Genomic DNA, 53647 nt, shown 5'->3' with positions numbered 1-53647 from the left:
GGATCAAGAAGCTGTCCGGAGGCATGCGGCAGCGGGTCGCGCTGGCCGCCGCGCTGGTCGGCGACCCGGGGTTCCTGGTGCTCGACGAGCCGACCGTCGGTCTCGACCCCGAGCAGCGGATGCGGTTCAGGGAGCTGATCGCCGGGGCGGGGGAGGGACGGACCGTGCTGCTGTCCACCCACCAGACCGAGGACGTGGCGATGCTCTGCCACCGGGTGATCGTCATGGCGGCCGGGGCGGTGCGGTTCGACGGGACCCCGGCCGAGCTGACGGCGCGGGCAGCCGGCCGGGTGTGGAGCAGCAAGGAGAAGGACCCCGGCGCCAGAGCCGGATGGCGCACCGGCACCGGCTCCTTCCGTAACGTCGGCGACCCGCCCCCCGGTGCCGAGCCCGCCGAACCCACCCTGGAGGACGGCTACCTGCTCGTCCTCGACGACGCGGACACGGAGGTGGCGGCGTGAGCGCCGCACTGGTGGAGGAGGCCCTGCCCGTACGGGCGCCGCTCCGGGAACGCCGGACGCGGGCCGTGCTCGCCCTGGCCCGGTTCGAAGCCCGCCGGCTGCTGCTGAGCATCCCCGTCGTCATCGCCTTCGTGGCGTACGTCGCGTGGATCGTCTGGCGCACCCGGGACTCCTCGGACGGCAACCCAGCCCTCCAGGACGCCGACCGCGCCACCCAGTCCATGCCGATGCTCGTCGGCCTGGCCGTCCTGCTCTGCGCCGCCCGCGCGGTCGTACGCTCCGAGCGGTACGGCACCGAACCCCACTTCTCGGTGCTGGCCCTCCAGCCCTGGCACCGTGCGGCGGCCCACGCGCTGTCCGTCGTACCGGCCGCCCTGCTCACCGCCGTGTGCGTGGCCGGGCAGTTCACCTGGGAGGCGCTCAAGCCGGGAGCGATCGGGCACGGTTCACCGGCCGAGCTGGCCGTGGGGCCGCTGACGGTGCTGGCGTTCGGGGCGCTCGGGGTGCTGCTCGGCCGGCTGACACGGTCGGCGTTCGCCGCGCCGCTGCTGGTGGTCCTGCTGCTGTTCGCCTTCGTCCTCGGTACCGCGCCGAGCGAGGCGAGCGGGTTGTCCTGGCTGGCACCGGTCGTCTCCGTCACCGGCCCCGACACCCTGCCCTCCGACCTGCTCGGGCGCCCTGCCGCCTGGCACGCCCTGTACCTGGCGGGGGCGGCCCTGTGCGTGGCCTTCCTCGCGACGGCCGTCGCCGGCGGGCGCGGCGCGGCCGTCCGGGCGGGCCTCGCCCTGAGCCTCGCCGCGGCGGTGACCGGCGGAATCCTCCAGGCCGAGGGCGCGACCGCCTCGCCGGAGCTGACCGCGGCCCGTGAGCGTGCCTCGGTGCGCCCCGAGCTGACCTGCGCCGAACACGGCCGGTCGACGTACTGCGCCTTCCCCGAGTGGGGGCCGCGCACCGGCGCCTGGGCCGCAGTCGTGGACCACGTCCAGTCCCTGGCCGGCGGCTCCGCGCACCAGCGGCCGCTCGAAGTGCGCCAGCGGATCGACGCCCGGTACGGGCCGGGGACGGACGCCGCGATCCCCGCACTGACCGACGCCCACCGGGTGACCGTGGGCACCGCCTGGGGCGGCAACCGGGTCCCCGAGTTCTCCAGTGCCGTCGCCGCCGTCCTCGTCGCGGGCACGGAGGCGGCGGGCAGCGAGATCTGCGACGGGCGGATGGTCACCGTCATGTGGCTCTCCCTGAGCTGGCAGGACGACCCGATGGACGCCCTGCGCCGGGTCCGCCTCGACGACAGTGTGAAGGGGGCGGCGATCGTCCTGTCGCCCACCGACCCGCTGTCCATGACGGAGGGCCAGACCGACGTCGTACGGCGCCTGCTGGAGAAGCCGACCGCCGGCACCGGGGCGCGGGTGAAGGAGCACTGGGCCGAACTGACCGCGCCGGGCGTCACGACCGCCCGCGCCGCCGAACTGCTGGGCGTGGCCGCTCCGAAGAAGGCGGACTCGTGCGAGGAATGACGGTGGACCTGATCGGGCCCGTGTGGCGCACGCTTCCGTGGCGGGCCCTGGGGGCGGCCGGGGCCCTCGGCCTGCTGGTCGCCGGCACCCCCCTCGCCACCGGCGCCGAACCGGCGCCCTGGCAGACGCTGCTGCTGCTCCGGGGCGTCGCCCTGATCGGTGCGCTCGGCCTGGCCTTCCTGCTGGACGACCCGGCCCGCCACCTCACCGTGCCCGTCCCGACCCGGCGGCCGGTCCGGCAGGCGCTGCGGCTGGCCCTGGTCGCGCCGCTCGCCGCGCTGTGGTGGACGGCCGTACTGCTCCTGACCCCCTCGGCGTCCCGGCCCCCGGTCGGTGCGACGACCCTGGAGGCGGTGGCGGTGGCCGCCCTGGCGTTCGCCTCCGCCGCCCTGGCGGTACGGCTGACGGACGAGACGCGTCCGGGGCCGTTCGTCGCCGCGTCCCTGCTGCTCATAGCCGTGCTCGCCCCCCTCCTCGCACCGGAGGGGTGGGCGCTGTTCGTCCAGGCCGACGATCCGCGCTGGCCCGTCGCGCACGACCGGTGGGCGGTGCTGGCGGTGGCGGTGGCCGTGGTGGGCGCGGTGTGCGGGCCGGAGCCGTTGGGCCGCAGGACCGGTCGCTGAAGCGCCGGGACCCGCGCGTGCCCGCGCCCGCCCCCGTCCCCCCGTCCCCCCTGCCCCCTGCCTCCGCGGCTTCGGCGGAGAGGGCTCAGGTCTCCGTGCGGTACATGAGGTCCGTCTCGTGGGTGACGAATCCGAGGCGCTCGTAGACGGACACCGCGGCCTTGTTGTCCGCGTCGACGTACAGCATCGCCGTGGGCAGCCCCCGTCCCTCCAGGTGCCGCAGGCCGATCGTGGTCAGGGCCTTGCCCAGGCCGCCGCCCTGGGTGTCGGGGCGGATGCCGAGGACGTAGACCTCGCCCAGCCCCTCCTCGGCGTGCTCCTTGGTCCAGTGGAAGCCGATCAGCTCGCCGTCGCGCTCGGCGAGGAAGAAGCCCGCCGGGTCGAACCACGGCTCGGCCTTGCGGTCGTCGAGGTCGCGCTGGGTGAGCGAGCCCTGCTCGGGGTGGTGGGCGAAGGCGGCCGCGTTCACGGACAGCCAGGCCGCGTCGTCCTGGCCGGGCACGAAGGCGCGTACGCTCACGCCCTCCGGCAGCCGCGGTTCCGGCAGGTCCAGGTCGGCCAACGGGCGCCGCATCTGACGCAGTTCGCGGAAGAGGGCCAGCCCGAGGACCTGCGCGAGATGCCGGGCGGCGGAGTGGCCGCCGTGTGCCCAGACCCGCAGCCGCTTGCCGGAGGCGGCGAGCAGCGCCGAGCCCAGTGCCCGTCCGTGCCCCTGGCCCCGGTGCGAGGGGTGCACGACCATTTCGGCGGCCGGCGGCTCGACCGGGTCGGTGCCCTCCAACTGCGCGTAGCCGACGAGTTCACCGCCCTCGACGGTGAGCAGGAGATGCGCGATGCCCTCCCGCGCGGGCCCGCGCAGGTGCAGCCTGCCCTGCTCGGACACGGCATGCTGCCCGTCGTTCCGGGCCGCCTCGGTGAGCAGGGCGAGGACGGCGTCGGTCTGCTCCGGGGCCAGTTCGGCAAGGGTCTCGATCGAGCGGGGGCGGCCGGGCCGCACAGTGTCGTCGCTGGTCATGGATACGAGCGTAAAGGGCGGACCCGGCAAAGCGGCGGCAGCGGACGGGGACCAGGACGGGGACCAGGACGGGGATGAATGCGCGGGGGAAGTTAAACCAGGCTGTAACCCGGAAGCCCCTGTCGCGCTACGCGCGTTGACTCTAGGCTGCTGCGCCGACGAGCCGTCTCCTCAGCGGCTCGCGCCACGCACACCCACAGGGGGGCGCATGTCAGCCACCACAGCACAGCCGCACGAGCCGCGCCGCAGACGTCGTACGAGCCGTCTGCTCGTCGCGGCCGCCACCGTCGTCACCGCCGGGGCGCTCGCCGCGGCGGCGCTGCCGGCGTCGGCGAGCACGGGCGGAGCCGACCGCGGTCACGGCGGCCACGGCCACGGCCACGGCCACGGACATGGCCAGGGCCGCTACCAGGACGTCCAGCTCCTCTCCTTCAACGACCTGCACGGCAACCTGGAGCCGCCCGCCGGTTCCTCCGGCCGCGTCACCGAGGTCCAGCCGGACGGCACGACGAAGACGATCGACGCGGGCGGCATCGAGTACCTGGCCACCCACCTGCGCGAGGCCCGTAAGGGCAACCGCTACTCCGTCACCGCCGCCGGCGGCGACATGGTGGGCGCCTCCCCGCTCCTGTCCGGCCTCTTCCACGACGAGCCGACCGTCGAGGCGCTGAACAAGCTCGACCTGGACGTCACGAGCGTCGGCAACCACGAGTTCGACGAGGGCGCCAAGGAACTGGCCCGCCTCCAGAACGGCGGCTGCCACCCCACCGAGGGCTGCTACAGCGACACGAAGTTCAAGGGCGCCGACTTCCCGTACCTCGCGGCCAACGTCCTCGACGAGAAGACGAAGAAGCCGATCCTCAAGCCCTACTGGGTGTGGAAGCAGAACGGCGTCAAGGTCGGCTTCATCGGCGTGACCCTGGAGGGCACCCCGAACATCGTCTCGGCCGAGGGCGTCAAGGGCCTGCGGTTCAAGGACGAGGTCGAGACGATCAACAAGTACGCCGAGGAACTCCGGCGCCAGGGCGTGAAGTCGATCGTCGCCCTCATACACGAGGGCGGATTCCCCGCCTCGTCCTCCTACAACTACGACTGCGACTCCCCGGGCGCGGGCGACGGCATCTCGGGCCCGATCGTCGACATCGCCGAGAACGTCACGCCGCAGGTCGACGCGCTGGTCACCGGCCACACCCACAACGCGTACGTCTGCACGATCCCCGACCCGGCGGGCAACCCCCGCATGGTCACCTCGGCCTCGTCCTTCGGCCGCCTGTACACGGACACGACGCTGACGTACGACCGCCGCACGGGTGACATCGCCCGTACGTCGGTGAAGTCGGCGAACCACGTCGTCACCCGTGACGTGCCGAAGGCGCCGGACATGACCCGGCTGATCGACCGGTGGAACACCCTCGCCGCCCCGATCGGCAACCGCCCCGTCGGCTACATCTCCGGCGACATCGACCGGAACGGCACCGAGTCCCCGCTCGGCGACCTGATCGCCGACGCGCAACTCGCGTACGGCAGGACCCAGGACCCGGAGACCGACCTGGCCCTGATGAACCCGGGCGGCATCCGCGCCCCGCTGACCTACACGGCCTCCGGCGCCGAGGGCGACGGTGTCGTCACGTACGCCGAGGGCTTCACGGTCCAGCCCTTCGCCAACACGGTGAACCTGAAGGACTACACGGGCGCCCAGCTCATCCAGGTACTGAAGGAGCAGGTCAGCGGCCCGAACGAGGCGGCCCCGAAGATCCTCCAGGTCTCCTCCGGCCTGACCTACACCCTGGACCTGACGAAGACGGGCGCGGACCGCGTCGTCACGGACTCCATCTGCCTGAACGGTGCGCCCGTCGATCCGACGGCCACCTACCGCGTCGCGTCGAACAGCTTCCTCGCGGGCGGCGGCGACGGCTTCACCACGCTGGGCGAGGGCGCGAACGAACTCGTCGGCGCGGACGACCTGACGGCGCTGGAGCAGTACCTGACGGCCAACTCGTCGGCGACCGCCCCGATCGCCCCGCCGGCGGCCGACCGGATCACGGTCGTCCAGTAGCCGGCCGGCCACCGGCCGCGGGAGTGCACCGTGCCGTGGCGCGGTGCACCCCCTTCGAAACGAGGACGAATGGCGTGTGATGTTCACGGTGCGCTCTCATGAGCGGGGTGTGAACAAGTCGGCCCGAATCGTCCTCGTTTTCAAGCGACCAGGGCAAGGCGGCCTGTGCCGCCGGCCCCACCACGGGCCGACCTCTGCCGTCCGGCCGGCTAGAAGGGTTCGGCGGCCCGCAGGAGGTCCCGCGGGAGGTAGGGGGATTCCACGCGGATCTCCCAGCCGCGGCGGCGGGCGTGGCAGGCCAGGGCGAGGACGTCGAGGTCGAGTGAAGCGTCCGGACCGTCGGCGCGGTCCGCGACCTGGTAGTGGGCGCGGTGGGCTTCGAGCGCGTCGGCCAGGGCCGACGCGGACCTCGAAGCCGTCGCCGACGCCCTCATCGGCTCCGTCCTCTACCAACTCCTCACCCGCACCGACGACACAGCGCCTCAGCGGGCCGAGCACCTGCTCGACGTCCTGCTGGCCGGACTGCGCCCCGTCACCAGGGACCAGCCTGGACGCGCTCCCCGCGACTGACCGAGTCGCGGAGTACGTCCTCCAGGGACTCCGGCGCCCTGGTCAACGCGAACCGCACCGCCCGCTCACCGGCCTTCCGATCGGCCAGCACCGCCCTGGCACCCGTGAGTACCTGCTCGCCCGAGTCCAACTGGGCCTCCTCGATGTCGTCCGCGAGCCGGGAGAGCCGGACTCAACGGCGCTTCGCTGGCCGGCACCCGGCTGGAGGGTGCCGACCTGTCCCGTGCGTCAGTGCGGGAGACGTCCTTCAAGGCGGTGATCGACGAGCACACGATCGTGGCCGGGCTCTCAGGCACGCTCTTCGGCCCCGCGGTCATCGACCAGGCAGGCGTGCGACGCGAAATCGACGGGCTCGACCTAAGGGGTCAAGCGGACGGCGTGCCGTAGGCACCCTCGGGTGGCGGGAGCGGCGGACGGCGGCCTTCTGGCCGTGAGGTGACTATGGTGGGGCCATGGCAGAGAACACGACCATTCAGGTGTCCCGCCAGGCCCGCGACCACCTCGCGCAGGTCGCCAAGGAGCGAGGCATGACCCTCGGCCAGCTGGTCGAGCAGCTGGCCTCGGAGCAGCCGACGGCGGAGCAGATCGCGGAGCGGGTGGCGGCCACGCGCACGGTGCTGCGTGAACGGCTGGGCTGCACACTCAGCGACGAGGAGTTCGAGAACGGACCGAACGTGCTGGCCAACATCTACGCGATGGCGGCGGACAAGACCCGGGCCCTCGGGGATCAAGCCGCGTGATCATTCTCGACGCGGGCGCGGCCCTGGCGCTCGCCCATGGCCACGAGGCCCTCCACCGCCTCGCCGACAACGTCGCTCACACGCCGGGTGACTGGCTGCACCTCCCGGCGCTGTGCCTCATGAAGGCCGAGGAGAGCGAGGCGAACGTCGCAGGCGCGCTGATGGCGCTTCCGGGCCTGCACGTCGATCCGCTCGGCCAGGTCGCGGCCATCACGGTCGGCGGGATGGTGCGGGACGGCTGGGGTGGTTCCGATACGTGTCACGCGCTCTACGTGGCGACGCCACACCTGGACTCGGGGGGCATGTCGATCATCCTGACCGGGCAGGAGGATCTCTACCCACCGGGCTTCCTCACCGTCGGCATCGACGCTCCCGGCATGCTCGGCTACCACTGACCCCCGTCGGCCGCGTCCACCTCCGGCGGCGGTACCGGCGCCCCCGGCAGCCGTACGGTCGCCACCGTTCCGCCACCGCTGTCCTCGGCCGCCCGAGTCAGGCTCACCGTGCCACCCGCCTGCTGCACGGTCCGGGCCACGATGGACAGGCCGAGGCCCGAGCCGGGCAGGGCGCGTGCGCTCGGGGAGCGCCAGAAGCGGTCGAAGACGTGAGGGAGTTCCTCGGCGGGGATGCCGGGGCCGTGGTCGCGGACGGTGAGGACGCCGTCGGCGAGGCGTACGTCGACCGTGCCGGCGTCCGGGCTGAACTTCACCGCGTTGTCCAGGATGTTGACGACCGCGCGTTCCAGGGCGGCCGGTTCCGCCCGTACGTACCAGGGCCGGACGTCCGCGTTGATCGTCAGCTCGGGGCCGCGCAGGCGGGCACGGCGCAGGGCCGACTCGACGACGTCGTGCCACGCGAGGATGCGGGTGCGGCCCTCGTGCTGGCCGGTGTCGGGGCGGGAGAGTTCCTGGAGGTCGCCGATGAGCGCGGCCAGTTCCGTCATCTGGGCCTTCACCGAGGCGAGGAGCGCCTTGCGGTCGGCCTCCGGGATCGGGCGGCCGGTCTCCTCGCTGCGGGTGAGGAGTTCGATGTTGGTGCGGAGCGAGGTGAGGGGCGTACGCAGCTCGTGGCCCGCGTCGGCGATGAGCTGCTGCTGCAGGTCGCGGGAGCTGGCCAGGGACGAGGTCATGCTGTTGAAGGAGCGGGAGAGACGGGCGATCTCGTCGTCGCTGTCGTCCTCGACGGGGATGCGGACGGCGAGGTCCTCGGTGCGGGCGACGTGTTCGACGGCGCGGGTCAGTTCGTCGACGGGGCGCAGGGCGGTCCTGGCCACCCAGAGGCCGGCGGCGCCCGCGCCCACGACACCGGCGCCCGCGACGAAGACGAGCACCAGCGCGAGGTTGCTGAGCGAGCTGTTCACCTCGCTCAGCGGTCGCGCGGCGGACACCGCGACGCCCGGGAGGTCGGGCACGGTGTAGGTGAAGACCCGGTACTGGGTGCCGTTGGAACCGGTGGCGTCGTGCAGCGCGCTGGTGGAGGATCCCTCGGCCACGGCGCGGTCGGCGTCCGTGAGCGGCACCTCCTCCGTGCCGATGATGAGGCAGTTCGAGTTCTGCCGGGCCACCAGCTGCACGGACGAGCCGTAGGGGTTCTGCTCGTGCGTGAGCGGGTCGTGGGCGCAGAGGCCGGTGCGCAGGTTCACGTACTGGCTCACCTGATCCCTGTCCATGCGGTTCGCCTTCAGGGCCTCGTCCAGCGAGCTGACCAGCACGCTCTTGACCACGAACCAGCACGCGATCGCCGCCGCCGCCACCGCGAACGCCACCGCGGCCGCCACCAGCAGCGACAGCCGCGCCCGGATGGGCAGCGCCCGGACCCGGCGGGCGAGGGCTCTCACTCGGCGCCGCCCTGCCGCAGGACGTAGCCGACGCCGCGGACGGTGTGCACGAGGCGCGGCTCGCCGCCGGCCTCGGTCTTGCGGCGCAGGTACATGACGTACACGTCGAGGGAGTTCGACGACGGCTCGAAGTCGAAGCCCCACACCGCCTTGAGGATCTGCTCGCGGGTGAGGACCTGGCGCGGGTGCGCCATGAACATCTCGAGGAGGGTGAACTCCGTGCGGGTCAGTTCCACCGGCCGCCCGCCCCGCCGTACCTCGCGCGTCGCCAGGTCCATGGACAGGTCGGCGAAGGCCAGCACGTCGTCGTCCTCGGCGGTGGCCAGGGCGGCCGGGGCGTAGGAGCTGCGGCGCAGCAGCGCGCGGATGCGGGCGAACAGTTCGTCCAGCTCGAAGGGCTTGACCAGGTAGTCGTCGGCGCCGGCGTCGAGGCCGGTCACCCGGTCGCCGACCGTGTCGCGGGCCGTCAGCATGAGGATCGGCGTCAGGTCGCCCGCGCCGCGGATCCGGCGGGCGGCGGTCAGGCCGTCCATGCGGGGCATCTGGATGTCCAGGACGACGAGGTCGGGCCGGTACGCCGCCGCCTTCTCCAGGGCGTCGGCGCCGTCGACGGCGACCTCGGTGTCGTATCCCTCGAAGGCGAGGCTGCGCTGGAGGGCTTCGCGGACCGCCGGCTCGTCGTCGACGATCAGGATGCGCTGGATCTCACGGTCGCGGTCGCCGTCTGCGGGGCTCATGGTCTGGGAATCCTCGGATGCGGTGGGTACGGGGGCTGCCAACGCCTTCAGCGTCGCACGTTCTCCGGCCCGGTCAGTGGCTCGTGCCCGGTCAGTTGTTCGCGCCCGCTCGCAGTGCGGGCAGGTCGGCCTTCACCGTGTTGACCGGGATGGCGAAGCCGAGGCCCACGCTGCCCGCGCTCGCGGAGGACTCGGTCGCCGAGTACATCGCGGAGTTGATGCCGATGATGTTGCCGTTCATGTCGATCAGCGCGCCGCCGGAGTTGCCCGGATTGAGGGACGCGTCGGTCTGGATCGCCTTGTACGTCGTCGTGGACGATCCGGTGTCGCCGTTGAACTCCTGGCCGCCGAACTCGAACGGCCAACCGCCGCCCTGTCCCTGCCGCTGCTGCTGCTGCTGTTGCTGCTGGCCCTCGTCCGTGGAGACGGTCACGTCGCGGTCGAGCGCGGAGACGATGCCGCTGGTCACGGTGCCGGTCAGGCCCTCGGGGGAGCCGATCGCGACGACCTGCTGGCCGACGTTCAGGGCCTCGGAGTCGCCGAGGGTCGCGGCCTGGAGGCCAGAGGCGTCGTCCAGCTTGATCAGCGCGAGGTCCTTCTTGCTGTCGGTGCCGACGACCTGGGCGGTGTACTGCTTGCCGTCGCTGGTGCGCACCTTGACGGACGAGGCGCCGGACACGACGTGGTTGTTGGTGATGATCTCGCCGTCGTCCGTGATGATCACGCCGGAGCCGGTCGACGATCCGGCGTTCGAGGTGGCGCTGATCTCGACGATGCTCGGGCTGACCGCCTTCGCGACCCCGGAGACGGTGCCCTTCTGGCTGGAGGGCACCACGTTGGTGCTGGTGGAGCCGGCGACGACGGTGTCGCCGCCGGTCAGCTCCTGGATGCCGTACGCCGTGCCGCCGCCGACGGCCGCCGCGACGATCGCCACGGCCACGAGCAGGGCGGCGGGGCCGCGCCGGGCCGACCGCTTCCGGTGCGGCTGCTCGGGCTGCTCGGGCTGCTCGGGCTGCGTGGGGGGCGCGGGCGGCTGTGCCGGCGGGGGCGGCCATGCGGGGTTGACGGGAGAGGAGGCGTGCTGAGGGGTCCCCTGGTAGGGGTTCGCGTGCTCGTACTCGCCGTTGTGGCGGAGGCTCTCGGTCATGTCCATGAGCTTCCCGCCCCCGTATGAGAGCGGCCTGAGTGCTGTCTGAGAAGCCCGGCAGAACCTCGTATGCCCGATGTAAGGACGACCGTCGGCGCCCCGCCGGGCGCCCCTGCACGACGCCCCTGCGCGACGCCCCTGCGCGACGCCCCTACGCGCAGCCGCAGGACTGCCGCAGCACCAGCTGCGACGGGAACAGCTTCAGCCGTTCGCGCCGGGAGCCCGCCACGCGCAGGCCGTCGTCCAGGACCAGGTCCACGGCGGCCCGCGCCATCGCCGACCGGTCCGAGGCGACCGTCGTCAGCGGCGGGTCGGCCAGGGCGGCTTCCTTGATGTCGTCGAAGCCCGCCACGGCCAGCTCGCCCGGCACGTCGATGCGCAGCTCGCGGGCCGCCCGCAGCAGGCCGAGCGCCTGGTCGTCGGTGGAGCAGAAGATCGCGGGCGGCCGCTGCGGCCCGGCCAGCAGCTCCAGGCCCACGCGGTACGCGTCGTAGCGGTTGTACGGCGCCTCGAAGAGCCGGCCCTCGGTGGACAGCCCGGCCTCCTTCATCGCGCGCTTCCAGCCCTCGACGTGGTCGGAGACCGGGTCGCCGACGGACGGCGTCTCGGCGGTGCCGCCCATGCAGGCGACGTACGCGTACCCGTGCTCCAGCAGGTGGCGTACGGCGAGCTGGGCGCCGCCGAGGTCGTCGGTGACGACGGCGACGTCGTCGATGGCCTCGGGGCGTTCGTGCAGCAGGACGACCCGGGCGTCCCAGGCGTCGATCTCGGCGGCGGCGTTGTCGTTCAGCGCGTGGCTGACCAGGATGAGGCCGGAGACGCGCATGCCGAGGAAGGCACGCAGGTAGTGGACCTCGCGCTCGCCGACGTAGTCGGAGTTGCCGACGAGCACCATCTTGCCGCGCTCGGAGGCGGCCCACTCGACCGCGTGCGCCATCTCCGCGAAGAACGGCTGGCGCGCGTCCGGCACGATCAGGCCTATGAGGTCCGTGCGCCGCGACGCCATCGCCTGGGCGACCCGGTCGGGGCGGTACCCCAGCTCCTTGATCGCGGCGAGTACACGCTCGCGCGTGGCCGGGGCGACCGGCCGGGGTCCGTTGTTGATGACATAGCTGACGACGGCGGTCGAAGTCCCCGCCAGTCGCGCCACGTCATCCCGAGTCACCTTGGCCACGCGCGGAGTCTACGCGGATGGACCCGCTCCGGGCAGGGAGTATCACACCTTGGATGACCTCGCGGCCGCCGCCTCGTCCTTCCCGGACCGCGCCTTCTCGGACCGCTCCTTGTCGGGCCCCTCCGTCGCCGCGCGCTGCTCGCCCTTCTCGCCCTTCTCGCTCTTCTCGCCCTTCTCGGGCTTCTCCGGCGTGACGAAGCGGTAGCCGACGTTGCGGACGGTGCCGATCAGCGACTCGTGCTCGGGGCCGAGCTTGGCGCGCAGCCGCCGTACGTGCACGTCGACCGTGCGGGTGCCGCCGAAGTAGTCGTAGCCCCACACCTCCTGGAGCAGCTGCGCGCGGGTGAACACCCGGCCCGGGTGCTGGGCGAGGTACTTCAGCAGCTCGAACTCCTTGAAGGTCAGGTCCAGGACCCGCCCCTTGAGCTTGGCGGAGTACGTCGCCTCGTCCACCGACAGGTCGCCGTTGCGGATCTCCATGGGGGAGTCGTCGCCGCCGATCTGCTGGCGGCCCGTGGCCAGCCGCAGCCGGGCCTCGACCTCGGCGGGACCGGCGGTGTCCAGCAGCACGTCGTCGATGCCCCAGTCGGCGGTGACGGCGGCGAGGCCGCCCTCGGTGACGACGAGGACCAGCGGACAGCTGAGCCCGGTGGACCGCAGCAACTGGCACAGGCTGCGGATCTGGGGGAGGTCGCGGCGGCCGTCGACGAGGATGACGTCGGCGCCGGGGGTGTCGACGAGGGCGGGGCCCTCGGCCGGGGCGACGCGTACGTTGTGCAGCAGCAGGCCGAGGGCGGGGAGCACCTCCGTCGACGGCTGGAGGGCGTTGGTCAGGAGCAGTAGGGAACTCATCGCGCCCCACCTGCCTGGGACGGTTTGTGGTCGTGCCCGGTTCGCTCGCCCATAACGTCTGGTTCCTCCTGGGTCCCTGCGAGGACGTTTGCGGCACTGCTTCGTACAGGTTCGTGCGGATGCGGAGTCCGTGCCCGTGGGCTCCGCCGCGCGTCCGGGAGGTGAACGCCGGGTGAGCGCCCGGCACCGCTCCCGAAAGCACAAAAGGACCCGGGGGCTACGTTGCCCGAGTCCTCATCCCAGGAGAATAGCCGACATGAGCAACCGACCGGCAGGTCATGTGGCGCGTTCCACCCGTCGTCCGGACCATCGTCCGGATCCCGAGACGCCCCGTGGAGCGCCGCGCCGCACGCCCGCGCGCACCTTCCTCCGTACGGCCGACGGGGTCCGGATCGACGCGGTGTACGAGCCGGGCGAGACCGGACGGGAAGCCGCTGACCTGGTGTTCGTCGTCGCGCACGGTTTCACGGGCGACGCGGACCGGCCGCACGTGCGGCGGATCGCGGCGGCGTTCGCACGGCACGGTGCCGTCGTCACGTTCTCCTTCCGGGGCCACGGCGCGTCCGGCGGCCGGTCCACCGTCGGCGACCGCGAGGTGCTGGACCTGGCGGCGGCGGTCGCCTGGGCGCGCGGCTTCGGGCACGGGCGCGTGGTGACCGTCGGCTTCTCCATGGGCGGCTCGGTGGTGCTGCGGCACGCCGCGCTGTACGCCGACGACGACGCGGCGGGCACGGACTCGGTCGTGTCGGTCAGCTCCCCCGCCCGCTGGTACTACCGGGGTACGGCCCCCATGCGGCGGCTGCACTGGCTGGTGATGCGACCCGCCGGACGCCTGGTGGGCCGCTACGGCCTGCGCACCCGTATCCACCACCGCGACTGGGACCCGGTGCCGCTGTCGCCGGTCGACGCGGTGGGGCGGATCGCGCCGACGCCGCTGCTCGTCGTGCACGGCGACCGGGACGGCTACTTCCCCCTCGACCATCCCCGGATGCTGGCCGACGCGGCCGGTGACCACGGCGAACTCTGGCTGGAACCCGGTATGGGCCACGCCGAGCACGCGTCGGACGAGGCGCTGCTGCACCGCATCGGCGACTGGGCGGCGGCGCGGGCGGGCTAGCCTGACGTAGTTCATGCCGATCGACACGGACGCCGATCGGCACCGGCGACGAAGGATCCAGATGGCAAAGGTCACGGTGCGCTACTGGGCCGCCGCGAAGGCCGCGGCGGGGGTGCCCGAGGAGCCGTACGACGCGGACACGCTCGCCGACGCGCTCGGCGCGGTGCGCGAGCGGCACCCCGGCGAACTCACGCGCGTGCTGCTGCGCTGCTCGTTCCTCGTCGACGGCGACCCCGTGGGCACCCGCGGGCATGAGACGGTACGGCTGGCCGACGGCGGCACGGTCGAGGTGCTCCCGCCGTTCGCAGGAGGGTGAGCGATGACCAACCAGCCGCATCAGCCGCATCAGCCGTACGAGGGGTACGACGAGCACGGGTCCTACGCGGGGCAGGCGGAGTACGCCGGGTACGACGCGCAGGCGTGGCCCGGGCAGCAGCCGTACGCGGGGTACGGGGAGCAGCCGGACCCGAACGCCGGCCAGTACACGCAGCAGTGGCAGGGCCAGACCTGGGAGACGCAGGTGCAGCCGCCGGTCTCCGCGGAGGAGACGGCGTACCTGCCGTCGTACGCCCCGCAGCCGGAGCCGTACCCGGCACAGGCGCAGGCACAGGCGCAGCCCCAGCCCCAGCCGTACCCGGAGCAGCCCCCGCAGCAGGCGTACCAGCCCCAGCCGCAGGCCTACGCCCAGCAGACCTACGCATCCCAGCCGCAGCCGCAGCCGCAGCCGCAGCCGCAGCCCCTGCCGTACGAGCCCCCCGCCCCCGCACCCGCACCCGCCCCCGCCCCCGCGACGCCCGCCGCCGGCCCCTCCGACTCCTCCTCCGGCGAGCCGGGCTACGGTCCCGCGACCGTCGCCGGGAACACGCGGGTCACGGACGCGCAGCGCGCCCGGGCCGAAGGGCGGTCGCCGATCATCGACCCGGGCATGCAGCCGGCCGGTCTCACCGCGCTGCTCGGGCTGCTGCTGGCCGGCGCGGCGGCGCTCGGCACGTACGCCCTGCTCGTCCCGCTCGTCGTCCTCCAGGCGGTCACCGCGGCGGGCTGGTTCCGCCTGAACGGCATGTGGCCCGCCCGGCAGGGCATCGCGCTGGGCTTCGCGGGCGCGGTGGCCGCGGACGCGGCGATGCTGGCGTCGGACCGCTCCCCGGCGGCGATCCTCGGCACCCTCGGGGTGTGGGTGCTGCTCTCCCTCGTCCTCCAGCTCCGCTCGCACGCCGACCCGGACGAGCGGATGTACGGCCTGATGGCGACCATCGCCGCGGCGGCCCTGGCCGTCGTCGCGGGCGGGTACCTCGCCGCCGACGCGCACGCGGTGACGGTCGGCGGGATCGCGGTGGCCGTGGCCGTGGTGGCCCGCGCGCTGCCGCTGCCGACCCCGGCGTCCGTGGTGGTCGCGCTGCTCGCGGCGGCCGGGGCGGGAATCGCGGCCGGTTCGGTGACGGACCTCGGGGCGTCGGGGGCGCTGCTCGGCGCGGGCGCGGCGGTGTGCGCGCTGATCGGCCTGCGCGTCGCGGCCTACGACTACCCCTCCCGTTTCGTCCACTTCACGGCGGGTGTGGCCCTCCCCCTCGCGGCGGCGGCCCCGGCCGTGTACCTCCTGGGCAGGGCCCTGGCCTAGTGGTTCGCGGCGGCGCCCCCTGTCACAGGTGTTCGACAAAACGCGGGGGGCGCCCGCGGCCCGCGTTACGCTCGCGCTGGACGGCCGCCGGTCGTCGGGTCCGTCGTCGTCGACCGTCCAGCTTGGGGAACACCGCATGCGCGCACTGCGAATACTGTTGATCGTCGTCGTGATCCTGGGCGGCCTCTTCGTGATCGCCGACCGTGTCGCCGTCCACTTCGCCGAGGGCGAGGCGGCGGACAAGCTGCGCAGCACCGAGAACCTGGCCTCGACACCGGACGTCTCCATCAACGGCTTCCCCTTCCTCACCCAGGTCGCCGGCGGCGAGCTGGACGACGTCGAGGTCGGCATCGACGACTACGAGGCGTCCACCGGCACCACGGGCGAGAAGATCCGCATCGGCCACCTGAGCGCCCACATGAAGGGCGTCGAGTTCTCCAGCGACTTCAGCTCCGCCACCGCGGCCACCGCCACCGGCACCGCGACCGTCGGCTACGACGAGCTGATGAAGGCCGCCAAGTCCGAGCCCACGGACGTCACGCCCGGCGTCAGCGCCAAGGTCATCGGCCTCTCCGACGGCGGCAACGGAAAGATCAAGGTGACGCTGCGGGCCACGGTCCTCGGCGTCGAGGTGCCCGAGCCGGTCGAGGTGCTCAGCTCCGTCCAGGTCAAGGACAACGAGGTCGAGGTCGTCGCCGACGGTCTGCCCAGCATCGGCGGCAAGCAGCTCGCCGAGTCCCGGATCCGGGCCATCACCGACTTCCAGCAGACCATCGACGAGCTGCCGGGCGGCATCGAGCTGGACAAGGTCGAGGCGGCGAAGGACGGCGTCGAGATCACCGTGAAGGGTTCGAACGTCAAGCTCGCCGGGTAGGACGAGGGCCGGCGGTCGGCCACGGCGTCCGACAGGCGAGACCGCGCTGTCCGTACCGCAGATACCAAGGCGCCCGCCCGTGCCCGCCCCGGCACGCGCGGCCCTCCGGCGGCGGCCCGGACCAGCCTTCGATCCCATATTCCGGACGATCCCGTCTCATCATGCGACACGTCGGTGACACGCCCCGCCCTCAATCCCTACGATCGGGACCTATGAAGCGTCAGGCGGACCTCACGAAGCGGCGGGCAGTGGACCTGTGCCGCGTTGCCGCCATGCTCTGTCGCACTGTCTGAGGCGGGCGGCGACGTCGCCGCCCGTGTCCCCCTCACCCCCAGCCGCCCCGGCCTGCCCCGGGCATCCGCGCGCCGCCGCACGGCCCGAGCGCGCGCACCCTCTCACCGCACGCCCCGCCGCCAACTGCCCCGGAGGAGAAATCATGAGCCGCAGCGACGTACTGGTCGACGCCGACTGGCTGCAGGACCACCTGGACGACTCGGACATCGCCATCGTCGAGGTGGACGAGGACACGTCCGCCTACGAGAAGAACCACATCAAGAACGCGATCCGGATCGACTGGACCCAGGACCTCCAGGACCCGGTCCGCCGCGACTTCGTCGACCAGGAGGGCTTCGAGAAGCTCCTGTCGGCGAAGGGCATCGCCAACGACACGCTGGTGGTCCTCTACGGCGGCAACAACAACTGGTTCGCGTCGTACGCCTACTGGTACTTCAAGCTCTACGGCCACGACAACGTCAAGCTCCTCGACGGCGGCCGCAAGAAGTGGGAGCTGGACGCCCGCGAGCTGGTCGCCGGCGACGACGTGCCCGAGCGCGCCGCCACCGACTACAAGGCCAAGCCGCAGAACACCGCGATCCGTGCCTTCCGCGACGACGTCGTCCAGGCGATCGGCGCGCAGAACCTGGTCGACGTCCGCTCGCCCGACGAGTTCTCCGGCAAGCTGCTCGCCCCGGCCCACCTCCCGCAGGAGCAGTCGCAGCGTCCGGGCCACGTCCCGTCCGCCCGCAACATCCCGTGGTCGAAGAACGCCAACGACGACGGCACCTTCAAGTCGGACGACGAGCTGAAGCAGCTCTACACCGACGAGCAGGTCGACCTGGCGAAGGACACCATCGCCTACTGCCGCATCGGTGAGCGCTCGGCCCTGACCTGGTTCGTCCTGCACGAGCTGCTGGGCGTGGAGAACGTCAAGAACTACGACGGCTCCTGGACCGAGTACGGCTCCCTCGTCGGCGTGCCGATCGAGCTCGGCGCCGCGAAGTAAGCGACACGGGTACGGCACCCGGCCGACCTTTCCCAACACCTCAGGAGTAACGACATGTGCGGAGCGAAGGCCGGCGGCCCCGACGCCTCCACGATCAAGCCCGGTGAGACCACCATCCAGGGTCAGGTGACCCGTGACGGCGAGCCGGTGACGGGCTACGTCCGGCTGCTGGACGCCACCGGCGAGTTCACGGCGGAGGTCCCGACCTCCGCGACGGGCCAGTTCCGCTTCTACGCGGCCGAGGGCACCTGGACCGTACGCGCGCTGATCCCGGGCGGCACCGCCGACCGCACCGTCGTCGCCCAGCAGGGCGGCCTGGCGGAGGTCGCGATCGCCGTCTGACGTCAGACCACACGGCGCGCGACGGCCGAGGGGCCGCACCCACCGGGTTGGACGCCTGGGGTGCGGCCCCTTCGCCGTGACGGGCCTACCCTGGACCTATGTACGCGCGGCGGCGGCACGTCTACTTCGCCATGATGGGGACCTGCATCGTGCTCTTCGTCCTGGCCTGGGGAGTCGTGCGCCTCTGGTCCGTCCCGGCCGCCGTGGGCCTGTGCGTGTTCGCGATGCTCATCCCCCCGGTGGCGGCGATGATGGCCAACCGGCGCGGCCCGGACGACCGCTGGTGGGACGACCCGTCCGGCGACGCCAAGTCCGACGAGTGGTGGGACGAACTGGACGGCAAGAAGCGCTCGCGGCGCGAGGACCGGCCCTAGCCCCGGGCGCCCGCCTACGCCCGGTCCAGGCCCCCCAGGAGGCGTTCCAGGCAGCGCGCCGCCAGGTCGGCCGGTGAGCCGGGCCCCTCCGCGCCCGCCTCGGTGTCGGCCCAGGTCTCCACGGCGATCCGGATGGCGTCGGTGGCGGCGGCCGCCACCAGCCGCACCTCCAGCGCGTCGGGACCACCCCCGTCCGTACGTCCGCCCGCGCCCGTGACCCCGTCCGCCGGGCCCATCAGACGCGCGATCACCGGAACGAGCCGCTCCTCCGACTCCTGGTTCACGCGGTACCAGACGGCGCGCAGCGCCGGATCGTCCTCCGCGGCCCGCAGCAGCCCGCGCGTCCGCAGCAGTGCCTCCGCGGCCCCGGCGTCGGGGGCCGCCAGCGCCCGCTCCGCCGCGGCCCGCAGCGCCGGGCCGAGCGGGGTGCCCGGCGCCATGGCCTCCAGCAGCCCGCGCCAGCGGTCGGCGCCGTCCGTCAGCAGGGGGCCGACCGCGTCCTGCTTGGAGCGGAAGTAGCGGTAGAAGGTCCGCAGCGCGATCCCGGCCCGCCGGGCGATCTCCTCGGCCGTCGTGGCCTCCGGGCCCCGGGAGGCGAAGAGTTCCGCCGCCGCGTGCGCGATGTCGAGCTGGGTGGCGGCCTTGCGGCGCTCGGTCAGGGACGGCGACGGGGGCGGGGACGGCTCGGTGCTCACCCCAGAAGAATACGACCCGCGACGCACTGACGGCATGCCGTGACGTAGTGGCAAATCGTGCCATCCAGGCGTACCGTGAAGCGGAATCGAGTGCGCCGAAGAGAGCGGGCGCCGAAGGGGCCCGACCGGCCTGTCCGCGGCGGGCCGGGTTGGAGCACGACATGAACAGCCACACCATGAACCGTTACGAAGGCCGCCGCGTCCTGGTCACCGGCGGGGGCTCGGGGATAGGCCAGGCGACGGTGGAGCGCCTCCTGCGGGAGGGCGGCACCGTGGTGGCCGCGGACGTGAGCGAGGCGGGGCTGAAGGACACCTTCGCGAAGGCGTCGCAGTACGCCGAGCGGCTCACCACGGTCGTGATGGACATCGCCGACGAGACCTCGGTGCGCGAGGGGGTCAGGTCCGCGACGGACGCGCTGGGCGGACTCGACGTCCTGGTCAACGCGGCCGGCATCCTGCGCTCGTCGCGCACCGAGGACACCGGTGTACGGGAGTTCACCCGGGTCCTGACGGTGAACCTCGTCGGCACCTTCCTCGTGATCCGCGAATCGATCCCGGCCCTGCTGGAGGGCACGGACGCGGCGGTGGTCAACTTCAGCTCGACCTCGGCGGCGTTCGCGCACCCCTACATGGCGGCGTACGCGGCGAGCAAGGGCGGCATCCAGTCCATGACCCACGCGCTGGCCAGTGAGTACGCGGGGCGCGGCATCCGCTTCACCGCCGTGCAGCCGGGTTCCATCTCCTCCGGCATGACGGACGGCAGCGGGGCCAGCGGCCAGAGCGCCGGTCCCGGGCTGCCCGAGGACGCCGACATGAGCCTCTTCGCCAAGCTGTCGCCCGCCCTCGGACAGGGCTTCGCCGGTCCGGAGACGGTCGCGTCGGTCGTCGCGATGCTCGCCTGCGAGGACGGCCGGTTCGTGACCGGCACCGAGATCCGGATCGACGGCGGCACCCACTTCTGAGGGCGCCCGCCCTCCAGACTTCAGCAAGGAGAGTACGCACCATGCACGACCTGACCGGCAAGAACGTGATCGTCACCGGAGGCGCCCGGGGCCTGGGCGCGGAGGCGGCCCGCCAGGCCGCCGCCGCCGGCGCGCACGTCCTGATCACCGACGTCCTGGACGACGACGGCGAGGCCACCGCCCGCGCCCTCGGCGACCGCGCCCGCTTCCTCCACCACGACGTCACCTCGGAGGAGGACTGGCGGCGGGTCGCCGACTTCGCGGTCACCGAGTTCGGGGCGCTGCACGGCCTGGTGAACAACGCGGGCATCTCGACCGGCAGCCTGCTGGAGGCGGAGTCCGTCGAGCACTTCCGCAAGGTGCTCGACATCAACCTCACGGGCGTCTTCATCGGCATGAGGACCGTGATCCCCGCGCTGAAGGAGGCCGGCGGCGGATCGATCGTCAACATCTCGTCCGCCGCGGGCCTGATGGGCCTCGCGCTCACGGCCGGGTACGGCGCGTCCAAGTGGGGCGTACGCGGGCTCACGAAGATCGGCGCCGTGGAACTGGGCACCGCCCGCATCCGCGTGAACTCGGTGCACCCCGGGATGACGTACACCCCGATGACCGCGGCCACGGGCATCGAGCAGGGCGAGGGCAAGTACCCCAACACGCCCATGGGCCGGGTCGGCGAGGCCCACGAGATCGCCGGCGCGGTCGTCTTCCTGCTGTCGGACGCCGCGTCCTACGTCACCGGTGCCGAACTCGCCGTGGACGGCGGCTGGACCACCGGCCCGACGGTGGCGTACGTCATGGGGCAGTGAGTCCCGGCGCGGCCGAATCGTGATCAACATCGCCGCAACCCCGGATGCCGGCTGGGGGTCTCCTGTGTGCGCATACGGAACGCGCGCTTCACGTTCTGTGGGGGGACGTCATGGAAGAGGAACCGGCGAGACCCGCGGCACCGGCCGCGCCGACGCCACTGGAAAACCGCGCGCCGCGGGTCGAGCCCGTGGCGGCGGAGGACCACACGCCGCCGGAGAAGTCCGCGGCGGAAGAGGAGGACCGCGACCCGTCGGACGAGCCCGTGCCGCCGACCGGGCCTGCGGTGCCGGGCGAGCCCGTGCCGCCGACCGGCGATGCGGCCACGCCCGCCGAGAGGGCCGGAAGTCGCCGACGGCGCGGGCGCACGGCCCTGCTCGTCACCGCCGCCGCCGTGCTGGGCCTGGTCGCCGGCACCTGCACCGGGGTTCTCGTGCAGGCGGGCCGGGAGCCGACGAAGCTGCCGCCCCTGTCACAGGCCGCGCTCGCGCGCGGTGCGGGGAAGGCACCGAAGCCGCTCCCCGCCGACCAGGATCGCCAGGTACGCACCGAGGGCGACCTGCGTGACCTGCTGCTGAAGAAGCCACGCGGGGCGGAGAAGGCCGACTGGCTGGAGGACTCCGAAGGCTGGATGGACCTGACGAGTTACGCCGGGACGTTCGGGGATCCGCAGAGCGGGTTCGAGAACCTGCTCCGCAGCGAGTTCCGCCGGGCAGCAGTCACCGGCTGGGAGGTCGACGGCGCGTATTCCGTGGAGATCCGGCTGATCCAGTACCGGCAGGAGGAGGTCCTCGCCGCCGCCGAAGCCAGTGAAGGCGGCCAGTACTACGCGGACGAGGACGCCGACGACGACGGGGAGGTCCCGGGCACGGGGGACGGCCGGGTGTTCGTCGACGACCAGCCCCTTCCCGGCCTCGACGACGCTCCGTACCCGTACCAGGCGCAAGCGCACGCCCGGCGGGGCGACATCGCCGTGGAGATCTGGGTGAACGGAGCCAAGCGGATCGACAAGAAGATGATCACGAGTCTGGCCGAGCGGCAGATGGAGCGGCTGTGAACGAGAACCGCGACGACGCCCCGTCCACGACCGCCGCCCCCTCCGAAACGAGCGCTGCCGGACGGCGCGGCCGGCGTCGGATCGCCGCCGTCACCGGGGCGCTCCTGCTGACCGGCGCCGTCGTCGGGGCCGTCGCCTGCACCGCCGTGGCCGTCGCGAACGCCGACCGGAGTGCGGGCGTCCCTTCCTGGACGCGTCCCGGGCCCGCCGAGGACCACCCGGCGGAGGCGGCCAAGCCGGGCAGTCTCGCCTGGACTCTTGTCCCGTACCGGCCCGACAACTGGACGCGCGGCCCCGACCTGGGAGAGTTCGGCTCGGACGCGGTGCTGAACGGCGACCGGACGGCCGCCCTGCTCAAGGAGTCGCTGGCCGGACTGCCCCGAACCGAGCGCAAGCAGATGGAGAAGGAGATCGACCGCAGGCCCATCAAGGAGATGGCGATGCGGAGCTACGCCTTCACCATGGGGGAGAAGGCCAACCGCGTGGCGGGCGCCGCCACCATGTCCTTCGTTCTGGCCCGGATGGAGAACCCGGCCGCCGCCCGTGACGTGACGAAGAGCCAGAACGCGTTCCTGGACGACCTGGACGTCTTCCGCGACGGCCCCGAGATCGAGGGCTACGAAGACGCCGAGTGCTTCCGCACGCCCTCCGGTTCCGGTGACGACGAGGTTCTCGAAGCGATGTACTGCTACGCCTCCTTGGCGGACATCACGGTCACCGTCACCGCCGAAGGACTGCAGCCGTTCGACGCCGACGGCGTCGCCGCGCTGCTGAAGGACCAGTTGGACCGCATCGTCGAACCCGGGGAGTCCGTGTGACCGAGCAGATCGCCCCGCCACCCCCCGTCACGCCGGCGCCCGCCCTGCCGCCCATGCCGGACGCCCCGCCGCCCGGCACCCCGGTTCCGACGGGCAAGGACCGCCGTGTCCTGCGCGCCGTGCTGCGCTGGACCGCGGCCGTCGCCGTCTTCGCGGCGGTCGGATCGGCCACGGCGTACGGCATCACGCGGATGGACCGGACGGACGTGCCCGGGCTCGCGACCGCGTCGGACGGGCGCTGGAAGTACCCGACGCTCACCGCGGCGCCGCTGCCGTCCGGCCGCCCGGGGCCGTTCGACGAGAGCAACGCGGCCGGTGCGCACTACGCCGACCTGCGGGACCTGCTCCTCCCGCTGCCCGAGGGGGTGGCGGCCGACCGGGAGCTGCGCGGCAAGGACGGTTGGCTGCGGACGGAGACCTTCCTCTCGGAGTACCAGGAGGAGTCCGACCGTGACGCGCTGCGGCTGCAGCTCGTCGACGCGGGGCTGCGGCACATCGCCGCCCGTGGCTGGACCGCCGACGACGGGACGCACACGCGGATCTACCTGCTCCAGTTCGGCACGGCGGCCGTCGTGGACAACCTGCACACCATGGAGCTGGCGCCGTACGACAGGCCGGCCTACGCCGTGCGAGGCACGGAAACGGTGGAGTCCGACGAGGACTTCCCGGAGGCTGCCGAGTCCGACGACGTGCTCACCTCCGTCTACACCGAACCCGAGCCGTACGGTGGCGAACAGGTCCGGGAGGCGTACCTCGGCGCCGGCGACGTCCTGGCGGTCGTGCTGCAGAGCCGCGCGGGCGGGGCAGGGGAGGTGCCGTTCCAGCAGACCGTGGCCCTGCAGACCCGGCTGCTCCGCTGAGGGCTCTGCCGAAAGGCGCGAACAATTTACCTCTGTTGTCCTTGGGGCGCTCGAATGAGCGCTTTGAGGACACTTTGTGGGTTTTGTTCACGGGTTTTGGGAGGGGTCAGTAGACGAGGGCTTGGGTTTCGTCGGCGAGGGCCTCCTGTACGAAGACCTGCGCGCCCGCGATGCGTACGCCCTCGATGACGTCCTTCTCGGTGAGGTCGCGGCGGGCCGCGCACTGGGTGCACAGCGTCACCCGCCCGCCCGCCAGGAGCGAGTCCAGCAGGTCGGGCAGCGGCGCGGCGTGCGGCAGCTCGAACTCGGCCGCACGCCCCGGCACCGCGAACCACGCGGACTCACCGGTCAGCCACAGCGACACGTCGACCCCGCTGGCCACGGCCACCGCCGCCACCGTGAACGCCTGCGAGCACCGCTCGGGCGCGTCCGCCCCCGCCGTCACCTTGATCACGAGCTTCTTCGCCATGCCGGAAGCGTAGCCCGCGCGGACGGCGTCAGACCGCGAAGGTGATCGTCACCAGCAGCGTCGCCACGCACAACACGGTGAGCAGGCCGCTGACGGTGGCACCGTCCAGCCGGGCGCGCCGCCGCGCCCTGTGCCCCGGTACGGGCCTCGGCGGGTGCGCCGGGTGGAACGGCGGCACCGCGTAGCCGGGGGAGAGGGGCGCCCGGTCCCGCCGCGGCGCGATCCGCTGCGCCCGCTTGCACTCCTCGTAGGGCAGTCCGCCGTCGTACGTCATGCCTCGTGCTCCTTGCGCTGGTGCTGGCGCAGCAGGACGTTCGCGTCCGAGACCGCGCTGTGGTCGAACGCCGCGCGTGCGGCTTCCCTGCGGTCGGCGAGCCAGGCGCACGCGTCGCAGCCCGGGACCGGCAGGGGCGGCCTGTCCGGGCAGCCCGCCCCGGCCCCGGGAACGGGGGGCGTGGCGAGCGTGCGCTCGTTCGCGGCGCGCAGTCCCGCCCCGATGCGCTCCCGGTCGGTCGCCCGGCGCAGCGCGGCCGGCTCCGCCTCCCACTCCCGCCCGCCGCCGACGGGACGGAGCATCACCCGAGCCCCGCTGCGGCCCCGGTACTCACCGACCTTCGCGGCGGCGGTGTCGTAGAGCACGGTGCCGGGCTCGTAGGTGGCCGGTTCTGTTCTCACGGGGTTCGCTCCCTTCGTCAACATCTATACGCAATGCGACAGTTGCCCTACTCTGTGTAGTGGTGGGCAGTACGAGCATGACCCACGGCGGGGGTCGCCAAGCCCGGAACGGCCGCTAGTGCCACAACGGGCGCTCCAAATTCCACAAATTCCACATCTGGGGAGGGGTGCGGTGCCGCAGCGGAGGGCGATCACGGGTCGCAGTCAGGAACCGAGGGCACGCTTCGCGGAGGAGCTGCGGCTGCTGCGCAACGCTCGGGGCGTGTCCCTGCGGGGCGTCGCCGAGGTGGTGGGCTGGGACGCGTCCCAGTTCGGAAAGCTGGAGAACGGCCACACCCTGGGCGGCCCGGAGATCGTGGAGGCGCTGGACCAGTACTACGGCACGGGCGGAATGCTGCTCACGCTGTGGGAGCTGGCGGTGGCGGATCCAACGCAGTTCAAGGAGCGGTACCGGCGGTACATGGTCCTGGAGGCCGAGGCGGTGAGTATGTGGCAGTACTCGCCGAGCATCGTGCCGGGCCTGCTCCAGACGCCGGAGTACGCGGCGGAGCTGCTCAGCCAGGGTGGACTGGCGGGCGTAGAGCTGGACAAGCAGGTGGCAGCACGTATGGGCCGCCGTGAACCGCTGCTGGCCGAGGGCGGCCCGCAGTTCCGCGCCATCCTCTCGGAGACGGTGCTGCACAGTTCGTTGCGCAGCACCGCTGAATGGCGTGCGCAATTGCGCCATCTCGTCGCGATGGGCGAGCGCCCCAACATCAGCGTCCAGGTGGTCCCGTGGGCGGCGGGTCTGCATGCCCTGACCAACACTCACACCATGTTTCTGCACGGCGCGGGTCGGATCGTCGCCTGGGTCGAGACCGGCTACTCGGGCGAACTGGTCCAGGAAACAACGGCAGTCGACCAGCTACAGCTCCGATACGATCGAGTACGCGATATGGCCCTGTCTCCGGGCGAGTCGCGGGAGTTCATCGAGCGGATGCTGGAGGAAGCGCCATGCGAGCCATCGATCTGAGCACGGTCACCTGGCGCAAGAGCAGCTACAGCAACCAGGACGGCGGCGAGTGCGTCGAGGTTTCCGACGACCTCCTCCGCGCCGCCGACTGGCGCAAGAGCAGCTACAGCAACCCCGACGGCGGCAACTGCGTCGAGGTCGCCCCCGGCCTCTCCCTCGTCCCCGTCCGGGACAGCAAGGACCCCGCTCACGGAGCCCTCCTCTTCGCCGCCCCCGCGTGGGCCGCCTTCGTGGGCGGAGTCCGGCGGGAAGAGCCGGGAGGGGCCGCGTAAGCTGGGGGCGGCCCTGTCGTATGCCCCCCGCTCAAGGAGCACCCCGTGGAGATCTTCTTCGAAGCCCTGCTGGTCCTGGTCTGCGTCGGCGTTCTCGCCTTCGCCGGTCTGACCGTGAAGAAGCTGTACCAGGGCCAGCGCTGATCACCGACGCCAGGAAGTACCGCTCATGATCGAGATCCCGTCCGACCTGCACAAGGACCTCGTCCCCCTCGCGTTCCTCCTCGGGAACTGGGCGGGCGCGGGCGTGCACGACTTCCCCGGCGCCGAGAAGTGCAACTTCGGCCAGGAGGTCTCCTTCACCCACGACGGCCGGGACTTCCTGGAGTACGAGTCCCACACCTGGGTGCTGGACAACGACGGCAACAAGGTCCGTCCGCTGGAGTCGGAGCACGGCTTCTGGCGCATCGACGCGAACCGCAAGGTCGAGGTCACGATGGTCCGCGACGACGGCGTCATCGAGATCTGGTACGGCGAGATGGCCGACCAGAAGCCCCAGATCGACCTGGTCACCGACGCGGTGGCCCGCACGGCGGCCTCTCAGCCCTACACCGGCGGCAAGCGGCTGTACGGCTACGTCAAGAGCGACCTGATGTGGGTCGGTGAGAAGCAGACCCCCGAGGTCGAGCTGCGCCCGTACATGTCGGCACACCTGAAGAAGGTCGTCACCCCGGAGGACGTCGAGCGCTGGGCCAAGGCCCTGCCGGACGACATGCCGGACGACGGGATCGCTTTCTTCAAGTAGTCCTAGACTCATGGGTGTGGTGAGCACCGACTGGAAGAGCGACCTCAGGCAGCGCGGCTATCGGCTGACCCCGCAGCGGCAGCTGGTCCTGGAGGCCGTGGACACGCTGGAGCACGCGACGCCCGACGACATCCTCGGCGAGGTGCGCAAGACCGCGTCGGGGATCAACATCTCCACCGTGTACCGCACGCTGGAGCTGCTGGAGGAGCTGGGGCTGGTCAGCCACGCCCACCTGGGGCACGGTGCGCCGACCTACCACCTGGCCGACCGGCACCACCACATCCACCTGGTCTGCCGGGACTGCACCAACGTGATCGAGGCCGACCTGTCGGTGGCCGCCGACTTCACCGCCAAGCTGCGCGAGCAGTTCGGCTTCGACACCGACATGAAGCACTTCGCGATCTTCGGCCGGTGCGAGAGCTGTTCCCTGAAGGGTGCAGCCACCGAGTCGTGAGCGGGTCGTAGGCTGGGCGTATGAAGAGCCCCCTGCTGTCCCTGCCCGGCGCCGTTCCCGCCGAGGGCGTGGACGAAGGCGTCGCCGCCCACTACGGCGACCTGTTCCGCGAGCAGCGTGCCCTCGCCGACGGCACCGGCTTCGTCGACCTCTCCCACCGCGGTGTCGTCACCGTCACGGGCGACGACCGGCTGAGCTGGCTGCACCTGCTGCTCACCCAGCACGTCAGCGACCTGCCGGTCGGCCGGGCCACCGAGGCGCTGGTCCTGTCCGCGAACGGCCACATCGAACACGCGCTGTACCTCGTCGACGACGGCACGACCGTCTGGGCGCACGTGGAGCCCGGCAGCCAGGAGGCGCTGATCGCCTACCTGGAGTCGATGAAGTTCTTCTACCGGGTCGAGGTCGCCGACCGCACCGCCGACACCGCCGTCGTGCACCTGCCCGCCGGGTCGATCGCCCGGGTCCCCGGCTCGGCCGCCGTCCGCGAGACGCCGTACGGCCGTGACGTCTTTCTGCCGAGGGAGGAGCTGGAGGCGTTCGCCGCCGAGGCGGGGCCCGCGGCCGGGATCCTCGCCCACGAGGCGCTGCGCGTCGAGCACCACCGCCCCCGGGTCGGGTTCGAGACCGACCACCGGACCATCCCGCACGAGCTGGGCTGGATCGGCACGGCCGTGCACCTCCAGAAGGGCTGCTACCGGGGGCAGGAGACCGTCGCCCGGGTGCACAATCTCGGCAAGCCCCCGCGCCGGCTGGTCTTCCTGCACCTGGACGGCAGCGAGGTCCACCTGCCGCCGAACGGCGCGGAGATCCGTCTCGCCGACGACGGCCCCGACGGCCGGAAGATCGGCTTCGTCACCACGTCCGTACGCCACCACGAGCTGGGCCCGGTCGCCCTCGCCCTGGTGAAGCGGAGCGTGCCGGTGGACGCCCGGCTGATGGCCGAGGAGACCGCGGCCGCACAGGAGACCGTCGTCGAGCCCTGACGGGCGGGGCTCAGACCTCCACGAGGACCGTGAACGGGCCGTCGTTCGTCAGGGACACCCGCATCCGCGCGCCGAAGCGGCCCGTCGCCACGGTGGCGCCCAGCGCGCGCAGCTGTGCGACGACCTCGTCGACCAGCGGTTCGGCGACGTCGCCGGGCGCGGCCGCGTTCCAGGTGGGGCGGCGGCCCTTGCGGGCGTCGCCGTAAAGGGTGAACTGGCTGATCACCAGTAGCGGGGCGTCGAGGTCGCTGCACGACTTCTCGTCGTGCAGGATCCGCACCGACCAGAGCTTGCGGGCCAGCTGCGCCGCCTTCTCCGGGGTGTCGTCGTGGGTGACGCCGACCAGGACGCACAGGCCCTCGCCGTCGATCGCGCCCACCGTCTCGCCGTTCACGACGACGCTCGCGCCGTCCACCCTCTGCACCACTGCACGCATCCCGTCATGATGCCGTGCCCCGCCGGGGCGCGGGCGGGCGGGCCCGTGCGGGGTTCGTTTTCGCTCCGTAACCCCCCATCCGGGGCCGATCGGGGCTGATCATGGGCACTCGGTCACATAGCGGCCACGCGGGGTGGCACGATGCTCCCAGACGCCGGGGCGAGGGGACGGTTGAGGCACATGAGCACACCGAGTACGGGGCAGTCCTTCGGCACTGCCGCGTTGACATGTCCGGGTGGCCTGGAGGCGCCCCGGCCGCCCGTGCAGCGCACGGACAGCCCGGAGCTGCCGGCGGAGCCCCCGGAGCGGGACCTGACCGCGCTGAGCCTGCCCGAGCTGCGCGCGCTGCGCCGGGACGCCCAGCGCGAGGAGGCCGACCTCAGCTATGTGCGGCGGCTGCTGCAGGGCCGCATCGACATCCTGCGCGCGGAGTTGGCGGGGCGGGCGCCGACGACCGTGGTGGCCACCGCGGCGACGGGGTCCGTGGTCGAGCGGCTGTCGGAGATCCTCGCCGACGCCCCGGCCCGGCAGCGCTCCTCGGCCCGGCACGTGACGCTCGGCACCCCGCGCAGCAAGGAGGGCCGGCGGCTGGCCGCGGAGATGCTGGGCGAGGTGGAGCTGTCCGACCTGACGGCCCGCACCGACGTCGAGCTGAACGCCGGAATGGGGCGGCTGGTGCGCTACGAGCAGCAGGTCTCCCGGCGCAGGCAGCGGCTCCAGCGCACGGCGGACGGCTGCAGCGCGGAGATCGCACGCCGGTACCGTGAGGGGGAAGCACAAGTCGACGACCTGCTCGTGTGACACGGGGCGGCCTTCCCGACCGCCCTGGGGTCCGGTGATCCCGGGCCGTCGCGGCGACGGGTCACGTCACCGTCCGGAAGGCCACCGCCGATGCCCGCGCCCCAGTCACCCGAACAGCCCCGGTCCCGCCCCCAGTCCGAGCCCGAGTCGCAGCTCCGGGCTCAGTCGCAGCCGCAGGCGTCGCAGGGGTCCCGTTCGCCGCGGACGGACCGGTCCGCACTCAGGTCTGCGCCCACGTCCGCCCTCTCGCCCGTCGTACCGCCCGTCCTCGCCGAGGTCGTCCGGTCCGGCTTCGTCGAGGGACGGCACCGGGGCAGCCTGGTGGTCCTGGCCGCCGACGGAGCCGTGGAGCTGGCGCTGGGCGAGGTGACGGCGCCGGTCTTCCCGCGCTCCTCCAACAAGCCGATGCAGGCGGCGGGCGTGCTGCGGGCCGGCCTCGACCTCGCGGGGGAGCGGCTGGCGCTGGCCGCCGCGAGCCACTCCGGAGAACCGTTTCACCGGGACCTGGTCCGCACCATGCTCGACGAGTACGGCCTCGACCCGGCGCTGCTCCAGTGCCCGCCCGACCTGCCACTGGACGCCGAGGAGCGGGACACGTACCTGGCGTCGGGCGCCGCACCCGACCGCGTCACCATGAACTGCTCCGGCAAGCACACCGCGATGCTGGCGATCTGCGCGCAGCGGGGCTGGCCGCTGGAGACCTACCTCGACCCGGAGCACCCGCTCCAGCGGATCATCCACAAGGTCGTGGAGGACGCGGCGGGCGAGCCGGTCGCCGCCGTCGGCACGGACGGGTGCGGGGCGCCGCTCATGGCGATCAGCCTGGTCGGCCTGGCCCGCGCCTTCCGATCCTTCGTCGCCGCCGAGCCCGGCACGGCCGAGCGCCGCGTCGCCGACGCGATGCGCGCCCACCCCGAGTACGTCGCCGGCAGCCGCCGCGCCGACACCTGGCTGATGCGGGAGGTACCCGGCACCCTCTCCAAGATGGGCGCGGAGGCCGTCCAGGCGGTGGCCCTGCCCGACGGCCGCGCCCTCGCCTTCAAGATCGAGGACGGTGCGGGCCGCGCCCTGGGCCCGGTACTGGCCCGCGCCCTGACCCTGCTGGGCGTGGACGGCCCGGTCGTCGACCGCATCGGCCGCGCCCCGCTGCTGGGCGCCGGGCGCGAGGTGGGGGAGATCCGGGCGGCGTTCTGACGGAGCCGGGTGCCGGTCCTGGCTCCGGCCCCAGTCCCGGCCACCGGCCCCGGGGCCCCTGGCCCGGGGCCGGCAAATCCCCGCGACGCGGGCACGGGCGCAGTCCTACCGTGAGCCCATGAGCCCCCGCACCGAGATCGACGTACGTCCCATCACCGAGGCCGAGTTCCCGGACTGGAACCGGGCCATGAACACCGGGTTCCTGCGGCCGCCCGCCGTCAGCCCGGAGCACCTGGAGGCCCGCCGCGCCGAGTTCGTGCCCGGCCGGTCGCTCGGCGCCTTCGACGGCGCACGCTGTGTCGCGACCTTCCGGTCCTTCGACCAGGAGCTGACCGCCGTCGGCGGTGCCCCGGTGCGGGCCGACGCGATCTCCAACGTCACCGTCACCGCGACCCACCGCCGCCGCGGGCTGCTCACCCGCATGATGGCGCAGGACCTGACCGCGGCGAAGGACCGCGGGGACACCGTCGCGACGCTGATCGCGGCCGAGTACCCGATCTACGGGCGGTACGGCTTCGGCCCCGCCACCACCATGACCGAGTGGGCGGTCGACGTGCCGCGCGCCGGTCTCGCCGCACGCTGGACGGCGCCGGAGGACGGCGCCCGGATCGACCTCGTCGACGCCGAGGACGTCCGCAAGCTCGGCCCCGAACTGCACGAGCGGCTGCGCCGGGTCCAGCCGGGCGCGGTCAGCCGGACCGAGGTGTGGTGGCAGCTGCGCACCGGGGCCCTGCAGATGAACGGCCCCTCCTGGATCGAGCCCTGCTACGCCGTGTACCGCTCGGCGGCCGGCGAGGTCGAGGGCATCGCCTCGTACCGGACCGACGACCACTGGGGCGACGCCAAGCAGCCGCTGAACACGGCGACCGTCGACTGGCTGCTCGCGGTGACCCCGGCCGCCGAGCGCGGGCTGTGGCACTACCTGTGCTCGATCGACTGGATCACCACCGTGAAGAGCGGCTGGCGGGCCCCCGACGACCTGCTCCCGCACCTCCTGCCCGACCCGCGAGCGGCCAGGATCACCTCGCAGGCGGACTGGCTGTGGGTGCGGATCCTGGACGTCGCGGCGGCGCTGGAGGCGCGCGCGTACGAGGGCCGGGGATCGCTGGTGCTGGAGGTCGTGGACCGCGGAGGGCTCACCGGCGGGCGGTGGCGGCTGGAGGCGGGCCCGGACGGCGCGTCCTGCGCGCCGACCACCGAGAGCGCCCACCTCGTGCTGGACGTGGGCGACCTGTCGGCGCTGTGGCTGGGCGACGCGTCCGCCGTACGGCTGGCCGCGCTCGGCCGGGTGCGGGAAGAACGAGCGGGCGCCGCCCGTGTGGTCGACGCCCTGCTGCGTACGTCCAGGCGGCCTTGGTGCCCGGACATGTTCTGAGGTGACTCCCTTCCGCCGGTGACGGTGGACGTGCGCATCCGTAGCGCGGGTTTTCAGTTGTGGTTGTTGTGCGTGGTGCGACTGGCGGCCGGGCTCCCGGCTCCCCTCCGGAGGAGAGCCCGGCCGGCAGTACGTCGGTTCAGCCGGACTGGGCGAGCAGCATCACGAGGATCACCGCGCCCACACCGCCGATCATGGTGTTCTTCGCCTTGATGCCGATGGACAGCGCGACGAACGCGATGATGCCCATGGGCCCGTACTTCCACTGCACGAGCTGCTCGAACCCGATGGCCAGAGCGGCGACGACGATGGCGATGAGCGGCATGGTGGACCCCCTGTCACCGTGGTGGCCAACCTCGGTAGGTTCGACCACGTTGCCCAAGTTGGCTGCCAACTTAACCTTGGTTATGTCCAATTGGAACTCCCCGGAACCACCTTTCTGCGAACTGGCCGAAGATGGCGAGAAGTTGCGACGCCCGGTGGCCGACGTCCGGTCACAGCGCGGGCCGTGCGACCATGAGGGCCAGCATCACCGCACCGACGGAGCTGAGTGACGGACGCTTGGCCTTGATGCCCGTGATGAGCAGGAGCAGGCCGATGATGCCGGCGGTGCCGTACCTCCACTGGACGATCTGCTCGAAGGCGAGGACGCAGACCGTGGAGACGAGGGCGAGGACGGGCATGGTCGTTCCCTTTCGGAAGTTTGGACGGAAAACTTCCGCCAACCCGGTTAAGTTGGCAACCAACTTCGACTAGGTTGTCCCCACTTGGCAGCTACCTATAAACAAGTTTCAAACAACTCCCTGTAGGTAGGTCGAAGTTGTAGCGTTTGGTCGTGACTCAGGAGAACGTGTCCGTGAACGGCAGCAGAAGGCTCTCGTCCCAGGAGATCGCCGACATCCTGCGGGAACGGATCCGCGGGGGTGAACTCAAGGCGGGCGACCGCCTGCCCACCCAGGCCGAGTTGGCCGACGAGTTCAGTGTGGAGCGCGGCACCGTCCGCCAGGCCCTGAGGGCGCTCCAGGAGGACGGCCTGCTCTCCAACGTCAGCAAGGGCAGCCCGCCCCGCATCGCCGAACCCGCCCCGGTCCGCGGCGATCAGCCGCAGCCCACGATGCTGGCCCTGGGGCACCGCCTGACGGCGGCGTTCTCGGCGCCCCGGGTGCGGGTGGACGTCGTGTGCCACACCTCCGAGACGCTGGTGCTCGCCCTGAGCGAGCCGCTCCGCCTGATCCACGAGGGCCACATCCGCCCCGAGTCGATCGACTTCCGCGTCCTGCTGCCGGCCCGGAACGTCGAGCTGGCCTTCCCCGTCCTGGTCGAGCAGGAGGAGGACGACCCGGTCCACCGGCGCTGGCTGGAGATGCGCAACGCCCAGGCCCGGGTGCTGGAGCACAACCTGCGCGCCGTGCGCAACACCCGCCACGTCGACGTCAGGGTGTCCTTCCGCACGCTGCCGTTCACCCCGCCGACCAAGCTCTACCTGCTCAACGGCGAGGAGGCGCTCTTCGGTCACTACATGCTGACCCGGCGCGAGGAGGAGTACGAGAACCGGACGCTGGAGATGTACGACGCCCTCGGTTCCCAGTCGCTGCTGTTCTCCTTCCTGAAGCGGACCGGACACCGGGACGCGGCGTTCGTCGAGGAGTCGGAGAGATGGTTCGAAGCCCTGTGGAACACCATCACCACGGACATGGCCTTCTCCTGAGGCGGAGCGGACGGAACCGGTGACAGTGGAGACGGACGACGAGCGGCTGCGCCACCTGGTCCGCGGCGCACGACTCGTGCTGTGGGACTTCGACGGCCCCATCTGCCGCCTGTTCGCCCGGTACGCGGCGGACCGCGTCGCCGACGAGATGACGCGGTGGCTGGCGGACCGCGGCATGGCGGGCCCGCTCGCGCCGGACGGACAGCGGGCCGACGGCGCGCGGGAGGTTCCGCGGGCCGACGATCCGCAGGAGGTGCTGCGCGCCGCGCACCGCCGGCACCCCGGCAGCGACCTGGTGGCGGGCCTCGAGGAGGTCTACACGTCGGCGGAGCTGCGCGCCGTGCCCTCCGCGATGCCCACCGCCTACGCCGATCCGCTGATCCGCACCTGGACCGCGCTCGGCAGCCGGCTGGCCGTCGTCACGAACAACTCCCCGCACGCGGTGCGCGCCTACCTGGCCGGCCGCGGTCTGCTGCCCTGCTTCGCGCCGCACATCTACGGCCGCACCCGGGACCCGCACCGCCTCAAGCCCGACCCGTACACCCTGCGCCGCGCCCTGGACGGCGCGGGCTGCGACGCCTCCGCCACCCTGATGGTCGGGGACTCCCCCGCCGACCTGGCCGCGGCCACGAGCGTCGGCGTCGACTTCCTGGGATACGCGAGGAACGACCGCAAGGAGAGGCAACTGCGGGACGCGGGCGCCCCGGTGCTCGTCGACTCCCTCGAACCGGTCCTGCGGGCCCTGTGGGCACGGTGAGGCCGCACCCGGCCCGCGGGCGGGACCGCTAGGTTCTGTCGTCAAATGTCACGCCCACATCAGGAGTGATGCGAGGGTGACGGCTGCCTCGTAGGACTCGGCGGTCTTGTCGTAGCGGGTGGCTATGCCGCGCCACTGCTTCAGGCGGTTGAAGCAGCGTTCGACGACGTTGCGGTGCTTGTAGACCTCACGGTCGAAGGCCGGCGGGCGGCCACCGCGGCGGCCTCGCCGGGCCCGGTTGCCGGCCTGGTCGGCCCGCTCGGGAATCGTGTGGGCGATGCTCCGCCGGCGGAGCCAGGCGCGGATCGCTTTCGAGCTGTAGCCCTTGTCGCCCAGGACGTGATCGGGCCGGACGCGGGGCCGTCCCGGTCCGATCCGGGGCACCCGGATCGTATCCATCACGGCGGTGAACCGGGTGCAGTCGTTGGTGTTGCCGCCCGTGACAACGAAGCCGAGCGGACGGCCCCGCCCGTCGCAGGCCAGATGGATCTTGCTGGTCAGACCGCCTCTGGACCGGCCGAGGGCCGGGTCGCGGAGCCCCCTTTTCTGGCCCCGGCCGCGTGCTGATGGGCGCGGACGACCGTGGAGTCGACCGACACCAGCCACTCGATGTCGCCTGCCGCGTCCGCCTTCGCCTGCGCGGCCCGCAGCATCCGGTCGAACGTGCCGTCCGCCGCCCACCTGCGAAAACGGGTGTGGAGCGTGGCCCACGGCCCGTAACGCTCGGGCACGTCCCGCCAGGCCGTCCCGGTCCGGAACTTCCACACGATTCCGTTCAGGACCCGGCGGTCATCCAGCCGCTTGCGTCCCCGCAACGACTCGGGCAGCAGCGGCCGGACGAACTCCCACTCGGCATCCGACAGTTCATGGCGACGTATCACGCCACCATGATCCACCACCCAAGATCATTTGAGGACACCGCCTAGGGCGCCGCCACCCGCGCGGGAGGCCCGTCGGCGGCCCGTACGACGGGCAGGTAGGAGGCGACCACCGCGTCCGCGCCGCCCTCGGCCATCTCCAGCGCGCGTACCGCGTGCCGGGTGAACCCGAGGAAGCCGGTCCCGGCCGACCGGGCGGCCCCCAGGTCGGTGAGCTGGTCGCCGACGAGCAGGCAGTCCGCGGCGGGCAGGGCCAGGTGGCGCAGGGCCCGGTGCACGCAGTCCGGATGCGGCTTCATGAGCCGCGCGTCGTGCGGCGACCGGCCGAAGACCCCGTCGAACTTCGGACCGAGACCGAGACGGGCGAGGTACTCCCGGATCGGCCCCTCCGCGTTGTTGCTGACGACCACCAGACGCTTGCCGAGGCCGAGCAGCAGCTCCACGAGGGCGTGCAGATGCGGCGTGGGAGCCGCGGTGCGCACGGCGTGCCGCTCCATGTCGGTGACGGCGGCCTCGGCGAGTTCCAGCGGGAGGGCGCTCGGCCTGGGTACGGATCTTTCGTACATCTCCCTGAGGGGACGGAGGATTCCGTGGGAGTCGTCGCACTCCTCGACCGCGGCGTCGAGCGGCCCCCAGTGGCGCCGGGCCGTCCGCTTGACCTGCCGCGCCACGTCCGCCGTGGCGCGGCCGCCGAACAGATCGCAGACGGGGCCGTCGAAGTCGAACAGCACCGCGCGGACGGACCCGAAGGTGCGCAGCAGTGCGGCCGGATCGTCGATCGCCGCCCGGCCAAGGCCTGTGTCGGTCACCGCGGCAGTTTCCCGCACCGGACGCGGCCGGACCCTCACGACACGGTGTCGCGCAGTAAGGTGCCCCACCCCCTCGCCCAGGTGGCGCCACGAGAACGGGCGGAACACACATGACACCACTCGAGTTCTCGCCCGCCGGGCAGCGAGCAAGGGCGATGGGCGACGGATCGCCCCTGGTCAGGGGGCCGTTGAAGGGCTACCACTCCGAGACGTACGTCCTGTCGCCGCCGGGCGGGACGGCGGCCGTCAAGCTGCGCGAACCGCGCGCCACCAGTCTGTGGTTCGACCGTCGGCTCTTCCGCTCGGAGGAGGAGCTGCTCCGGTGCCTGAAGGGGCGCGTCGACCGGGTGCCCGACATCGTCGACGTCGAGGGCCTGGGCCTGCAGACGTTCATCGAGGGCCGGACCCTCGGAGCGTATCGCCCGGCGGGACGGCGGGTGCCGGACGCGGTGTTCGGGCAGATCGTGGACCTGTTCCGGCAGTTGGCGCCGATCACCGGCGGGACACTGCGCGCGGCACGGCGCTGCCCCCCGTGGGACGCCCCGGAGGACGGGGACACCGACGGCTTCCTGAAACGCCTCGTCGTCTTCGTCGAGGAACAGGTCTACGACGCCAACCGCCCGTTTTTCGGTGACCTCTTCGAGGCACTCGGCGTACGGGACGAAGCACTCGCCCACCTGGAGAAGAGCCTGTCCGGGCTCACCCCGCGGCCCTTCTGCCTGCTCCACGGCGACCTGCACCGCGAGAACCTCGTCATCGACGCGGGGGGCCGCCTGTGGACCATCGACTGGGAACTGGCGATGGTCGGCGATCCGCTCTACGACCTCGCCACCCACCTCCACCTGATGCGCTACCCGGCCCGTCAGGAGGCCCGGATGGTCCGGGCGTGGTGCGCGGCCGTGGAGGAGGCCCGCCCCGGAAGTTCCCGGGGGTGGCAGCGCGACCTGCCCCTGATCACCGGTTTCAAGCGGGCCCAGTCCCTCTACACGGACACCGTCCGGGCCGCGCTGTCGCTGCGTGACGGGACGGGCCTGCGGTGGGCCGCCCTCCCCGGGGTGGCCGGGAGGCTGCGGGACGTCGTGGCCGCCGCCGCCGGGCCGCTCGGCCTGGACGAGGTCCCCGGGCGCCGGCGCGTCATGGCCGCTCTGGCCCGCTGGCACCGCGAGACCGCGGGCCTCCCGTCGGACGGAGCCGCGCCCGGGAAACGCTAGCCTCCCCCCATGAACGCCCCCGGTCTGCGCGAACGCAAGAGGCAGCGGATGTTCCGGACACTGTCGGACACCGCCGTCGCCCTCTTCCTGGAGAAGGGCTTCGACGCGGTGTCCGTCGCCGAGGTGGCCGCCGCCGCCGAGGTCTCCAAACCGACCCTCTTCCGGTACTTCCCGGCCAAGGAGGACCTCGTCCTCCACCGCATCGCCGACCACGAGGACGAGGCGGCGCGGGTGGCGGCCGAGGCACCGGCGCCGCTCGACGCGCTGCGGCGGCACTTCCTGGCCGGGCTGGAGCGGTGCGACCCGGTGACCGGGCTCAACGACCAGCCCGCCGTACTCGCCTTCCACCGCCTGCTCTACGGCACCCCGTCCCTGGTCGCGCGGCTGCACACGCAGTTGGAACGGTCGGAGGCCGCGCTCGCCGAGGCCCTCGGCGGCGACCTGGACGCCAGGCTGGCCGCCGGTCAGATCATCGCCGTACAGCGGATCCTCGCCCTGGAGAACTGGCGGCGGGTCGCGGCCGGGGAGCGCGTGGAGGACGTGCGGGGCGATGCGCTGGCAGCGGCGGAGCGGGCGTTCGCGGGGCTGGCGGCGGGACTGCCGGGAGCGAGGCCCGACCCGGCAGGTGCGAACCAGCGGGTGTGACCCAGCGGGAGTGACCCAGCGGGTCTGAATCATCGAGTCTGACTCATCGGGCCCCTGACTCGGTAAAGAATGTGACTCAGTAACGTCATTCGCCTATGCTCGCTGGAATGACGTCGACCGACCCCGCCCTCCAGCGCGCACTCGACCGGGAACGCGCCCACCACGAGCACTGCCGGACCGTCCTCGCCGCGATGGTCGAGGGCGCCCGGGACCACGTCGTCACCGGCGAGGACGTCTCCGCCTCCGGGGCCGACGCCGAGGTCCTCGGCCACCGGCTGCGCAGCCGGGCCAAGGCGCTGCGCGAACTGCCCCAGGGGCCGCTGTTCTTCGGGCGGCTGGACTTCCAGGAGAGCGAGGGCGAGGGCGAGGGACGGGCGCTGCACATCGGGCGGCTGCGGATCACCGAGCACCCGGCGGCCCCGCCCCACGTCGTCGACTGGCGTGCCCCCGTCTCCCGCGCCTTCTACCAGGCCACCGCCGACGACCCCCGGGGCGTCGCCGTCCGCCGCCGCTTCGGATGGGCGCCCGGCAGCCGCGGCGACAGCGGCGACCTCACCGGACTGGAGGACGAGCACCTCGGCCGGGGCGAGCCCGGGGCCGGTGCCCTCGTCGCCCGGGAGATCGCACGGCCCCGCGTCGGACCCATGCGGGACATCGCCGCCACCATCCAGCCCGAGCAGGACGACCTCGTCCGCGCCGGCCTCTCGGCCACCGTCTGCGTCCAGGGCGCCCCGGGCACCGGCAAGACCGCCGTCGGCCTGCACCGGGCCGCGTATCTCCTCTACACCCACCCGCGGCGCGTCGGCCGCGCCGGACTGCTGATCCTCGGCCCCAACCCGACCTTCCTCTCCTACATCGCCGAGGTGCTCCCCGCCCTCGGCGAGAGCGGCGTCAGGCAGTCCACGCTCGCCCAGGAGATCGCCCGGCACCCGGTCACCGGCACGGACGGCGAACGGGCCGCCGCCGTCAAGCACGACGCCCGGACCGCCGAGGTGCTGCGCCGCGCCCTCTACGCGCGCGTGGCGCCCGACGCCGCGGGACCGCTCGCCGTACCGGACGGCTCCTACCGCTGGCGCGTCCCGGCCGAGGCGCTGGCCCGGATCGTCGCGGACGTCCGCGCGGAGGAACCGCCGTACACCGTCGGGCGCGAGCGGGTCCGGGCCCGGATCGTGCGGCACGTCCGGGAACAGGCCGAACGGCGTGCCGGGCCCCGGACCAACGCCTGGGTGCGCCGCATCGAACGGGCCCGTCCGGTCGGCGCGTACGTCGACGCGGCCTGGCCCCGGGTACGCCCGGAGGAGGTCGTCACGCAGCTGCTCGGCGACCCCGGCGTGCTGGCCCGGGCCGCCGAGGGGCTGCTGGACGGCGACGAGCAGCGGGCGCTGCTGCGGACGGAGCGGGCACCCCGGTCGTGGCGGACGGCACGCTGGTCCGCCGCCGACCTGATCCTCCTCGACGAGGTCGCCGGGCTCCTCGAACACCCGGAGGGCTACGGCCACGTCGTCGTCGACGAGGCCCAGGACCTCTCCCCGATGGAGTGCCGCGCCGTCGCCCGCCGCTGCGCCCACGGTTCGCTCACCGTCCTCGGCGACCTCGCCCAGGGGACCACGCCGTGGGCCGCGCGGTCCTGGCGGACCGTCCTCGCCCACCTGGGCCGCCCGGACGCGGCCGTGGTGCCGCTGACCACCGGGTTCCGGGTGCCGAAGGAGATCCTGGACCTCGCCAACCGGCTGCTGGCACGGCTCGACGTGGACGTGCCGGCGGCCCGCTCCCTGCGCGGCGACGGCGAACTGACGCTGCGCGGGACCACGCCGGACGCCGTGCCGGAGACGGTCGTGGACGCCGTACGGCGCGCGCTCACCCGGGAGGGCTCCGTCGGCGTCGTCGCCGCCGACCCGGACGTACCCCGGCTGCGGGCCGCCCTCGACGCGGCCGGCCTCGCGGCGTCCACGGAGCGGGACCCGGGGGCCAGGGTGGCGGTGGTCCCGGCGAGCGTGGTCAAGGGCCTGGAGTACGACCACGTCGTCGCCGTCGAACCGGCGGCGATCGCGGCGGCCGAGGGCCCCGGAGGGCGGGGCCTGCACCGGCTCTACGTCGTCCTCACCCGCGCGGTGTCCCGGCTGGACGTGGTGCACGGGCGGCCCCTGCCGTTCTGAGCGGGCACACCGAGCGCGCCGACCGCGCCGCCCGGCCGTGCCGGAGCGCGGGAGCCGCACCGCACTCCACGCGCCGGACCACGCCGGACACGGTCAGGGACCGGCGACGTCCCCGAACCTGCGCAGCACGGTGTCGAGCCCGTCCACCACGGCGTTCTGCCGCCGCGCACGAGCCGCCCGGTCCGCCGGCACCAGCCGCGCGGCGACCTGCACGGCGTAGGCGTCCGGATCGCCGAATGCGGTCCGCGGATGCTCTCCCGTGTCCGCGCAGTGCGTCGTGACCTCCTTGACCGCCTGGAGCACGACCGCCCGGTCCACCCCCGGCCGCATGGCCAGCCGCACCTGGAAGCGCGCCATCCACTTCTCGCGGTCCTTCTCCTCCGCCGCCTCCGGCGTCCGCGCCTTCTTCGCCACGTGCTCTCCCGGGTGCTCGGCGGCCGTCCATCACTGAGTGGGACGTCGGAGCGCGGGGAGGGGTTGCGGGAAGCGGGTCCGGAAGAGCACCCCCCCCGGACGCACTATTGCAAGCATCTTGCTTGCAATAGTTAGCGAGCTGCTGCATGGTGGAGGCATGGCATCGCTCAACGTCGGCAATCTCGGTGAGTACCTGCGCGAGCAGCGGCGCAACGCGCAGCTGTCCCTGCGGCAGCTCGCCGACGCCGCGGGCGTGTCCAATCCGTACCTCAGCCAGATCGAGCGCGGGCTGCGCAAGCCGAGCGCGGAGGTGCTCCAGCAGGTCGCCAAGGCACTGCGCATCTCCGCCGAGACGCTGTACGTCCGCGCCGGGATCCTCGACGCCGAGCGGGACCGGGACGACGTGGAGACACGTGCGGTCATCCTCGCCGACCCCTCCCTCAACGAGGGGCAGAAGCAGGTACTGCTCCAGGTCTACGAGTCCTTCCGCAAGGAGAACGGATTCGGGCCCGACGCCGAGGCGAACGCCGACGCCGTCGACGGGGCCGCCTCCATACCCGGCCCCGGCCCGCAGCAGACGGCCGGATGAGCGGCGGCGAGCAGCCGTCCGGCGGCGCGCGGGACCACCACGAAACCCTCAGTCATACGCGATACCGGAGGACCGTCACCATGGCCATCACCGACGACCTGCGCAAGACCTTCAGCGACCCCACCCCGCTCTACTTCGCCGCCGGCACCGCCGACCTCGCCTTCCAGCAGGCCAAGAAGGTGCCGGTGCTGGTGGAGCAGCTGCGCGCCGAGGCCCCGGCGCGGATCGACGCCGTGCGCAACACCGACCCGAAGGCCGTCCAGGAGAAGGCGACGGCCCGCGTCAAGGAGACCCAGGGGAGCCTCCAGGCCAGGGCCAACGAGCTCTTCGGCTCCCTCGACGCCGACTTCAAGAAGCTCGGCGAGACCGCCCAGGACCTCGCCCTGCGGTCGGTCGGCGTGGCCGCCGAGTACGCCGTCAGGGCCCGGGAGACCTACGAGAAGGTCGCCGAGCGCGGCGAGCACGCGGTGCGCACCTGGCGCGGCCAGGCCGCCGACGGCATCGAGGACCTCGCCGAGGACGTCGAGGACTTCGCCGTGGCCGTCGAGCCGGCCAAGCCCGAGCCCGCCAAGCCCGCCGCTCCCGCCAAGCCCGCCGCGGCCAGGCCCCAGCCGGTCCGGGTCACCGAGGACAAGCCCGCCGCGGCGAAGAAGGCCCCCGCCCCGCGCAAGGCCCCGGCCAAGAAGAACGCCACCGCCAAGAAGACCACCCCGCCCGCGAAGTGACGGCGGAGAACGCGGTCGGTCGGAGCGGGCCGGGCACCCTTGGGGTGTCCGGCCCGTTCTCCGGGTACGGTGACCGCGTAAGGACGACCCGAGTCTGGTGGTGGACGTTGTGCTGATGCAGGGGTTCGCAGGCTTCATGTGGCTGCTGAGCATCGCCCTGATCCTTTTCAGCGGCTTCGCTCTGATCGACGCAGCCGTGCGCCGTGAGGACGCCTACCGCGCGGCCGACAAGAAGACCAAGCCCTTCTGGCTGGTCATCCTCGGCATCGCCTTCGTGGTGAACCTGGTCTTCAACATCCTGTCGTTCCTGCCGATCATCGGCCTCATCGCGACGATCGTGTACATGGTGGACGTACGGCCCGCCCTGCGCGGCCTGCCGGGCGGCGGCCGCAGCAGCCGCCGCGGCTCCAGCAGTGACGGCCCCTACGGCCCGTACAACGGCGGACGCTGACAGGTTCCCCGCAGGCGGACCCCGACCGGTTTCCCGCAGGCGGACCCCGACCGGTTTCCCGCAGGCGGACCCCGACCGGTTTCCCGCAGGCGGACCCCGACGGGTCCCCGGGTGCGGTCCCGGGGGCCGCACGCGTGTCATCCCGGGTGCCGGGCGGCTCAGGCCGTCCGGTCCAGCAGGACCACCGCCACGTCGTCCGCCAGTTCGCCGCCGTTGAGTTCGCGGACCTCGTTGACGGTCGCCCGCAGCAGGTCCTCGCCCCGCAGGCCGTCGGCGCGCTGGCGGCGGACCATCTCCACCATGCCGTCCTGGCCGAGCCGCTCCCGGCCCTCGCCGACGTGGCCCTCGATCAGGCCGTCGGTGTAGAGCATCAGGCTCCACTCGGCGCCCAGCTCCACGTGCATCCGCGGCCAGCGGGCCCCCGGCAGCAGCCCCAGCGCCGGGCCGTTGTTGTCGTACGGCAGCAGCCGCGCGGGCACGCCGGGGCCGGCGATCAGCGGGGACGGGTGCCCGGCCAGGCACAGGCCGGCGCGGCGGCCGTCCGGCGCTATGTCCACCGCGCACAGGGTCGCGAAGATCTCGTCGTCCGAGCGCTCGTGCTCCAGCACCTCCTGGAGCGTGCCGAGCAGCTGGTCGCCGCAGAGCCCCGCCAGGGTCAGCGCCCGCCAGGCGATCCGCAGCTCCACACCGAGCGCCGCCTCGTCCGGGCCGTGCCCGCAGACGTCGCCGATCATGGCGTGCACGGTGCCGTCCGGGGTGCGGACGACGTCGTAGAAGTCGCCGCCGAGCAGGGCGCGCGAGCGGCCCGGCCGGTAGCGGGCGGCGAAGCGCAGCGGGGAACCGGCGAGCAGCGGGGTCGGCAGCAGACCGCGCTCCAGGCGGCGGTTCTCCTGCGCCCGCACCCGGCCCTCGGCCAGCCGCCGTTCCGCCGAGTCGGAGCGTTTGCGCTCGACGGCGTAGCGGATCGCCCGGCTCAGCAGGCGGCCGTCCAGTTCGTCGCGGAACAGGTAGTCCTGCGCGCCGACCGCCACCGCCTCGGCGCCGCGCTCGGCGTCGCTGGAGGAGGTGAGCGCGAGCACGGCGTGCCGGGGCGCGAGCTCCAGCACGTGCCGGAGCACCGCCAGCTCGTCGGCGTCCTCCGCGTCGCCCTCGCCGGTGCCGTGGCCGTGGCCGTCGGGACTCGTGCGGGCCGGGCCGGGGGCCGACAGGGCGAGGTCCAGCAGGATGCAGTGGACGTCGTCGGTCAGCAGCCGCCCGGCCTCGGTGAGGTTGCGCGCGGTGCGGACGCGGATCGGCTTGCCGGCCTGGTCGAGCAGGTCGGGCACGATCGGCGAGCCGGCCGGATCGTCCTCGATCAGCAGCACCGTCAGGTTCGTGGGAGCGGCGCCGCTCTTGTCCGGGCCGCGGTGCGCGGTCCGGTCCGTGCCGGTGTCCGGGCCGGCGTCCGTGCTGGTGTCCGTGCTGGTGTCCGTGGGCTTCTCGCGCTTCTCCGTGGTGTCGTTCTCTCGCCGGGCGGCGGGGTTCCGGGCCGGGTGCGCCCCGGGCTGGGCCTGTTCCGTGGAAGGGCCGCTGTCCGGGGAAGCGGCGGGCGCCTGACCGCACTCCACGGCCGGAATCGCCCTCTGCCGCGGTACGGGTACGGGCATGGTGTCGGTTTCCTTCCCTCCCCCCGAGGGCATGGCGGGGCGAGGGACCTCGACCCACCGACGGGGACCATAGCGGGTGACCGCGCCGCTGCGGAATGGTCCAGAACACGTCGGACGGTGATCGGCCACTGTCATATGCCGCGTTATCCCCCGCAGTTGGACACGTCGGCCGGGCGCCGGGGATGACGAACGTCACGCGGGGGCGGGGGTCGGGCGTGGACTGGGTCACGTGGCCCGCCTCACGCCTCCGGGCCGGGGCGCGTGGCGCGCGTCACGCCACCGGGTCGGGGCGCGTGGCCCGCCTCACCCCTCGGGGGCCTCGGCGGTGTCCGGCCGGACCACGCCGAGGATCGGCATCGTGCCCGCCCCCGCGACGGTGATCGAGCGCCCGGGGCGCGGGGCGTGCACGACCGAGCCGTCGCCGACGTACATGCCGACATGGCTGGCGTCGTCGAAGTAGATGATCAGGTCGCCGGGACGCATGTCCTTCACGTCGACGTGCTGGAGCTGCCTCCACTGCTCCTGCGAGGTGCGCGGGATCGCCCGCCCGGCCGACACCCAGGCCTGCGAGGTCAGGCCGGAGCAGTCGTAGGACTTCGGGCCCTCGGCGCCCCACTGGTACGGCTTCCCGATCTGGGCGGTGGCGTACTCGACGGCCTTGCGGCCCCGGTCGGTCGCCTCGGCGTCCAGGTCCTTGAGGACGCCGGAGCCGAGCCAGGCGGTCTGGGCCTTGGCCTGTGCCTCCCGCTCCAGCCGGGCGAGGCGCTCCCTCTCCTCCTGCTCCAGCTCGGACTCGAGCTTCTCGGCCGCCGCGATCTGCTTCTCGATCTTCTTCTGGGCGGCGGCCTTGGTCCTGCGGTTCGCCTCCAGCTTCTCGAACTGGGCGGAGGCGTCCGCCGCGTACGTCTTCAGGTCCTGCTGGGCGCGGGACAGCTCGCCGAGCAGGCCCTTGGCGGCGCGCTGGCCCTGGATCACCCGGCCGGTGCCGTCGAGGAAGTCCTCCGGGTCGTCGCTCAGCACCAGCTTGGCGCCGTCGGGCAGGCCGCCGGTGCGGTACTGGGAGCGGGCCGCGGCCCCCGCGCGGTCCTTGAGCCGGTCCAGCTTCTCCTGGCCCTCGACGATCTTCTTGGCCAGTTCGACGATCTCGGCGTTCTGCTTCTCGGTCTGCTCCTCGGCGGCGTTGTACTCCTCCGTGGCCGAGGCCGCCGCGCGGTACAGCCCGTCGAGCTGCCGGCGTACGGCTTCCAGGTCCTTGTCCGGCGCGACGGGCGGCGCGGCGGGCGGCGTGGCGGGGGCCCGGGAGGCGCCGGGGGCGCTCGGCGGGGGTGTCGGCCCGGGGGCGGCGAGGGCCGTGCCCGGTGCGGCCAGCACGGTGACCGCGCAGACCACGGTCACGGCGGCGGTCGTCAGGACATGCTTCCCCGTGCGCATACCACGCCCCCAAACTGATTAACCGTCAGTAACATAGCTCGCTCGGGGGATCGTGCCATGCCGGCGCGAAAAGCGACAGAGGCCGTGCGGCCGTGCTTTCCTCCCGCTTCCCCCCGGTGTGTGACGAACGTCGCACGGAGATCGTTCCCGGGCCGCATCGGCCCGTCCGCCCCGCCGGTTCACGCGCGGGGCGCCAACGCCTCCCACCGCACCGTCACTTCGCCCTGACGCCACCGCACCGGCCCGTCCGTCACCGGCCAGTCGGCCGTCAGGTCCCGCACGGCCCGCATCCAGCGCTGCCGGGCGCCGTAGGAGGCGTAGGGCGCGGCGGCCGCCCAGGCGCGGTCGAAGTCGCGCAGGAAGGCGTGCACGGGCTCACCGGGGACATTGCGGTGGATGAGCGCCTTCGGCAGCCGTTCGGCCAGGTCGGAGGGGCGGTCCAGGGAGCCGAGACGGGTCGCGAAGGTGAGCGTGCGCGGCCCCTCGGGACCCAGCGCCACCCACACGTGCCGGCGCCCGATCTCGTCGCAGGTGCCCTCGACCAGAAGCCCGCCGCGCGAGTGCCCGGACGCCGGTGCGAGCCGGGCGCACAGCCGCTCCCAGACGGCGGCGACCTCCCCCTCGTCGTACTGGCGCAGCACGTTCGCCGCGCGGATGAGCAGCGGCGGCCCGCCCTCGGGTACGGGCACCTCGAAGCCGCCGTGCCGGAAGAGCAGGCCCTCGCGCGCGTACGGCGCGGCCGCCGCCACCCGCGCCGGGTCGATCTCGACGCCCACCACGCGCGCGTGCGGCGCGACCGTGCGCAGGCGGTGCAGCAGTTCGACGGCGGTCCAGGGGGCCGCGCCGTAGCCGAGGTCGACGGCGACGGGGTCGGCGGCGCGGCGCAGTTCGGCGCCGTGCACGGCCGCGATCCAGCGGTCCATGCGGCGCAGCCGGTTCGGATTCGTCGTCCCGCGCGTGACCGTGCCCAGGGGGCGGGTGGCGGCGGCACGGACTGGCATGCCTACGAGGGTAGGCGGCCGCCGGCCGGGGGGCGGCCGCCCCCCGGCTTCACGGCTGCGGGTCCGGCCGTGGGTCCGGCCGTGGGCGCGGTCGCAGGTGGCGCCGCCAGTAGGTCGGCCGCCAGTAGTAGAGGGTGGCGAGGTCGTCCGGGTGAGGCGTGGTCCCGGAGGTGTCCTGCTCGAAGGGGTCGAGGTCGGGGTCGGCGAGGCGCCAGCCCGGGTCCACCGGTTCGTCGGCCCGCGGCGGGCGCACGCGCCGGACGTGCTCCTCCTCCACCGCGCCGAAGCGCCGGTAGTTGGCCTGCGCCTCCATCAGGCTCAGACCTCCGTTGGGTCCCATGCCGGTCCACGGGTGGCGCAGCTGGTAGGGGTCCTCCTCCCAGAAGCACACCTCGCAGATCTCGTACGCCCACAACCGGCTGAACATCTGGTGCCCGCAGGCCGGGCAGGGGTACCAGCCCCCGGGCGGCGGAGCCACCGCGTCCGACTGCGCCTCGGCGACGCCTCCCGAGGCGTGCGCCTCCAGGGCCTCCAGGGCCTCCAGCGCGGCGAGCTCGGCGAGCTCACGTGCGTACTCGGTGTCGTGCGGTGCGGCGGCGAGATGATCTTCCGGGTCGGACATGACGGGAGCGTAGGCGGGCACCCGCGAAGCCGCCGACCGATTTACGCCGAAGCTCGAACCCGGGGGGCGGGAGAGGCGCCGCACGCAACGGGGCCTCGAACGGTTGAGCGATTCACGGTAATGATTCGGCAAAGGTCGGAAAACCGGAATGGAGCACCACCCGTCCGGTGTTTTGGGCCTTGGAGGACGGCGCACGTCCTCGGCCCGGCATGCCCGCAGCGAGGAGGAACGGCTCGTGAGCCAGTACGTCAGCAGGCTCGGGCGTCGCTCACCGGCTGCCTCCGCGCGGCTCCGGCTGCTGCGCAGGCCCCGGCGCGTCGCCATGCTGTCCGTGCACACCTCACCGCTCCACCAGCCCGGCACCGGCGACGCCGGCGGCATGAACGTCTACATCGTGGAGCTGGCCCAGCGCCTCGCCGCGATCAACATCGAGGTCGAGATCTTCACGCGCGCGACCACCGCCGCGCTCCCGCCCTCCGTCGAACTGTCCCCCGGCGTCCTCGTCCGGCACGTCGACGCGGGCCCGTACGAGGGGCTGGCCAAGGAGGAGCTGCCCGCCCAGCTCTGCGCCTTCACCCACGGAGTGATGCAGGCCTGGGCAGGCCACCGCCCCGGCCACTACGACCTCGTGCACTCCCACTACTGGCTCTCCGGGCACGTCGGCTGGCTCGCCGCCCAGCGCTGGGGCGCCCCCCTCGTGCACGCCATGCACACCATGGCCAAGGTCAAGAACGCCAACCTGGCCGACGGCGACACCCCCGAACCGGCCGCCCGCGTCATCGGCGAGACCCAGATCGTCGCCGCCTCCGACCGGCTGATCGCCAACACCGCCGAGGAGGCCGACGAGCTGGTCCGCCACTACGCCGCCGACCCCGGCAGGGTCGCCGTCGTCCACCCCGGCGTGAACCTCGACCGCTTCCGCCCCTTCCCCAAGGGCACCGTTCCCGGACCGGGACAGCACGGCAACGCCCGCGCCGCCGCCCGCGCCCGCCTCGGCCTGCCCCAGGACGCGCTGATCCCGCTCTTCGCGGGCCGCATACAGCCCCTGAAGGCGCCGGACATCCTGCTGCGCGCCGTCGCCGTACTCCTCGACGAACGCCCCGAGCTGCGCTCCCGCATCGTCGTCCCCGTCGTCGGCGGCCCCAGCGGCAGCGGCCTCGCCAAGCCGGAGGGCCTGCAGAAACTCGCCGCGCGGCTCGGCATCGCCGACGTCGTGCGCTTTAGGCCGCCCGTCGGCCAGGAGCAGCTCGCCGACTGGTTCCGGGCCGCGTCCGTGCTGGTCATGCCGTCCTACAGCGAGTCCTTCGGGCTGGTCGCCATCGAGGCCCAGGCGGCCGGCACGCCGGTCCTCGCCGCGTCGGTCGGCGGCCTCCCGGTCGCCGTGCGTGACGGGGTCACCGGCCGCCTCGTCGACGGCCACGATCCCGCCGCGTACGCGCGCGTGCTGCGCGACTTCGCCGACAATCCCGACCTGACGCCCCGCATGGGCGACGCCGCCGCCCGGCACGCCCAGTCCTTCGGCTGGGACAGCGCCGCCGCCACCACCGCCGACGTGTACACGGCCGCGATCCAGACCCACCGCCGTCGCGTACGCTCGCACCATGGCTGAGGCACCACAGCACAAGGCAGCGCAGGTCCTCGAGGAAGCGCTGAAGGACGCCGAGGTGGAGTGGGAGAGCCCCGAGCCGGGCACCTACGTCGTCAAGCTCCCCGGCACCCGCAAACTGTCCACGACGGTCTCCCTCCTCCTCGGCCGGCACTCCCTCTCGCTCCAGGCCTTCGTCGTCCGCCACCCCGACGAGAACGAACCGGCCGTCCACCGCTGGCTCCTGGAGCGCAACCTCAAGCTGTACGGCATCGGTTACGCCGTCGACCGCCTCGGCGACATCTACGTCACCGCGAAGCTCCCCCTGGCCGCCGTCACCCCCGACGAGATCGACCGCCTGCTCGGCCAGGTCCTGGAGGCCGCCGACGGCGCCTTCAACACCCTGCTGGAGCTGGGCTTCGCCTCCGCCATCCGCAAGGAGCACGCGTGGCGGACCTCGCGCGGCGAGTCGACGCGCAACCTGGAGGCGTTCAAGCACCTGATCGAGCGCTCCGACGGCTGATCCCGTCCCGGGCCCGGCTCAGCTCCGGGCGCCACTGGTCCGGTACCGCCCCGGCGTGACCCCCACCAACCGCTTGAAGTGCCGGGTCAGATGGGCCTGGTCGTAGAACCCGGTGACGCCCGCCACGTCCGCCGGGGACCGTCCGGCCAGCAGCAGCCGCCGGGCCCGGTCGACCCGGCGGGACATCAGGTACTGGTGCGGCGCGATGCCGTAGGCGCCGCTGAACGCCCGTACGAGGTGGGCCGGATGGGCCGGCACCAGCGTCGCCGCCTCCTCCAGCGCGATCCCCGCGACGACCCGCTCGTCGAGCAGCTCCCGCAGCCGCCGGGCGAGGACGGGATCCCGCCGCACGCCGTCCGTGCCCTCCCTCGGCCGCAGACGGGTGCGCAGCCGGTCGCCGATCAGCGTCAGTCTGCTCTCCGCCTCCAGCTCGTCCCCGGGCAGCGCGAGCGCCGCGTGCAGCTGCCCGACCCGCCGCCTCAGCACCGGATCACGCACGTCGGGGGCGTCCACGGCGGCCCCGATCAGCTCGTCGCCCAGCCGGGAGGCGTCCAGGTACAGCACGCGCTTGCGGAAACCGTCCGGGGTGGCCGGGGAACCGTTGTGCGGCACGTGCGGCGGCAGCAGCGACACCGTGTCGTGCGGGGTGCCGTGCTCGTGCCGGTCCAGGTCGTACCGCACGGCGCCGTCGTCGACGATGAGCAGCGTCCAGGCGTCGTGGACGTGCATCGGGTAGGCGTACTCGGTGTAGTGGGCGTGGAAGACCTCGACGACACCCGGGACGCGGGGCCGCCAGGCGGAGACGCTCCGCCGGTCGCCCCGGGGGTCCTTCCGCCGGTCCTTCCGCTCGTCGCTGTGCTGGCCGGCCATGCAAAAAACGTACAAGACCGGGCGGGGTGCGGGTCGGCAGTCTCACGGTATGAGCACGCACGACGCAGACCACGCAGCCGGGGCGGCGGCCTCCGAAGCCCCCATCCGTTTCGACACCAAGATCGCCGTACTGCTGCGCGAGGACCTGGAGACCTGGCAGCGCCTCAACGTCACCGCCTTCCTGGTCAGCGGCCTCGGCAGCCAGTTCCCCGAGGTGGTCGGGGAGCCGTACGAGGACGCGGACGCCGTCGGCTACCTGCCGATGCTCCGCCAGCCGGTGCTGGTCTTCGAGGGCACGAAGGAGACGCTGACGACCGCCCACGCGCGCGTGCTGTCCCGCGCCCTGCCCCGCGCCCTCTTCACGTCCGACCTCTTCACCACGGGCAACGACCGCGACAACAGGGCCGCGGTACGGGCCGTGGCGACGGCCGACCTGGACCTGGTCGGCCTCGCGGTGTACGGCCCGAAGAACGCGGTGGACAAGGTGCTGAAGGGGGCGCGGATGCACCGGTGAGCGGGCGACCGGATCAGACGGCGCCGGCGTCGATCCGGGGCGCGGGGGCGTCGGACGCTTCCCGGGCAGCCGCTGTCCCGTCCTCCGACAGACCCCGCATGAGCGCCCAGTACCCGGCCGCCGCCACCGTCCCGACGACCGCGCAGACGCCCCACAGCCACTCGGCGCCCCAGTGGTCGATCACGAACCCGGACATCAGCGGGGCGACGAGGGCGGCGACCGCCCAGGACATCGTGTACATGCCCTGGTAGCGCCCGCGCCCGTGCACGGGGGAGAGGCGGACGACGAGCCCGGTCTGGGTGGGCGCGTTGACGACCTCGGCCAGCGTCCACACGCACACGGTGAGGGCGAAGACCCCGACCGACCCGGCGAAGGCGGTGAGCCCGAAGCCGTACCCGGCCAGCAGCGACGAGGCGACGAGCAGCAGCCGCGGATCGCGGTGCTCGATGAACCGGGTGACGGGGATCTGCAGGACGACGATCAGGAACCCGTTGACGGCGATCGCCAGCCCGAAGTCCGCGGGCGTGAACCCGGCCTCGCCCATGGCCACCGGAAGCCCCACGTAGGCCTGCTGGAAGATCAGCGCGACGAGGAAGGACAGCCCCACGACACCCATGTACCGCCCGTCGCGCAGCACGGTCCCGAGCGAGACACGCGTCGCCTCCCCAGCGCCGGGCATCTTGTCGGCGTGCTCCCTCGGCCGGGACTCGGGCAGCTTCACGAAGACGAGGACGGCGCAGGCGAGCGTCATCCCGGCCTCGATCAGGAACCCGGCGAGATAGCTGACCTCGGCGATGAACCCGGCCGCCATGGAGGAGACCGCGAAGCCGAGGTTGATGGCCCAGTAGTTCAGCGAGAACGCCCGGATACGGTCCTCGGGCCGCACGATGTCCGCCATCATCGCCTGCACCGCCGGCCGGGAGGCGTTGCTCGCCATGCCGACCAGGAAGGCGACGGCGGCGATGGCCGCGGGGTCCCGCATGAAGCCGAGCAGCGCGACCGACAGCGCGGTCGACGTCTGCGCGACGAGCAGCGTCGGCCGCCGCCCGAACCGGTCGGTCATCACCCCGGCGCCCAGCGAGGACACGACCCCGCCGAGCCCGTGCAGGGCGGCGACCAGACCGGCGTACGAGGCGGAGTAGCCGCGGTCGATGGTCAGGTACAGCGCCATGAAGGTGGCGACGAAGGCACCGAGCCGGTTGACCAGGGTGCTGGTCCACAGCCACCAGAACTCACGGGGGAGCCCGGACACGCTCTCGCGTGCGGCACGTCTCAGACCGACGACTGACATGGGACCCCCGTAAGCATGCGGAACGAACGCCGATGTAAGCGGCGAATGCGGTAAGCAGAACTTACGAAGACGTCGCCCCGCGGGGCCACCCGATTAACACTTCCCGTCAACCGTCCGCCCACCGGGCGCCCGGCGCGGGGGATCGAGCGCTTGGATTACGCTCGGAACCATGGCCGACGCACCGTACAAGCTGATCCTCCTCCGCCACGGCGAGAGCGAGTGGAACGAGAAGAACCTGTTCACCGGCTGGGTGGACGTCAACCTCACCCCGAAGGGCGAGAAGGAGGCGACGCGCGGCGGCGAGCTGCTCAAGGACGCCGGCCTGCTGCCCGACGTGGTCCACACGTCCGTCCAGAAGCGCGCGATCCGCACGGCCCAGCTCGCACTGGAGGCCGCCGACCGCCACTGGATCCCGGTCCACCGCCACTGGCGCCTCAACGAGCGCCACTACGGCGCCCTCCAGGGCAAGGACAAGGCCCAGACCCTCGCGGAGTTCGGCGAGGAGCAGTTCATGCTGTGGCGCCGCTCCTACGACACCCCGCCGCCCCCGCTGGACCGCGACGCCGAGTACTCCCAGTTCTCCGACGCCCGCTACGCCATGCTCCCGCCCGAGCTGCGCCCGCAGACGGAGTGCCTCAAGGACGTCGTCGGCCGCATGCTGCCGTACTGGTTCGACAGCATCGTCCCCGACCTCCTCACCGGCCGCACGGTCCTGGTCGCCGCCCACGGCAACTCGCTCCGCGCCCTCGTCAAGCACCTCGACGGAGTCTCCGACGCGGACATCGCGGGCCTGAACATCCCGACGGGCATCCCGCTGTCGTACGAGCTGAACGCCGAGTTCAAGCCGCTGAACCCCGGCGGCACGTACCTCGACCCGGACGCGGCCGCGGCAGCGATCGAGGCCGTGAAGAACCAGGGCAAGAAGAAGTAAGCCTGCACGAATAGGCCCCCTACCTGCGGGTTCTCCGCCGGGAGGGGGCTTTTCGTTACCTCTGGGCCGTTGTTGGGCCGTGTTCGGTCACGAGCGAGGCTTCGTGAGGATCTCGGTCTTCACCTGGAAGGCCACCAGGAACGCCGTCAAGACAGCGGCCGCCGTTGGTGCTGGAGACCAGCCGCCGAGGACGCCGATCGCGCCGCCGACGAGGACGAACGGGAGGTCTCGGGGGGCCAGGTAGAGCGCGAGGCGAGAGCGTGACAGCATGTCCTTCTCCAGTTGTGCGTCTCGGTATCCTGCTACGGATCTTCGCAATGCACCGACGGAGACGAGAGCCACCCCTTGCCCGGGGTGGCTCTCACCATTCGGCAGGCAGGACGCTACCCCTTCTGAGGGGTCTCCACAAATGCCCTGCTAAACGTCTTCCTTGAGTGTCGTTCTGCCCTTCGTTGGGGATCGAGAGTGTTTCTTGGGTGGTGCGAGCCGCTTCACTCACGGATGGAGCAAGAACCATCCACGCGTGGAACGTTCGCGCAGGTGGGGCCTCACCGGCGGGCTAGTATCTCGGAAAGCTCCGCAGTAGAAGGCGACTCAGTAGTCATTGCTCGATGATGCTACCGAGATAGCTATCGACCGAGATAGATAGCTACCAGGAGAGGTAGCTAATGATCCCGTTATTGCTTCTCGGATAGCGCTTCTAATTTACTTCCCTGAATAGTGAAGCTGAATAGAAGCAAGATGTGTCCATTTTGACTCGCTTCCGAAGTAAATGTCATGGACCGCTCTTCGGGTACGCTCGCTACTGGTCGGCATCAGGTGTGCATAGACACGAAGCGTCAGCCCAGGGTCTGAGTGGCCGAGGTACTCCGCGAGGGCCTTGACGTTCTCCCCGGCGTCAAGGAGCACTGAGGCGTAGAAGTGGCGCAACGCGTGCAT

Annotated in this window: 61 protein-coding genes and 3 pseudogenes (2 of these 64 cut by a window edge); 39 read left to right on the top strand and 25 right to left on the bottom strand. The window is 72.6% G+C overall.

Annotated features, from left to right (window positions below):
- The 3 genes in view from BJ961_RS34590 to BJ961_RS34580 are tightly spaced (each overlapping or abutting the next) and all read left to right on the top strand, a layout consistent with a single transcriptional unit that may run on beyond the window.
- Positions 1 to 461, top strand: the 3' portion of a protein-coding gene (locus tag BJ961_RS34590; RefSeq protein ID WP_271416707.1) for an ABC transporter ATP-binding protein. The gene continues 400 nt to the left of window position 1, outside the view; the window shows 461 of its 861 coding nt (coding positions 401-861); its start codon lies off the left edge, out of view; it ends in the stop codon at positions 459 to 461.
- The gene (locus tag BJ961_RS34585; RefSeq protein WP_271416706.1) at positions 458 to 1978 is read left to right on the top strand and encodes an ABC transporter permease; all 1521 of its coding nucleotides are present in this window, start codon (positions 458 to 460) and stop codon (positions 1976 to 1978) included. The genes BJ961_RS34590 and BJ961_RS34585 overlap by 4 nt, the downstream gene beginning before the upstream one ends.
- Positions 1975 to 2601 carry an ABC transporter gene (locus tag BJ961_RS34580; protein ID WP_271417260.1) on the top strand — a complete coding sequence of 209 codons (627 nt, stop codon included), beginning with the start codon at positions 1975 to 1977 and terminating at the stop codon, positions 2599 to 2601. Before BJ961_RS34585 ends, BJ961_RS34580 begins: the two co-directional genes overlap by 4 nt.
- Before the next feature lie 85 nt (positions 2602 to 2686).
- On the opposite strand, the gene mshD is transcribed toward BJ961_RS34580, so the two are convergent.
- The gene (gene mshD / locus BJ961_RS34575; RefSeq protein ID WP_271416705.1) at positions 2687 to 3616 is read right to left on the bottom strand and encodes a mycothiol synthase; all 930 of its coding nucleotides are present in this window, start codon (positions 3614 to 3616) and stop codon (positions 2687 to 2689) included.
- Positions 3617 to 3824: 208 nt separating this feature from the next.
- Between mshD and BJ961_RS34570 the strand changes: the two genes are divergently transcribed.
- A complete protein-coding gene (locus tag BJ961_RS34570) occupies positions 3825 to 5672 on the top strand; it encodes a bifunctional metallophosphatase/5'-nucleotidase (protein WP_271416704.1) in 1848 nt (615 codons plus the stop codon).
- 209 nt (positions 5673 to 5881) lie between these two features.
- Here BJ961_RS34570 and BJ961_RS34565 read toward each other — a convergent pair whose 3' ends face one another.
- Positions 5882 to 6106, bottom strand: coding sequence for an Imm49 family immunity protein (locus tag BJ961_RS34565; protein WP_271416703.1), 225 nt, complete (start codon positions 6104 to 6106; stop codon positions 5882 to 5884).
- A gap of 319 nt (positions 6107 to 6425) precedes the next feature.
- On the opposite strand from BJ961_RS34565, the pseudogene BJ961_RS34555 reads away from it, so the two are divergent.
- The 3 genes and pseudogenes from BJ961_RS34555 to BJ961_RS34545 form a co-directional block, all read left to right on the top strand.
- Positions 6426 to 6629: pseudogene (locus tag BJ961_RS34555) on the top strand (hypothetical protein); the annotation flags it as partial.
- Positions 6630 to 6694: 65 nt separating this feature from the next.
- Positions 6695 to 6982, top strand: a complete 288-nt coding sequence (locus BJ961_RS34550) for a hypothetical protein (protein WP_271416701.1) — start codon at positions 6695 to 6697, stop codon at positions 6980 to 6982.
- Positions 6979 to 7377, top strand: coding sequence for a hypothetical protein (locus tag BJ961_RS34545; protein WP_271416700.1), 399 nt, complete (start codon positions 6979 to 6981; stop codon positions 7375 to 7377). Before BJ961_RS34550 ends, BJ961_RS34545 begins: the two co-directional genes overlap by 4 nt.
- Here BJ961_RS34545 and BJ961_RS34540 read toward each other — a convergent pair.
- The 5 genes from BJ961_RS34540 to BJ961_RS34520 form a co-directional block, all read right to left on the bottom strand.
- Positions 7368 to 8819: a sensor histidine kinase gene (locus BJ961_RS34540; RefSeq protein ID WP_271416699.1), complete on the bottom strand. Its 1452-nt coding sequence runs from the start codon at positions 8817 to 8819 to the stop codon at positions 7368 to 7370. The genes BJ961_RS34545 and BJ961_RS34540 overlap by 10 nt on opposite strands.
- The gene (locus tag BJ961_RS34535; RefSeq protein ID WP_271416698.1) at positions 8816 to 9556 is read right to left on the bottom strand and encodes a response regulator transcription factor; all 741 of its coding nucleotides are present in this window, start codon (positions 9554 to 9556) and stop codon (positions 8816 to 8818) included. The genes BJ961_RS34540 and BJ961_RS34535 overlap by 4 nt, the downstream gene beginning before the upstream one ends.
- A 91-nt stretch (positions 9557 to 9647) precedes the next feature.
- A complete protein-coding gene (locus tag BJ961_RS34530; protein WP_381158695.1) occupies positions 9648 to 10703 on the bottom strand; it encodes a S1C family serine protease in 1056 nt (351 codons plus the stop codon).
- Between the two features lie 151 nt (positions 10704 to 10854).
- The gene (locus BJ961_RS34525; protein WP_271416696.1) at positions 10855 to 11877 is read right to left on the bottom strand and encodes a LacI family DNA-binding transcriptional regulator; all 1023 of its coding nucleotides are present in this window, start codon (positions 11875 to 11877) and stop codon (positions 10855 to 10857) included.
- Between the two features lie 42 nt (positions 11878 to 11919).
- Positions 11920 to 12729 carry a response regulator transcription factor gene (locus BJ961_RS34520; RefSeq protein WP_271416695.1) on the bottom strand — a complete coding sequence of 270 codons (810 nt, stop codon included), beginning with the start codon at positions 12727 to 12729 and terminating at the stop codon, positions 11920 to 11922.
- Between the two features lie 256 nt (positions 12730 to 12985).
- Between BJ961_RS34520 and BJ961_RS34515 the strand changes: the two genes are divergently transcribed.
- The 7 genes from BJ961_RS34515 (at position 12986) to BJ961_RS34485 (ending at position 18336) form a co-directional block, all read left to right on the top strand.
- Entirely contained in the window at positions 12986 to 13846 is an 861-nt protein-coding gene (locus BJ961_RS34515) for an alpha/beta hydrolase (protein WP_271416694.1), read from the top strand.
- A 61-nt stretch (positions 13847 to 13907) separates the two neighbouring features.
- A complete protein-coding gene (locus BJ961_RS34510; RefSeq protein ID WP_271416693.1) occupies positions 13908 to 14162 on the top strand; it encodes a MoaD/ThiS family protein in 255 nt (84 codons plus the stop codon).
- 3 nt (positions 14163 to 14165) lie between these two features.
- Positions 14166 to 15464 carry a hypothetical protein gene (locus tag BJ961_RS34505; RefSeq protein WP_271416692.1) on the top strand — a complete coding sequence of 433 codons (1299 nt, stop codon included), beginning with the start codon at positions 14166 to 14168 and terminating at the stop codon, positions 15462 to 15464.
- A gap of 136 nt (positions 15465 to 15600) precedes the next feature.
- Positions 15601 to 16338 (top strand): LmeA family phospholipid-binding protein, encoded by a 738-nt coding sequence (locus tag BJ961_RS34500; protein ID WP_271416691.1) that lies wholly within the window; start codon positions 15601 to 15603, stop codon positions 16336 to 16338.
- Between the two features lie 436 nt (positions 16339 to 16774).
- Complete coding sequence (locus tag BJ961_RS34495; RefSeq protein WP_271416690.1) at positions 16775 to 17620, top strand: sulfurtransferase; 846 nt, start codon at positions 16775 to 16777, stop codon at positions 17618 to 17620.
- A gap of 54 nt (positions 17621 to 17674) precedes the next feature.
- Entirely contained in the window at positions 17675 to 17962 is a 288-nt protein-coding gene (locus BJ961_RS34490; protein ID WP_003974805.1) for a DUF1416 domain-containing protein, read from the top strand.
- Positions 17963 to 18060: 98 nt separating this feature from the next.
- Entirely contained in the window at positions 18061 to 18336 is a 276-nt protein-coding gene (locus BJ961_RS34485) for a DUF3099 domain-containing protein (protein ID WP_271416689.1), read from the top strand.
- A gap of 14 nt (positions 18337 to 18350) precedes the next feature.
- Here BJ961_RS34485 and BJ961_RS34480 read toward each other — a convergent pair whose 3' ends face one another.
- Entirely contained in the window at positions 18351 to 19031 is a 681-nt protein-coding gene (locus BJ961_RS34480) for a TetR family transcriptional regulator (protein ID WP_271416688.1), read from the bottom strand.
- 176 nt (positions 19032 to 19207) lie between these two features.
- Here BJ961_RS34480 and BJ961_RS34475 point away from each other — a divergent pair, with 176 nt between their 5' ends.
- From BJ961_RS34475 to BJ961_RS34455, 5 genes are all read left to right on the top strand, one after another.
- Positions 19208 to 19993, top strand: a complete 786-nt coding sequence (locus tag BJ961_RS34475; RefSeq protein ID WP_271417259.1) for an SDR family NAD(P)-dependent oxidoreductase — start codon at positions 19208 to 19210, stop codon at positions 19991 to 19993.
- A gap of 41 nt (positions 19994 to 20034) precedes the next feature.
- Positions 20035 to 20799, top strand: coding sequence for a glucose 1-dehydrogenase (locus tag BJ961_RS34470; RefSeq protein ID WP_271416687.1), 765 nt, complete (start codon positions 20035 to 20037; stop codon positions 20797 to 20799).
- Between the two features lie 110 nt (positions 20800 to 20909).
- Entirely contained in the window at positions 20910 to 21854 is a 945-nt protein-coding gene (locus BJ961_RS34465; RefSeq protein WP_271416686.1) for a hypothetical protein, read from the top strand.
- A complete protein-coding gene (locus tag BJ961_RS34460; protein ID WP_271416685.1) occupies positions 21851 to 22672 on the top strand; it encodes a hypothetical protein in 822 nt (273 codons plus the stop codon). The genes BJ961_RS34465 and BJ961_RS34460 overlap by 4 nt, the downstream gene beginning before the upstream one ends.
- A complete protein-coding gene (locus BJ961_RS34455; RefSeq protein ID WP_381158707.1) occupies positions 22669 to 23532 on the top strand; it encodes a hypothetical protein in 864 nt (287 codons plus the stop codon). Before BJ961_RS34460 ends, BJ961_RS34455 begins: the two co-directional genes overlap by 4 nt.
- A 106-nt stretch (positions 23533 to 23638) precedes the next feature.
- Here the strand turns inward: BJ961_RS34455 and BJ961_RS34450 are convergent, their stop codons facing one another.
- The 3 genes from BJ961_RS34450 to BJ961_RS34440 are packed head-to-tail and all read right to left on the bottom strand — an operon-like array spanning position 23639 to position 24676.
- A complete protein-coding gene (locus BJ961_RS34450) occupies positions 23639 to 24001 on the bottom strand; it encodes a DsrE family protein (RefSeq protein ID WP_271416684.1) in 363 nt (120 codons plus the stop codon).
- A gap of 28 nt (positions 24002 to 24029) precedes the next feature.
- Positions 24030 to 24275, bottom strand: a complete 246-nt coding sequence (locus BJ961_RS34445) for a hypothetical protein (protein ID WP_271416683.1) — start codon at positions 24273 to 24275, stop codon at positions 24030 to 24032.
- Positions 24272 to 24676, bottom strand: coding sequence for a hypothetical protein (locus BJ961_RS34440; RefSeq protein ID WP_271416682.1), 405 nt, complete (start codon positions 24674 to 24676; stop codon positions 24272 to 24274). The genes BJ961_RS34445 and BJ961_RS34440 overlap by 4 nt, the downstream gene beginning before the upstream one ends.
- Positions 24677 to 24848: 172 nt before the next feature.
- Between BJ961_RS34440 and BJ961_RS34435 the strand changes: the two genes are divergently transcribed.
- From BJ961_RS34435 to ygfZ, 5 genes are all read left to right on the top strand, one after another.
- Positions 24849 to 25688, top strand: a complete 840-nt coding sequence (locus BJ961_RS34435) for a helix-turn-helix domain-containing protein (protein WP_271416681.1) — start codon at positions 24849 to 24851, stop codon at positions 25686 to 25688.
- Positions 25670 to 25960 carry a DUF397 domain-containing protein gene (locus BJ961_RS34430; protein WP_271416680.1) on the top strand — a complete coding sequence of 97 codons (291 nt, stop codon included), beginning with the start codon at positions 25670 to 25672 and terminating at the stop codon, positions 25958 to 25960. Before BJ961_RS34435 ends, BJ961_RS34430 begins: the two co-directional genes overlap by 19 nt.
- A gap of 169 nt (positions 25961 to 26129) precedes the next feature.
- The gene (locus tag BJ961_RS34425) at positions 26130 to 26705 is read left to right on the top strand and encodes an FABP family protein (RefSeq protein WP_271416679.1); all 576 of its coding nucleotides are present in this window, start codon (positions 26130 to 26132) and stop codon (positions 26703 to 26705) included.
- Between the two features lie 16 nt (positions 26706 to 26721).
- The gene (locus BJ961_RS34420) at positions 26722 to 27159 is read left to right on the top strand and encodes a Fur family transcriptional regulator (RefSeq protein ID WP_271416678.1); all 438 of its coding nucleotides are present in this window, start codon (positions 26722 to 26724) and stop codon (positions 27157 to 27159) included.
- Between the two features lie 20 nt (positions 27160 to 27179).
- Positions 27180 to 28145: a CAF17-like 4Fe-4S cluster assembly/insertion protein YgfZ gene (ygfZ, locus tag BJ961_RS34415; RefSeq protein WP_271416677.1), complete on the top strand. Its 966-nt coding sequence runs from the start codon at positions 27180 to 27182 to the stop codon at positions 28143 to 28145.
- Between the two features lie 10 nt (positions 28146 to 28155).
- Here the strand turns inward: ygfZ and dtd are convergent, their stop codons facing one another.
- Positions 28156 to 28581 carry a D-aminoacyl-tRNA deacylase gene (dtd, locus tag BJ961_RS34410; RefSeq protein ID WP_271416676.1) on the bottom strand — a complete coding sequence of 142 codons (426 nt, stop codon included), beginning with the start codon at positions 28579 to 28581 and terminating at the stop codon, positions 28156 to 28158.
- 180 nt (positions 28582 to 28761) lie between these two features.
- Here dtd and BJ961_RS34405 point away from each other — a divergent pair, with 180 nt between their 5' ends.
- From BJ961_RS34405 to BJ961_RS34395, 3 genes are all read left to right on the top strand, one after another.
- Complete coding sequence (locus BJ961_RS34405; RefSeq protein WP_271416675.1) at positions 28762 to 29382, top strand: RsiG family protein; 621 nt, start codon at positions 28762 to 28764, stop codon at positions 29380 to 29382.
- Between the two features lie 90 nt (positions 29383 to 29472).
- Positions 29473 to 30576: an asparaginase gene (locus BJ961_RS34400; protein ID WP_271416674.1), complete on the top strand. Its 1104-nt coding sequence runs from the start codon at positions 29473 to 29475 to the stop codon at positions 30574 to 30576.
- 118 nt (positions 30577 to 30694) lie between these two features.
- Positions 30695 to 31951, top strand: a complete 1257-nt coding sequence (locus tag BJ961_RS34395) for a GNAT family N-acetyltransferase (RefSeq protein ID WP_271416673.1) — start codon at positions 30695 to 30697, stop codon at positions 31949 to 31951.
- 139 nt (positions 31952 to 32090) lie between these two features.
- Here the strand turns inward: BJ961_RS34395 and BJ961_RS34390 are convergent, their stop codons facing one another.
- Both BJ961_RS34390 and BJ961_RS34385 read right to left on the bottom strand, forming a co-directional pair.
- Positions 32091 to 32276, bottom strand: coding sequence for a hypothetical protein (locus BJ961_RS34390; RefSeq protein WP_003974784.1), 186 nt, complete (start codon positions 32274 to 32276; stop codon positions 32091 to 32093).
- A 169-nt stretch (positions 32277 to 32445) separates the two neighbouring features.
- Positions 32446 to 32634, bottom strand: coding sequence for a hypothetical protein (locus tag BJ961_RS34385; protein WP_271416672.1), 189 nt, complete (start codon positions 32632 to 32634; stop codon positions 32446 to 32448).
- A gap of 146 nt (positions 32635 to 32780) precedes the next feature.
- On the opposite strand from BJ961_RS34385, the gene BJ961_RS34380 reads away from it, so the two are divergent.
- Positions 32781 to 33659 carry a winged helix-turn-helix domain-containing protein gene (locus tag BJ961_RS34380; RefSeq protein WP_271416671.1) on the top strand — a complete coding sequence of 293 codons (879 nt, stop codon included), beginning with the start codon at positions 32781 to 32783 and terminating at the stop codon, positions 33657 to 33659.
- A gap of 19 nt (positions 33660 to 33678) precedes the next feature.
- A complete protein-coding gene (locus tag BJ961_RS34375) occupies positions 33679 to 34416 on the top strand; it encodes an HAD family hydrolase (RefSeq protein WP_271416670.1) in 738 nt (245 codons plus the stop codon).
- Between the two features lie 48 nt (positions 34417 to 34464).
- On the opposite strand, the pseudogene BJ961_RS34370 reads toward BJ961_RS34375, so the two are convergent.
- Both BJ961_RS34370 and BJ961_RS34365 read right to left on the bottom strand, forming a co-directional pair.
- Positions 34465 to 35297 (bottom strand): annotated as a pseudogene (locus tag BJ961_RS34370) (IS5 family transposase).
- A 41-nt stretch (positions 35298 to 35338) separates the two neighbouring features.
- Positions 35339 to 36103 (bottom strand): HAD family hydrolase, encoded by a 765-nt coding sequence (locus BJ961_RS34365; protein WP_271416669.1) that lies wholly within the window; start codon positions 36101 to 36103, stop codon positions 35339 to 35341.
- A gap of 110 nt (positions 36104 to 36213) precedes the next feature.
- Here BJ961_RS34365 and BJ961_RS34360 point away from each other — a divergent pair, with 110 nt between their 5' ends.
- The 3 genes from BJ961_RS34360 (at position 36214) to BJ961_RS34350 (ending at position 40115) form a co-directional block, all read left to right on the top strand.
- Entirely contained in the window at positions 36214 to 37314 is a 1101-nt protein-coding gene (locus tag BJ961_RS34360) for an aminoglycoside phosphotransferase family protein (RefSeq protein WP_271416668.1), read from the top strand.
- Between the two features lie 9 nt (positions 37315 to 37323).
- Complete coding sequence (locus BJ961_RS34355; protein ID WP_271416667.1) at positions 37324 to 37959, top strand: TetR family transcriptional regulator; 636 nt, start codon at positions 37324 to 37326, stop codon at positions 37957 to 37959.
- A 107-nt stretch (positions 37960 to 38066) separates the two neighbouring features.
- On the top strand, positions 38067 to 40115 hold the full coding sequence (locus BJ961_RS34350) for a HelD family protein (protein WP_271416666.1): 2049 nt from the start codon (positions 38067 to 38069) through the stop codon (positions 40113 to 40115).
- A gap of 93 nt (positions 40116 to 40208) precedes the next feature.
- Here the strand turns inward: BJ961_RS34350 and BJ961_RS34345 are convergent, their stop codons facing one another.
- On the bottom strand, positions 40209 to 40529 hold the full coding sequence (locus tag BJ961_RS34345) for a hypothetical protein (RefSeq protein WP_271416665.1): 321 nt from the start codon (positions 40527 to 40529) through the stop codon (positions 40209 to 40211).
- A 157-nt stretch (positions 40530 to 40686) separates the two neighbouring features.
- Here BJ961_RS34345 and BJ961_RS34340 point away from each other — a divergent pair, with 157 nt between their 5' ends.
- The 3 genes from BJ961_RS34340 (at position 40687) to BJ961_RS34330 (ending at position 42294) form a co-directional block, all read left to right on the top strand.
- Positions 40687 to 41118 carry a helix-turn-helix domain-containing protein gene (locus BJ961_RS34340; RefSeq protein WP_271416664.1) on the top strand — a complete coding sequence of 144 codons (432 nt, stop codon included), beginning with the start codon at positions 40687 to 40689 and terminating at the stop codon, positions 41116 to 41118.
- An 80-nt stretch (positions 41119 to 41198) separates the two neighbouring features.
- Positions 41199 to 41843, top strand: coding sequence for a hypothetical protein (locus BJ961_RS34335; protein ID WP_271416663.1), 645 nt, complete (start codon positions 41199 to 41201; stop codon positions 41841 to 41843).
- 115 nt (positions 41844 to 41958) lie between these two features.
- The gene (locus BJ961_RS34330) at positions 41959 to 42294 is read left to right on the top strand and encodes a DUF2516 family protein (RefSeq protein ID WP_271416662.1); all 336 of its coding nucleotides are present in this window, start codon (positions 41959 to 41961) and stop codon (positions 42292 to 42294) included.
- Positions 42295 to 42452: 158 nt separating this feature from the next.
- Here the strand turns inward: BJ961_RS34330 and BJ961_RS34325 are convergent, their stop codons facing one another.
- From BJ961_RS34325 to BJ961_RS34310, 4 genes are all read right to left on the bottom strand, one after another.
- Positions 42453 to 43940 (bottom strand): PP2C family protein-serine/threonine phosphatase, encoded by a 1488-nt coding sequence (locus BJ961_RS34325; RefSeq protein WP_271416661.1) that lies wholly within the window; start codon positions 43938 to 43940, stop codon positions 42453 to 42455.
- Positions 43941 to 44243: 303 nt separating this feature from the next.
- Complete coding sequence (locus tag BJ961_RS34320) at positions 44244 to 45371, bottom strand: C40 family peptidase (protein ID WP_271416660.1); 1128 nt, start codon at positions 45369 to 45371, stop codon at positions 44244 to 44246.
- 179 nt (positions 45372 to 45550) lie between these two features.
- Complete coding sequence (locus BJ961_RS34315; RefSeq protein WP_271416659.1) at positions 45551 to 46372, bottom strand: class I SAM-dependent methyltransferase; 822 nt, start codon at positions 46370 to 46372, stop codon at positions 45551 to 45553.
- Positions 46373 to 46421: 49 nt separating this feature from the next.
- The gene (locus tag BJ961_RS34310; protein WP_271416658.1) at positions 46422 to 46994 is read right to left on the bottom strand and encodes a CPCC family cysteine-rich protein; all 573 of its coding nucleotides are present in this window, start codon (positions 46992 to 46994) and stop codon (positions 46422 to 46424) included.
- A 235-nt stretch (positions 46995 to 47229) separates the two neighbouring features.
- Here BJ961_RS34310 and mshA point away from each other — a divergent pair, with 235 nt between their 5' ends.
- On the top strand, positions 47230 to 48603 hold the full coding sequence (mshA, locus tag BJ961_RS34305) for a D-inositol-3-phosphate glycosyltransferase (RefSeq protein WP_271416657.1): 1374 nt from the start codon (positions 47230 to 47232) through the stop codon (positions 48601 to 48603).
- On the top strand, positions 48596 to 49102 hold the full coding sequence (locus tag BJ961_RS34300; RefSeq protein WP_271416656.1) for a type III secretion system chaperone family protein: 507 nt from the start codon (positions 48596 to 48598) through the stop codon (positions 49100 to 49102). Before mshA ends, BJ961_RS34300 begins: the two co-directional genes overlap by 8 nt.
- Positions 49103 to 49120: 18 nt before the next feature.
- On the opposite strand, the gene BJ961_RS34295 is transcribed toward BJ961_RS34300, so the two are convergent.
- Positions 49121 to 49972, bottom strand: coding sequence for an AraC family transcriptional regulator (locus tag BJ961_RS34295; protein WP_271416655.1), 852 nt, complete (start codon positions 49970 to 49972; stop codon positions 49121 to 49123).
- Between the two features lie 49 nt (positions 49973 to 50021).
- Between BJ961_RS34295 and BJ961_RS34290 the strand changes: the two genes are divergently transcribed.
- Positions 50022 to 50486, top strand: coding sequence for a DUF2000 domain-containing protein (locus BJ961_RS34290; protein ID WP_271416654.1), 465 nt, complete (start codon positions 50022 to 50024; stop codon positions 50484 to 50486).
- 13 nt (positions 50487 to 50499) lie between these two features.
- On the opposite strand, the gene BJ961_RS34285 is transcribed toward BJ961_RS34290, so the two are convergent.
- The gene (locus tag BJ961_RS34285) at positions 50500 to 51777 is read right to left on the bottom strand and encodes an MDR family MFS transporter (RefSeq protein WP_271416653.1); all 1278 of its coding nucleotides are present in this window, start codon (positions 51775 to 51777) and stop codon (positions 50500 to 50502) included.
- A gap of 169 nt (positions 51778 to 51946) precedes the next feature.
- Between BJ961_RS34285 and BJ961_RS34280 the strand changes: the two genes are divergently transcribed.
- On the top strand, positions 51947 to 52708 hold the full coding sequence (locus tag BJ961_RS34280; protein WP_271416652.1) for a phosphoglyceromutase: 762 nt from the start codon (positions 51947 to 51949) through the stop codon (positions 52706 to 52708).
- An 87-nt stretch (positions 52709 to 52795) separates the two neighbouring features.
- On the opposite strand, the gene BJ961_RS34275 is transcribed toward BJ961_RS34280, so the two are convergent.
- Positions 52796 to 52978 carry a hypothetical protein gene (locus tag BJ961_RS34275; protein WP_271416651.1) on the bottom strand — a complete coding sequence of 61 codons (183 nt, stop codon included), beginning with the start codon at positions 52976 to 52978 and terminating at the stop codon, positions 52796 to 52798.
- 435 nt (positions 52979 to 53413) lie between these two features.
- Positions 53414 to 53647, bottom strand: a pseudogene (locus BJ961_RS34270) (tyrosine-type recombinase/integrase) (its annotated part continues 789 nt past the right edge of the window); the annotation flags it as partial.

The organism is Streptomyces lienomycini (genome assembly GCF_027947595.1).
GTDB classification, from domain to species: domain Bacteria; phylum Actinomycetota; class Actinomycetes; order Streptomycetales; family Streptomycetaceae; genus Streptomyces; species Streptomyces lienomycini.
This window is presented reverse-complemented; position numbering and strand designations above follow the sequence as displayed.

Excerpts from the sequence above, each read along its gene's own strand:
- BJ961_RS34285 (WP_271416653.1), bottom strand. The coding sequence starts at position 51,777 with ATGTCAGTCGTCGGTCTGAGACGTGCCGCACGCGAGAGCGTGTCCGGG.
- BJ961_RS34350 (WP_271416666.1), top strand. The coding sequence starts at position 38,067 with ATGACGTCGACCGACCCCGCCCTCCAGCGCGCACTCGACCGGGAACGC.
- BJ961_RS34340 (WP_271416664.1), top strand. The coding sequence starts at position 40,687 with ATGGCATCGCTCAACGTCGGCAATCTCGGTGAGTACCTGCGCGAGCAG.
- BJ961_RS34535 (WP_271416698.1), bottom strand. The coding sequence starts at position 9,556 with ATGAGCCCCGCAGACGGCGACCGCGACCGTGAGATCCAGCGCATCCTG.
- BJ961_RS34495 (WP_271416690.1), top strand. The coding sequence starts at position 16,775 with ATGAGCCGCAGCGACGTACTGGTCGACGCCGACTGGCTGCAGGACCAC.
- BJ961_RS34530 (WP_381158695.1), bottom strand. The coding sequence starts at position 10,703 with ATGACCGAGAGCCTCCGCCACAACGGCGAGTACGAGCACGCGAACCCC.
- BJ961_RS34510 (WP_271416693.1), top strand. The coding sequence starts at position 13,908 with ATGGCAAAGGTCACGGTGCGCTACTGGGCCGCCGCGAAGGCCGCGGCG.
- BJ961_RS34385 (WP_271416672.1), bottom strand. The coding sequence starts at position 32,634 with ATGCCCGTCCTCGCCCTCGTCTCCACGGTCTGCGTCCTCGCCTTCGAG.
- BJ961_RS34445 (WP_271416683.1), bottom strand. The coding sequence starts at position 24,275 with ATGACGTACGACGGCGGACTGCCCTACGAGGAGTGCAAGCGGGCGCAG.
- BJ961_RS34565 (WP_271416703.1), bottom strand. The coding sequence starts at position 6,106 with ATGAGGGCGTCGGCGACGGCTTCGAGGTCCGCGTCGGCCCTGGCCGAC.
- BJ961_RS34520 (WP_271416695.1), bottom strand. The coding sequence starts at position 12,729 with ATGAGTTCCCTACTGCTCCTGACCAACGCCCTCCAGCCGTCGACGGAG.
- BJ961_RS34490 (WP_003974805.1), top strand. The coding sequence starts at position 17,675 with ATGTGCGGAGCGAAGGCCGGCGGCCCCGACGCCTCCACGATCAAGCCC.
- mshD (WP_271416705.1), bottom strand. The coding sequence starts at position 3,616 with ATGACCAGCGACGACACTGTGCGGCCCGGCCGCCCCCGCTCGATCGAG.
- BJ961_RS34570 (WP_271416704.1), top strand. The coding sequence starts at position 3,825 with ATGTCAGCCACCACAGCACAGCCGCACGAGCCGCGCCGCAGACGTCGT.
- BJ961_RS34465 (WP_271416686.1), top strand. The coding sequence starts at position 20,910 with ATGGAAGAGGAACCGGCGAGACCCGCGGCACCGGCCGCGCCGACGCCA.
- BJ961_RS34390 (WP_003974784.1), bottom strand. The coding sequence starts at position 32,276 with ATGCCGCTCATCGCCATCGTCGTCGCCGCTCTGGCCATCGGGTTCGAG.
- dtd (WP_271416676.1), bottom strand. The coding sequence starts at position 28,581 with ATGCGTGCAGTGGTGCAGAGGGTGGACGGCGCGAGCGTCGTCGTGAAC.
- BJ961_RS34355 (WP_271416667.1), top strand. The coding sequence starts at position 37,324 with ATGAACGCCCCCGGTCTGCGCGAACGCAAGAGGCAGCGGATGTTCCGG.
- BJ961_RS34295 (WP_271416655.1), bottom strand. The coding sequence starts at position 49,972 with ATGGCCGGCCAGCACAGCGACGAGCGGAAGGACCGGCGGAAGGACCCC.
- BJ961_RS34320 (WP_271416660.1), bottom strand. The coding sequence starts at position 45,371 with ATGCGCACGGGGAAGCATGTCCTGACGACCGCCGCCGTGACCGTGGTC.
- BJ961_RS34275 (WP_271416651.1), bottom strand. The coding sequence starts at position 52,978 with ATGCTGTCACGCTCTCGCCTCGCGCTCTACCTGGCCCCCCGAGACCTC.
- BJ961_RS34400 (WP_271416674.1), top strand. The coding sequence starts at position 29,473 with ATGCCCGCGCCCCAGTCACCCGAACAGCCCCGGTCCCGCCCCCAGTCC.
- ygfZ (WP_271416677.1), top strand. The coding sequence starts at position 27,180 with ATGAAGAGCCCCCTGCTGTCCCTGCCCGGCGCCGTTCCCGCCGAGGGC.
- BJ961_RS34515 (WP_271416694.1), top strand. The coding sequence starts at position 12,986 with ATGAGCAACCGACCGGCAGGTCATGTGGCGCGTTCCACCCGTCGTCCG.
- BJ961_RS34315 (WP_271416659.1), bottom strand. The coding sequence starts at position 46,372 with ATGCCAGTCCGTGCCGCCGCCACCCGCCCCCTGGGCACGGTCACGCGC.
- BJ961_RS34300 (WP_271416656.1), top strand. The coding sequence starts at position 48,596 with ATGGCTGAGGCACCACAGCACAAGGCAGCGCAGGTCCTCGAGGAAGCG.
- BJ961_RS34475 (WP_271417259.1), top strand. The coding sequence starts at position 19,208 with ATGAACCGTTACGAAGGCCGCCGCGTCCTGGTCACCGGCGGGGGCTCG.
- BJ961_RS34335 (WP_271416663.1), top strand. The coding sequence starts at position 41,199 with ATGGCCATCACCGACGACCTGCGCAAGACCTTCAGCGACCCCACCCCG.
- BJ961_RS34425 (WP_271416679.1), top strand. The coding sequence starts at position 26,130 with ATGATCGAGATCCCGTCCGACCTGCACAAGGACCTCGTCCCCCTCGCG.
- BJ961_RS34405 (WP_271416675.1), top strand. The coding sequence starts at position 28,762 with ATGAGCACACCGAGTACGGGGCAGTCCTTCGGCACTGCCGCGTTGACA.
- BJ961_RS34290 (WP_271416654.1), top strand. The coding sequence starts at position 50,022 with ATGAGCACGCACGACGCAGACCACGCAGCCGGGGCGGCGGCCTCCGAA.
- BJ961_RS34550 (WP_271416701.1), top strand. The coding sequence starts at position 6,695 with ATGGCAGAGAACACGACCATTCAGGTGTCCCGCCAGGCCCGCGACCAC.
- BJ961_RS34505 (WP_271416692.1), top strand. The coding sequence starts at position 14,166 with ATGACCAACCAGCCGCATCAGCCGCATCAGCCGTACGAGGGGTACGAC.
- BJ961_RS34360 (WP_271416668.1), top strand. The coding sequence starts at position 36,214 with ATGACACCACTCGAGTTCTCGCCCGCCGGGCAGCGAGCAAGGGCGATG.
- BJ961_RS34430 (WP_271416680.1), top strand. The coding sequence starts at position 25,670 with ATGCGAGCCATCGATCTGAGCACGGTCACCTGGCGCAAGAGCAGCTAC.
- BJ961_RS34280 (WP_271416652.1), top strand. The coding sequence starts at position 51,947 with ATGGCCGACGCACCGTACAAGCTGATCCTCCTCCGCCACGGCGAGAGC.
- BJ961_RS34395 (WP_271416673.1), top strand. The coding sequence starts at position 30,695 with ATGAGCCCCCGCACCGAGATCGACGTACGTCCCATCACCGAGGCCGAG.
- BJ961_RS34470 (WP_271416687.1), top strand. The coding sequence starts at position 20,035 with ATGCACGACCTGACCGGCAAGAACGTGATCGTCACCGGAGGCGCCCGG.
- BJ961_RS34500 (WP_271416691.1), top strand. The coding sequence starts at position 15,601 with ATGCGCGCACTGCGAATACTGTTGATCGTCGTCGTGATCCTGGGCGGC.
- BJ961_RS34310 (WP_271416658.1), bottom strand. The coding sequence starts at position 46,994 with ATGTCCGACCCGGAAGATCATCTCGCCGCCGCACCGCACGACACCGAG.
- BJ961_RS34450 (WP_271416684.1), bottom strand. The coding sequence starts at position 24,001 with ATGGCGAAGAAGCTCGTGATCAAGGTGACGGCGGGGGCGGACGCGCCC.
- BJ961_RS34580 (WP_271417260.1), top strand. The coding sequence starts at position 1,975 with ATGACGGTGGACCTGATCGGGCCCGTGTGGCGCACGCTTCCGTGGCGG.
- BJ961_RS34330 (WP_271416662.1), top strand. The coding sequence starts at position 41,959 with ATGCAGGGGTTCGCAGGCTTCATGTGGCTGCTGAGCATCGCCCTGATC.
- BJ961_RS34325 (WP_271416661.1), bottom strand. The coding sequence starts at position 43,940 with ATGCCCGTACCCGTACCGCGGCAGAGGGCGATTCCGGCCGTGGAGTGC.
- BJ961_RS34485 (WP_271416689.1), top strand. The coding sequence starts at position 18,061 with ATGTACGCGCGGCGGCGGCACGTCTACTTCGCCATGATGGGGACCTGC.